Here is a 55,640-nt window from a genome sequence, read left to right on the forward strand (position 1 = left end):
GAGCATCGCTCAGCAGTTGGCGGCAGATGCCCAGGGCCAGGCCGGTTGCGAGGACACCGAGCAGTCCTAGCCCCAACTGGCGATATCGGCCAGGTTGTGCTGGCAGTTGCTCACTGGCCAGGCAGGGCAGGGCCAACAGCAGCGGGTAGAGGGCAAGTTGCTGGGCCAGGGGCATCGCCCAGGCTTGCAGGCCGAGGTGCAGGCAGGTCGCCAAGGCGGCGGCAAGTACAGTACTTGCCCACAGGCGGGGGCCATGGTCCAGGTGCCTGCGCAGCGGGATCATCAATACCTGGTGCAGGCCTACCAGCAACACTGTGCAAAGGCTTATCGCCAACGCCTGGACGACAGTGCCGGTCGCGCCGAGCAATGGCACCAGGCTGATTGGCACGGGCCAGCAACGCTTCATGGGGGTGTCTCACCGAGCAACGCGGGGCGATGTTGGTCGAAGTAGCGCAGCGTATCCTGGATCGCCTCGATGACTGCCCGCGAAGTCACTGTCGCCCCGGCTAGTTGGTCGAACGCACCCTGGTCACGCTTGAGCGCCCAGGCCTGTTCGGGTGTATCGCGCAGTGTCTGACCGAGAAACTGGTCCAGCCAATGGCGCGCCGGATCGACCAGTTGATCGCCCAAACCAGGGCTTTCCTGCTGTTTGAGTACACGCACGCCCACCAGACGGCCCGCAGGGCTGATGGCGATCACCAACTCGATGGCACCGCCATAGCCTTGGACGCTGCTGTGAAGCAGAACAGCGCTGGTGGCTCCCGCCAAGTTGGCGCGGTAGCCGGCCAGCAGATGGCTATGGCTCAGTTTAGTGTCCGTGAGTGCCACGGGCGTTTGCAATGGCCGGTTGTCGTAGCTGCCCGGTGGCAGCACCTTGAGCCACTGCTGTTCCTGCCACTGGCGGGAGGCCACGGCAATCGGTCCGGCGGTGAAGCGCTGCCAGGCCAGTGTCGCGGCAATTGCCAGTCCTGCCACCAGTAGCAGCACTGCGGTACTGCGTTTGCGGGCGATCATGGGCAGGCCTGCTGGCGGCGTTCCACCCAGCGGTCAAGGATGGGCGCGACGAGGTTCATCAGCAGGACGGCGAACGCCGTGCCATCGGCGAAGCTGCCCCAAGTGCGGATCAGGTAGATCAGCAGGCCGGTGCCTATACCGAACAGCAGGCGGGCCTGCGGTTGCTTGCAGCCGGACACCGGTTCGGTGGCGATGAAGAAGGCGGCGAGCATGGTCGAACCGGACAGCAGGTGCAGCAGTGGCGAGCCGTGGGAGTCGGAGCCGGAGCCATTCCAGCCCAGCAGGCTGGACAGGAACAAGGCGCCGAGCAGGCCGACGGGGGCCTGCCAGCCGAAGACCTTGCGCTGCAGCAGGAACACCCCGCCGAGCAGGAAGGCGAGATTGACCCACTCGGTGCCACGCCCACCCAGATGGCCGAACGCCGGGTGACTGGCGAACAGTTCGTCGATGGTCAGGCTACGGTTGTGGCGCAAGACATCAAGCACCGTGGGGCTGGCCCAGGCGTCGATCCTTTCACTGGCCCCGAAGCTCAGGCTCAGGCTTTCCACGAGCCCAGGTGCCTGACCTGGCCAGTGGTTCATCTGCAGTGGGAAACTCAGCAGGACGAACCCATAGCCGACCATGGCGGGGTTGAACAGGTTGCGCCCGACGCCACCGAAAGCCTGTTTCCCCAGGCCGATGGCGACGCAAGCCGCCGTCACCGGCAGCCACCAGGGCGCCTGGCTGGGTAAGGCAGCCGCCAGCAGCGTGGCGGTGACTAGCGCGCTGCCGTCGCCAGCGGCGCAGGCGACCGGCATTCTCCGCCAGCGCAGCAGCAGCGCTTCGGTGACCAGCGCCGTGCAAGCGCTCAACAGCAGATTGATCAGCACGCCCCAGCCATGCAACCCGAACAGCACCAGCAGACCAGGGGCGCAGGCTAGCAGTACCCGTTGCATGGTGCTGCGCAGGCGCGGATCAGTGGTCGTCATGGTTTTGCGCTTCCTTGAGGTGTTGCGCAGCAGTGGCTTCAATTGCCGGGGGCAAGACATTGATGCGTAGGGGCAGGATCATTGGGTGAAGAGTCCGTTGAATCCCGAAAGCGCCATGGCCATCACGCCGCTGCCGATCAGCTTCACAGGCAAGCCGCGCAGGGCTGCGGGTATTTCCCCATGGTGGCAGCGGGCGTCAAGGTCGGCATACAGCATGAGGGCCAGCCAGAATCCCAGTGCACTGATGACAGCCCACACCAGCACTCTCCATCCGTCTGCATCGTCGTTGGCAAGCTGTAACAGCAAGCCTAGCACCACGGCGTTTGCGCTCAGCAAGGGTTGCAGGCCGTGCATGGGCCAGCTTGGCCGAAAGCGTCGGAGCAGGTTTGGCAGTGTCCAGGCCAGTGCCGTCAGCAAGGGCAGGAAAATGAACAATTGCAGGTTCTGCAACTCCATGGGTGCGAGAAATTGCCGGTGCAGCCAGGCGCCGACAGGCAGCGTAACGAGGATCATCAGGGCCGAACACAGGCCCAATGCATGCAGGCGCGCACGCTCGATCGGCTCGGCCTGCAGGACCAGGTGATTGACCAGCGCGGCGCTGACCAGGATCAGGACGTAGTCACTCATGGCGATGCCGAAAGCGGGAGGGTGCCGTCATTATCGGACAGCGGGCGGCAGATGCAACTGCCCCGGCCATTTGGCCGGGGCAGGAGGGCTTACTTGATGCGCTGGCCTGGCTTGGCGCCGCTGTCAGGGCTGAGCAGGTAGATTTCTTCACCACCGGGGCCGGCGGCCATGACCATGCCCTCGGAAACGCCGAAACGCATTTTGCGCGGCTTGAGGTTGGCCACCATCATGGTCAGGCGGCCTTCCAGCAGGGAAGGTTCCGGGTAGGCCGATTTGATGCCCGAGAACACGTTGCGACGCTCGTCGCCGATGTCCAGGGTCAGCTGCAGCAGCTTGTCGGCACCGGGCACGGCTTCGGCCTTGACGATCAGCGCCACGCGCAGGTCGACCGCGGCGAAGGTGTCGAATTCGATCTCGGCCGACAGCGGGTCCTTGACCAGCTCGCCATTGCCCGTCGGGGCGGCCTTGGCTTCGGCAGCCAGCAGGTCTTCCTTGCTGGCGGCGACCATGGCCTCGACCTTGGCCGGCTCGATGCGGCTCATCAGGGCCTTGAACGGGTTGAGCTGATGGTTTTCCAGGCGCGACAGGTGGTCGTCCCAGGTCAGCGGGGCGACGTTGAGGAACGCCTCGGCATCCGCTGCCAGCAGCGGCAGCACCGGCTTGAGGAAGATTACCAGCTGGCGGAACAGGTTGACGCCCTGGGCGCAGATGGCCTGCACCTCGTCCTGCTTGCCCTCCTGCTTGGCCAGCGACCAGGGCGCCTTGTCGGCGATCCAGGCGTTGGCGCGGTCGGCCAGGGCCATGATTTCGCGCATGGCGCGGCCGAAGTCGCGGGCCTCGTAGGCCTCGGCGATCGACGGCGCGGCGGCGAGGAAGGCCTCGGTCAGTTCGGGCGCGGCATCGCCGGCAACCATCACGCCATCGTTGCCCTTGTGGATGAAGCCGGCGCAGCGGCTGGCGATGTTGACCACCTTGCCGACCAGGTCGGAATTGACCTTCTGCACGAAATCCTCGAGGTTCAGGTCGAGGTCATCGACGCCGCGACCCAGCTTGGCGGCGTAGTAGTAGCGCAGGTATTCCGGCTGCAGGTGGTCGAGGTAGGTGCGCGCCTTGATGAAGGTGCCGCGCGATTTCGACATTTTTGCGCCGTTGACGGTCAGGTAGCCGTGCACGTTGACCGCGGTCGGCTTGCGCAGGCCCGCGCCTTCGAGCATCGCCGGCCAGAAAAGCGCGTGGAAGTTGACGATGTCCTTGCCGATGAAGTGGTACAGCTCGGCCTTGGAGCCTTCGTTCCAGAACGCGTCGAAGTCCAGCTCCGGGCGGCGGGCGCAGAGGTTCTTGAAGCTGGCCATGTAGCCGATCGGCGCGTCCAGCCAAACGTAGAAGTACTTGCCCGGTTCGCCCGGGATCTCGAATCCGAAGTACGGCGCGTCACGGGAGATGTCCCATTCCTGCAGGCCCGAGTCCAGCCATTCGGCGAGCTTGTTGGCCACCGCGTCCTGCAGGGTGCCGCTGCGGGTCCACTGCTGCAGCATGGCCTGGAAGTCCGGCAGCTTGAAGAAGAAGTGCTGCGAGTCGCGCAGCACCGGGGTGGCGCCGGAGATCGCCGACTTGGGGTTCTTCAGTTCGGTGGGGGCGTAGGTGGCGCCGCATTTCTCGCAGTTGTCGCCGTACTGGTCCTCGGCCGCGCACTTGGGGCAGGTGCCCTTGATGAAACGGTCGGCGAGGAACATGCCCTTCTCGGGGTCGAAATACTGGGTGACCGAACGGTTGGCGATATGCCCGGCGTCGCGCAGACGGGTGTAGATCAGGCTCGACAGCTCACGGTTCTCCTCGCTGTGCGTGGAGTGGTAGTTGTCGAAGTCGACCAGGAAGTCGGCGAAGTCGGCGCTGTGCTCGGCCTGGACGTTGGCGATCAGCTGCTCCGGGGTGATGCCTTCCTTTTCCGCGCGCAGCATGATGGCCGAACCGTGGGCGTCGTCGGCGCAGACATAGATGCACTGGTTGCCGCGCAGCTTCTGGAAGCGCACCCACATGTCCGTCTGGATGTACTCCAGCATATGGCCAAGGTGGATCGATCCATTGGCATAGGGCAGGGCGCTGGTGACGAGAATCTGACGTGGCTCGGACATGGTGGCTCGGCTACTTATCTGGCTACGGGGTAAAAATGAGGGTGATCGGCCACTATAAAGGGCTGGCGAATTTATTTCACCCCAAGGACGCATCTGCTGACGATTGACGGGTTAGCATAGGCGCCTGTTCCGTATCCAGTTTGCCAATGGGAGCCTCCATGAGTGCCGTCACCCGTGCCGCCGTCGAAGGCGTGCTTCGCCAGTACACCGACCCCTACCTGAACCAGGACCCGGTCAGCGCCGGTTGCGTGCGCGCCATCGACATCCAGGGCGGGCAGGTCAGCGTGCAGTTGCAGTTGGGGTATGCCGCCGGCCTGTTCAAGGGCGGCTGGGCGCAGGTGCTGCAGACCGCGATCGGCAACCTCGATGGCGTTGCCTCGGCGAGCGTGAGCATCGACTGCGTGATTGCCACCCACAAGGCTCAGGCCCAGGTGCCGGCCATGGCCAACGTGAAGAACATCATCGCCGTGGCCTCGGGCAAGGGCGGGGTCGGCAAGTCGACCACCGCCGCCAACCTGGCCCTGGCCCTGGCCCGCGAGGGCGCCCGAGTGGGTATTCTTGATGCCGACATCTATGGCCCGAGCCAGGGGGTGATGTTCGGCATCGCCGAGGGCACCCGTCCGCAGGTGCGCGATCAGAAGTGGTTCGTGCCGATCAAGGCCCATGGCGTCGAGGTCATGTCCATGGCGTTTCTCACCGACGACAACACGCCGATGGTCTGGCGTGGCCCGATGGTCTCCGGGGCATTGCTGCAACTGGTGACCCAGACCGCCTGGGACGACCTCGACTACTTGGTGATCGACATGCCGCCGGGCACCGGCGACATCCAGCTGACCCTGGCGCAGAAGGTGCCGGTGGCAGGCTCGGTGATCGTCACCACGCCCCAGGACCTGGCGTTGCTGGATGCGAAGAAAGGCGTGGAGATGTTCCGCAAAGTCAACATCCCGGTGTTGGGCGTGGTCGAGAACATGGCCGTGCATATCTGCTCCAACTGCGGCCATGCCGAGCACCTGTTCGGTGAAGGTGGTGGCGAGAAGCTGGCCGTGCAGTACGGCGTCGACCTGCTGGCGTCGCTGCCGCTGTCGATGCTGATCCGCGAACAGGCCGACAGCGGCAAGCCGACCGCCATCGCCGAGCCGGAAAGCCAGATCGCCATGGTCTACCAGGAGCTGGCGCGGCAGGTGGGGGCGCGGATCGTGCTGCAGGAAGCGGCGGCGCCGGCGATGCCGAGCATTACCATCAGCGAAGACTGACGCGTCACCTGTAGGAGCGGCCCTTTCGCGACACAAGGCCGCTCCTACAAGGGCCGGCGGATAGCTTTTGAACAGGCACAAAAAAACCCGCCAATGGCGGGTTTTTTTTGAAAGCGAAGAAGCGAGATCGACTTAGGCGATCTGAACTTCTTCAGCCTGCATGCCTTTCTGGCCGCGGGTAGCGACGAAAGTAACAGCCTGGCCTTCTTTCAGGGTTTTGAAGCCGTCAGCTTGGATGGCTTTGAAGTGCACGAACAGGTCGTCGCCCGACTGAGGGGTGATGAAGCCGTAGCCCTTCTCATCGTTGAACCACTTGACAACACCGGATTGACGGTTGGACATTTTTCTGTCTCCTTGGACAAAGTTGATAACGGTCAGGAAACACCCTGACCGGGACTGAGCGCAAAGAGAGCAGAAAATTCAGCGATGGGCCGATCAGGATCGTGCATCAAACTAGAGATTCTCGGTGTCACGTGCAGCACAGTGGCGCCACCTTAACCCACTTTCCACAACCTGCCAATGGCCAAGAAGCGCTTTGATGAAATTCGGATCGGCGGCCTGTACAGGCCCCGTCCGGCGCGGGATAGGGCGAGGAAACTTTAACCTGGGCGTTGGGACCGGTAAGATGCACCTCTCGTTTTTTACCCCGCACTCTTCAGGACACCCCCGCCATGAGCATCAAATCGGACAAGTGGATTCGCCGCATGGCGCAGGAACACGGCATGATCGAACCGTTCGTCGAGCGCCAGGTGCGCGGCGAGCAGGACAGCCGGGTCATTTCCTTCGGTGTCTCCAGCTATGGCTACGACGTACGCTGCGCCGACGAATTCAAAGTCTTCACCAACATCAACTCGGCCACCGTCGATCCGAAGAACTTCGATGCCGGCAGTTTCGTCGACATCAAGAGTGACGTGTGCATCATTCCGCCGAACTCCTTCGCCCTGGCCCGCACCGTCGAGTATTTCCGCATTCCGCGCGACGTGCTGACCATCTGCCTGGGCAAAAGCACCTACGCCCGTTGCGGCATCATCGTCAACGTCACGCCGCTTGAGCCCGAGTGGGAAGGCCATGTGACCCTGGAGTTCTCCAACACCACCACGCTGCCGGCGAAGATCTACGCCAACGAAGGCGTGGCGCAGATGCTGTTCCTGCAGTCCGACGAGGAATGTGAAGTGTCGTACAAGGACCGTGGTGGCAAGTACCAGGGCCAGCGCGGCGTCACCCTGCCGCGCACCTGAGCCGACAAAGCGCGGGAATTGTTTCCGCGCCCGGCACTCCAACGAGAAGTCCTGGCGCGCATGCCGTGCGCCGGGCCTCGTCAGGAGCCGCCTATGAAAATCGACCCCGCAATCAGTGCCAAGCTGGCCGTCCTGCAGCCGAACCAGATCGGATTGCTGGCCTGGTCGCTGATGGCCCATCCGCCGATCCACACACCACTGCCGATGCAGGCCGGTGGCGTGCCGCACCAGCCCGATCCCGACACACCGCAGCCGCCGGAACCAGGTGAGCACCCACCGAGGGAGCCGGGCGAGCCGACCCTGCCCGATGAGCCGCCTCCCGCCCCAGTGGCCTGATTTGTCTCAGTTGCCCAGCAGATAGCCGCTGCGGCAAACCTGTGCGCCGGCCACATGGGCAACCACCATGCCCGCCGTGGCCATGCGCCTGATGCTGCGCGCGTAGAGCAGGCCGGCCTGGGTATTGCGCAGAGGGGTGACCCGGTCGTTGAGCGGGTCGATGACCTCGGCTATCAGCTCTCCGGCTTGCAGGTACTGGCCGGGCGCGGCGTGGAACACCAGCAGCCCGCCAAGCGGTGTCATGACCGGCTCCACGGCCGCCAGCGGCGTCGCCGGGTGAACCAATGCGGGCAGCGGGGCCGGCTGGCCCTCGATGATCCCGGCATGGGTAAGGAAGTCGAGGATCGCCTGGCAGTCCCGGGTCGCCAGGGGGTGGCTGACATCGGCCTGGCCGCGCAGCTCGATGGTCACCGAGAAACTGCCCTGGGGGATCGGGAAGCGTTTGGCGAAGCGCTGCTGCAGCTGCCACCACACCAGGCTGAAACACTCATCGAACGACTGTCCACCCGAGTCGGTGGCCAGCAGGCTGGCCTGCACGCCTAGGTAGCGGGCCAGCGGCTCGACCTGGGGCCAGGCTTCCGGCGTGGTATACAGATGCTCGACCGCCTCGAAGTCGCAGTGCAGGTCGAGGACCATGTCGGCGTCGCAGGCCAGGCGTTGCAGGGTCAGGCGCTGCGACTGCAGCGGCGTGTTCGCGGGGTGGGCATCCAGGCCCCGGCGCAGGTATTCGCGAATCAGCGCCAGGTTGTGCGCCGGATCCTGGGTGAGATGGCCTTCGATCTGGTCACCGATGCTGTCGGACAAGTCGACGAACTTGCGGTTGAAGTTTTCACCGCTTTGCAGTTCGAAACGGCCCAGCGGCGCGTCCAGCAGCACCTGTTCCAGGCCCACCGGGTTGGCCACCGGTACGAGGATGATCTCCTTGCGCAAGCGGCCCTGCTGCTCCACTTCCCCGAGTCGCTGCTTCAGGTGCCAGGCCACCAGCATGCCCGGTAGCTCGTCGGCGTGCAGCGAGGCCTGGATGTACACCTTGCCGGCGCCACGCGGGCCGAAGTGGAAGCTGTGCAGCTGGCGGGCGATACCCGGGACAGGGGAGAGCAGGTCGTGGGTCGATTGGTGCATGGTGGTCCTGATATCAGCGTTTTAGGGCGAAGGCTGGGATCAAGGATAGAAGCATAACTTCGGGAGTGGCGCACTATTCGGATCGCGGGGCGCAAGGGAGCCAGGCGATGACTCGGTATCGGCCATGAGATCGAGCGCCGCCAGCGCGACGCTTGATCTCGGACTGCCAAATGAGCTACTTGCCAGGCACCAGGGTCAACCGCTGGCTGCCATAGGCCCGGGCAAAGTTCTGTGGTTGCAGCGGCAGGCTGCTGAAACGGCCTTTGAACCAGGCATCGAGCCCGTCGCTGTAGTGGCGGCTGGCCGGGTTGCCGGACTGGCCGTTGCTGGTCAGTACCTGCAGCGGTTCGGCCTGGCCGAAGTCGACGATCATGCGCGCCGAGGCCGGCAACTGAGTGTCGAAGCCGCTCCCCAAGGCATAAGGCGTCAGGGCCAGGGTGCTGAAGTCGCCTCCCGCCGCCAGGGGCGCGCGGTCGAGCTTGTCGCCCAGTCCGTGATAGGTCGGTGCCGGCCAACGGTAATGGTGCAGCTTGCCCCATTGCCAGGCACGGCGATCCGCGCCTAGCTGAGCGGTGCCGGCATCCACCGCGGCGGCCAGGCTGCGGGCGAGAATGGTCGGCTTGTCTTCCTTCTGCGGCGTGCCGCGATCATCCCAGAACGGGCTGTCCTCGCGCCCCAGCAGGTGATCGACCTGGGCGGAGTAGGAGAGCTGGGCATTGCCGACGAAGGCCTGCCAGGCCGGGCTGGATTCCGGGCCCAGTTCGTCGAGGAAGGTCCGCCGGGTGACCGCCTGCAGGAACAGTTCATACAGCGCGGCATCGGCCGACACCGGGCTCAGCCGGCCATCGAAGGCCTTGAGCCGGGCCAGGGCATCGCGGGCCTTGTCGCGCTGCCCGGCGGGCAGGGCATCGATGGCCTGCTTGAGCGGCTGGGCCATGCCGGGCGCGTCGAACATCTGCTTGAGCTTGTCGGCCAGCAGCGTCACCTGGTCGTTCTGCAGGGCCATCAGGCTGCGGCTGTCGTGACGACCGTTGCCGGCCAGCTGGGCCATGCGCTCGGCACGCTCGGGGTAGTACCAACTGCTCGACAGCTGCATGCCATAGCCCTTGGGCAGGCTGCGCTGGTTGGCGTGACCGATGAAGCCGGCGGGCGGATCCTGGTCGTAGGGGTGCAGCATCGGGTCGGCGTAGCCGTCCCAATCATAACGCCCGTCCCAGCCCGGCGAGGGCAGCAGGCCCTGGCCTTCGCGGCGGTTGGGGTAGCGGCCACTGACCTGCCAGCCGATGTGCTGGGGCTCGGCGAACACGAAGTTCAACGCCGCCGCAGCGACCTCGCGGGTGCTGTCGAAGGCGCGCTCGATGTTCTGCGCGCGGGTCAGGTCGAACAGCGCGTCGAGGCTGCGATCCTCCTTGAGCTGCGGTAGGTGCAGGGCCAGGGCCAGGCTGCCATGGCCTGGCAGCAGGGTGCCATGGCGGGTGTCGTACATGACCTCGCGCTGCGGGCGCTGGCCGCGGACGAAGAAGGTTTCATTGCGTGCGCGGGCCTGCTGCCACTTGCCGTCAGCGAGGTAGCTCAGCTGGCTGCCCTGGCGGCGTACCTGCTCGAGGAACAGGTCCTGGTTGTCGGCCATCACCGCGCTGCTGCTCCAGGCCAGCTTGCCGTTGTAGCCGGCCAGCACGATCGGCAGGCCTGGCAGCGACAGGCCGGCGACCCGGTACTTGGTGGTATGGATCTGCACCGGGCTCAGTGCCCAGGCGGCGCGGCTGTCGCTGGCCAGCAGGCTATTGCCGCTGCGGCTGCGCTGGGGCGTCAGGGCCAAATTGGCCGAGCCGGGGGCGCCCAGCAGGCCGAGGTCGGCCAGTTGCTGGCCGGCGGCGGTGAGTGCGCCGAGCCCTGGCAGTTGGCTGGTCAGGTTCACGCCCTTGAGTTTGTCGAGCTCGCCCTCGGCCAGTGGCTCGTCGGGGGCGCCGGGCAGCAGCCAAGCGAGTTTGTCGGCACCGACCTTCTGCGCCAGGGTCAGGGCCGACAATTCCTCCTGCAGGTTCACCGACTGGCTGAAGGCGTAGAGGTTGAAGATCAGTGCCGAGTCCTCGGGCTTCCAGTATTCCGGGCGGTAGCCGCTGCGGGCGAGCTCGCCCGGCAGCTTGTCGCGGTAGCGGAACAGGTAGGCGTTGACCCCGCGGGCGTACACCTCGAAGAAGCGCTTCAGGCGCGGCGAGGCATCGGCATACAGCTGGCCGGCGCTCTGCTTGAGGTTGGCGGCGCGCATCAGGCGATCAATCTCCAGGGCATCGGCCCCGGCCAGCTCGGCCAAGCGCCCCTGGGCCAGCAGGCGCATGGCGACCATCTGCTCGATGCGATCCCCGGCGTGCAGGTAGCCCAGGCTGAACAGCGCGTCATGGAAGCTGCTGCTTTCGATCAGCGGCGCGCCCATCGCGTTGCGCCGAACCGAGACGTTCTGCGCCAGGCCCTTGAGCGGTTGGACGCCCGTCGTCGGCAGCACACTGTCCTGGTGACCACCCATCTGGCAGCCGCCGAGTGCGAGCAGGCCTAGCAACGCGGCAGCACTGCCGAGGCGGAGAGGGAAGGGCGGAAGGACGGGGGCGGCCATGACTAGGCTCCTGCAGGGCGTGGCGGGGTTCTGAAAGGCGCTAAGGTAGTGAGCGCGCAGTCGCCGTGCAAGGTGCCGGGGAGCTTTATTTACCAGTGGTCGTGCTGGTATGTGCGGATCGCGGGCCAAGCCCGCTCCCACGACGATTTGCCGGGGAGCGGGCTTGACCTGCGATGGCCTGATTTGACGTCGATCAGGCGCCGTGGCACTTCTTGAATTTCTTCTCGCTGCCGCACGGGCAAGGGTCGTTGCGGCCGACGTCCTTCAGGGCGTTGCGCACCGGCTCCTGGTGGCCGTGGTTGCAGTGCGGGCCGTGTACATGGCCATGGTCGTGGGCGTGGTGATGGTCGTGACCGTGATTGCAGTCGGGGCCATGGACATGGGGTTGCTGGGTCATTGCGGGGTTACTCCGGTTGTAGATCGCCGGGGATTATCTCACCCCTTTGCGACAAGTGCAGGTCCCGATGGAGGATCAGCCCGGTGGCCAGCTCGCCGCGCAGTTGGTATTGCAGGGGTTGCCCACGCTTGAGCAGCTTCGCCAGGGGCTTGAGGTGCTGCCAGAGGTTGGTGCGCACGGTGATCTTGAAGGTGCGCCGGGCCTGGCCGCCGACGCTGCGCCACAGGCTGGCCTCGTCCTCGGCCAGGAGCAGGTCGCCCAGGCGCACCGAATAGGTCAGATGGCGGATGAACAGGCGGCTTTCGTTGGGGTTGTCGACCCGCAGGTGCAGGACGAACTCCTGCTGATGCAGACGCATCTTCACCGGCTCCACCTCGAGCAGGTGCAGCTGTGGCTCACGCCAGGTGTCGCCGCCCCAGCCGGCGCAGCCCGTCAGCCAGCCCAGCAACAGGCAGAGTGTGAGCAGGCGGGCCAGGGGGCGCATGTTCAACTACCGAGGTAACTGGCGCAGCATTTCTTGAATTTCTGCCCGCTGGCGCAGGGGCAGGGATCGTTGCGACCGGCCTTGAGTGCCACGGTCGGGTCGATGAAGTACCAGCGTCCTGCATGCTGGACGAATGCCGAGCGCTCGCGGTGCTGGTGGTCGCCTTCCAGGTCGTGCCAGCGTGCCGTGAAGGTGACGAAGGCGTGTTCGGGTTGCCCACCCAGTACCTCGGCGCTTTCCACCTCCAGCCCCAGCCAGGTGCTCTGCGCGCTCCAGGCCGCCATGGCGGCGCGATCCAGCTCGGCCTGCTGGGCCGGCAGGGTGGTGTTCACCAGGTAGTCGATCAGGCCCAGCACGTAGGCGCTGTAGCGCGAACGCATCAGGGTCTGGGCGTCCGGTGCCGGGGTGCCGCTGTGATAGTGCCCACAGCAGGCGTCGAGCAGGTTGCCGCTGCCGCAGGGGCAGATCGAGACACTCATCCAGTCACCACCAGTACTTGCCGAAGTTTTCAGGGTTGGCCCAGAACTTTGCATTGAGCCAGTCCGGGACCTGCTTGTAGTCATGCAGATCATAGGTGAACAGGCTCAACACCTGTTCGTCGCGCTGGAACTTCTCGCTGGCCGAGAGTGCCAGCGAATAGAAGTCGGTGTCCTGCCAGCCGCAGGCGTTCAGATCCGCCAGCACCGCGACGCGGCTGGCGTTGAGGTTGCGGATGCCGCCCAGCAGCTCCAGGCCGGTGCGCTTGGGCAGGTGCTCCAGACAGTCGACCAGTACCGCCAGGTCGAAGCGTCGGGCTGCCTGTTCGGCGGGGAGCGGACCGGGTGCGGCGACCTCGATCCGGGTCTCGGGATGGGCGGCAGCGAAGGCTTCCAGAGCCGGGAAGCGACTGCCCACCAGCAGCAACTGGCGCGGGGTGAAGCGATCGAGCAGGGCGGCCAAGGCCTGCTGCGGCGTGCGTTGTGAAAAAACCTCGGTCATTGCCATTCCTCGTTCAGGTCGCTCAAGACTAGCGGTCCTAAGCGATCGGGCAAAGAGGCGCGTCGCTACGTCGGGGCTTATTGCTGGCAGAGCGGTAATCGCCGGTCTTTACTCCCAGAGCATCGGTAATGCACCGATTCCCCCTAGGAGAAGCAACAAGATGAGCATAGTACGCACAGCGATACCCCTGGTTCTGCTCACCAGTGTGTTGACTGGTTGTGCAGGTTTGCAGAAAACCGACTGGCCGAAGTGCGCTGCCGTCGGGGGCGTGGGCGGCGCGGCCCTGGGCGCGATCGAGAGCTCCAGCTGGGCTGGCTGGGGCGCATTGCTCGGTGGTGGCCTGGCGGCCGGCTATTGCTGGGCCCACGGCGATGGCGACGAAGACGGCGATGGTGTGCCGGACAGCCGCGACAAGTGCCCTGGTACTCCGCGTGGCGTGCAGGTCGATGCCAACGGTTGCCCGCCTGAGCCGGCGCCGGTGGTCGAGGAAGTGGTGGTGCAGAAGGAAGAGGTCATCGTCATTCGTGACGTTCACTTCGAGTTCAACTCGGCAAGCCTGACTCTCAAAGACAAAGAACGCCTGGATAAAGTGGCCAGTCGCCTGAAGCAGGAAGCGCCGAGCGCTCGTCTGAGCGTGACAGGTCACACCGACAGCGTCGGCTCCGATAGCTACAACCAGAAGCTTTCCGAGCGTCGTGCCCAGTCGGTGACCAACTACTTGGTCGAAAGCGGCGTGCCGCGAGCCAGTTTCATTTCGGTGGGGGGCGCGGGTGAGACCCAGCCGGTCGCTGACAATGCCACGGCCGATGGCCGGGCGATGAACCGGCGCACCGAAATCAAAATCCAGCGTTGAGTGCCGTACGCCCGCGCCTTGAGAAGTGACGCGGGCGCGTCTTTACTCCTGTGTGACCGGTAGCGGCCGGTGACACAGGAGCAATCACCATGCGTGTTTTGTCGAAAGCGGCGCTGCCGTTGGTGGTGGCGACGAGCCTGATTACAGGCTGCGCCACCCACAGCGATGGCAGCGCTCCCCTCAATCAAAGGACCTGGCCCATCTGCAGCCTGCTGGGCGGACTGGTCGGCGGCGGCCTTGGCGCCATCGAAAGTTCCAGCTGGGCGGCCGGTGCCGGCGTTGCCGGTGCGATTGCCGGTGGCCTGATCTGCTATGCCCAGGATGGCGACGAGGATGGCGATGGCGTATTCGACCGCCGCGACCGCTGCCCGGACACCCCGGCAGGTACCCAGGTCAATCACATGGGCTGCCCGCTGCCGCAGTATCCGGCGTCGGCACCCCAACCGGAACCCACCGCAACCCCAGAGGTGATCACGCTCGATGACCAGGGCCAGGTGCTGTTCGCCTTCGACTCCGCCGAGCTGACCCAGGGCGCCCAGCAGCGCCTGCAAGGTTTGCTGCCCAAGCTCAACGACCCCAGTGTGACCAGTGTCAAGGTCATCGGTTTCACCGACAGCGTGGGCTCGGATAGCTATAACCAGCGCTTGTCCGAGCGTCGCGCCAGTGGTGTTGCCGAGTACTTGATCAGCCAGGGGCTGGCGCCGAACAAGGTGACCAGCCAGGGCCGTGGCGAGAGTGAGCCGGTGGCTGACAACGACACCGATGAGGGTCGCTCGCGCAACCGACGGGTGGAGCTGCACCTGAACTGAACCCCTCTGGCGCATGCCCTGGCAGTAGGGTTACTGTTGCCGGCGCGGCCCGCTCGAACGGGCCGCGCCGACATAACAACAATCCATGGGGGCCGGACATGAAGTTCATCCTGGGCCTGGGCAAGGCTCTGACGGTGGCGTTCTGGGGCGTGGTGCTGTTCAACCTGTTCATGCCGCAGCCGTTGCCGCTCAATCTGCTGATCAATGCCGCGGGTATCGTCCTGCTGTCGCTGCATGCGCTGGAGGTGCTGTTCTTCAATGGCAGCCTGCGCGGGCGCAGCCACCGTTGGTTCGATCGCCTGCAGATCCTGCTGACCGGTATCTTTCACGTCATGTCCATCCCCCGTCCGCAGGAGGCGTCGAGCCGTGCGTAAACTGATGTTGCTGGCCGCACTGGCCAGTCCCCTGGTCCAGGCCGAAAGCCTGGAGGTCGCCGCCCATTCGATGCTGCGTCTGCCCAACAAGGCGGCCAGTGTGCACCTGGAGCAGTTGCGGGTGGCCGACTCGGCGACGCTGTTGCTGCCGGCCACGCTTACCGAACTGAAGATCGACCGGCTCGAGCTGGGGCGCGATGCGCGGATCGCCATTGCGCCGGCGGAGCGGGACCTGAGTATCGAGGCTTTGAGTGCCTACCTGGGCGAGGGCAGCGAATTCAGCGCGCCTGGGGCGCCCGGGACCTATGAACGTGCTGCGCGGCCTGGGCGTAACCTGGATCTGCGGTTGCAGGCGCTGGAGGCGGATCGGCTGTCGATCGATGCCCGCGGCGGGGCTGGGGCGCCGGGGTATGTTGGGCTCGATGGGGCCAATGGCAAGCCCGGGGGGTGTACCTGGGGGCAGGCCAGCCGTGGGGCCAATGGTGATGATGGTGGCAATGGGCATGATGGGGCTTCCGGCGGGCGGGTTCGTCTGGCGGTGCCTGAAGGGTTTGCGCAAGAGCGGATTGTGGTGCGGCTTGATGGCGGTGCTCCGGGCAAGGCGGGGGCTGCTGGGAAGGCTGGTTTGGGTGGGGCCAGTAAGGGGTGTCTGGTTTATCGGACTGATGCTGGGGGGGATGGGCGGCCTGGGCAGGCCGGGCAGCCTGGGTTGGCTGGGGGCTCGGGGGAGTTGATTCTTCAGCGGCTTTGAGTTTCTTTGGTTAGTGTTGTTTGGTTGTTTGGTTATTTTAGTTGGTGTTGAGAGTTTTATTTGCATTCATTTGCGATGTTGACGCTTATTCACCTTTCCGCCCTTACGGCGGGTTACTTAATGAGATGGTCACCCCGGCACCCTGCGAGGCGTACGCTTTCGCAGGGTGCTTTTACTTCGGAGACCGTCATCATGAGCAGCGTGACCCTGATCGGCATCGACATTGGTAAACATACCTTCCACCTGCACGCCCAGGACAAGTTCGGCAAAGAGGTAATGCGCAAGAAGTGCTCAAGGCAGCAGATGATGCGGTTTCTGGCCAATCATCCCCCTTGCACGGTAGTGATGGAGGCCTGTGCCGGTTCACACTGCCTGGCGCGAGAAATCAAAGCGATGGATCATGAGGCCAAGCTGGAGGGTGTCAGAAATTTTGTGTTCGGGCATAACATGAGTAAGAGGTGCATGTATGCCAACCAAAAAGAAACCCTTGCGTGACCTGCCCAAAATCCCCAAAGAGCTGCTGGAGCAGTTCGGTGAGGGCCTGATGACCGCAGAGGCTATCGAGGATGCCTCTGCGGCGTTCAAGAAGGCCTTGATCGAACGCGCTCTGCACGCCGAACTTGGCCACCACCTGGGTTATCCGCCGGGCGCGCAGCGCCCAGAGGATGAAACCAACCAGCGTAACGGCAAGAGTGGCAAGACGGTTTTGACCGGCGATGGCCCGCTGCGGCTGGAAATTCCTCGTGACCGAGACGGCAGTTTTGCGCCCATTCTCATCCCCAAGCATGAGCGGCGGTACACCGGTTTCGATGACAAGATCATCGCCATGTACGCCCGTGGCATGACGGTCAGAGAGATCCGAGCCTTTCTGTCCGAGCAGTATGGAACAGAGGTCTCACCCGACTTCATCAGCTCTGTGACAGACGAGGTCATGGAAGAAATTGGCGCGTGGCAGCAGCGGCCACTGGAGCCCATGTACCCGGTCATTTTCTTCGATGCACTGCGGGTGAAGATCCGCGAAGAAGGCTTGGTGCGCAACAAGGCCATTTACTTGGCGCTGGGCGTTCTACCCGACGGGACGCGCGATATCTTGGGCATCTGGATCGAGAACACCGAGGGTGCGAAGTTCTGGATGAAGGTCTTTAACGATCTCAAGACACGTGGTGTCGAGGATGTGCTGATTGCCGTGACCGATGGCCTCAAAGGCATGCCAGAGGCTCTCAGCGCCGTGTTTCCAGAGACGACGCTGCAGACGTGCATCGTGCACCTGATCCGCAACAGCCTGGACTTTGCAGCCTGGGACAAGCGGCGGGCACTGGCCAAGGCGCTCAAGCCGATCTACCAGGCCATCAACGCCGAAGCGGCTGAGCAGGCACTCGATGAGTTTGAAAACGGGCCCTGGGGCAAGCAGTATCCAACGGTCGTTGCGGCCTGGAGACGCGCCTGGGATCGAGTGATTCCCTTCTTTGTCTTCCCACCAGCCATCCGGAAAGTGATCTACACCACCAACGCCATCGAGAGTATCAATGCCCAGCTGCGCAAGATCATCAAGACCCGAGGCCATTTCCCGAACGATGACGCAGCTACCAAGCTGATCTGGCTGGGGCTGCGAAACATCACGGCGAACTGGGGCTCAGCGGCGCATGATTGGAAAAGTGCGATGAATCAATTCGCGATTTTGTACGGAGATCGGTTCATCAGGCCGACCTGGTGAAAGTCAGGGCCTGCCTGACGGCAGGCCGTTACCGGCCCGCACACAAAAAATCTGACACTTCCCCAAGCTGATCTCGCCGCAGTTCGTTAAACCTTTCGTCAAGAGCAACAAGAATGACTTCGTCGATGCGCAAGCCATCTGCGAAGCCGCTTCCCGACCCTCCATGCGCTTTGTGACGCCAAAATCGCCTGAGCAGCAAACGCTCTCTGTTTCTCATCGGATGCGTGAATCATTGATCCGCGACCGAACCAAGACGGTGAACCAGATGCATGGGTTCCTGCTCGAATTCGGTGTCAGCCTGCCGACCGGATTGGCAGTGGTCAAACGCCTTGCTTCGGTGCTTGAAGAGCACGACCTGCCAATACGGCTCGTCGCATTACTGCAGCGCCTGCATGATCATTTCGTCTACTTGAGCGAGCAGATCAAGGTGTTGGACAAAGAGCTGGAGAGCCAACTGGCTGACGATGATCTAGGCAGTCGTTTGCTGAGCATGCCGTGTGTTGGGCCGATCACCGCCAGCCTGCTGGCTGTAGAAATGGGAGATGCTCGGCAGTACGGCAGTAGCCGGGACTTTGCGGCCTCTGTAGGTCTGGTGCCCCGCCAGTACAGCACTGGTGGTAGGCCAGCTTTGCTGGGGATCAGCAAGCGTGGCGACAAGAACCTTCGGCATTTGCTGGTGCTGTGCGCACGGGTCTACATGCTTCGCCTGAAGTATCAGAAAGGCCCATTGGCCGATTGGGTGCGTTCATTGCTCGCGCGACGTCACTCCAATGTGGTGGCCTGCGCGTTGGCCAACAAACTGGCACGCATTGCGTGGGCCATTGCCACTCGGCACACGCAATATAAAACGGAGCCAGACGCGATAAACGCCTGACCCCGTTGTGCTGCACCGAGTTTCACCATCAGGTTTTGCGATAGCTGAACAACAGATGAAATAAACGGCCGATCGGCCTGGCGATGATCCTGAACGACCAATTGGCTCTTGGAAGCCGCCTACTTTGTTAGGATCGCCAGGTGCGAATGCTCATCGTGGCGCGGGATGCGAGCCCAATAGACGCCGGATAGATTGAAGCAAGCCATCCATTCCATCTGATGAACAGTATTGCAAAAAATGGGGTGACCATAGATTGGTCTTGGCCAAAGTAACCAAAGCCGTGGCGCTCCATTCATCCGGCCCTCCGCTTCGCTCCGGGTTCCCTCACTCCGGCCTTGCTCCCGGGAGGACCGCGCTGCAGGGCCCATCCTGGGCCCCAGCGCTTGACGGGCATCCATGCCCGTCACCTCCCTCCGCAAGTCCTGCGTTCGGCCTCCTGAAGTCGCGCAAGTTACGGGCGGCGCCTGAACTGGTGCAGCTGTCGCTAGTTTGAACTTAATTAATCCCTAGATCGCATCGCGGGGCAAGCCCGCTCCCACGCGATAGTCGTCGTTATATAGATCTCTGTATGAGCGGGCTTGCCCCGCGAAAGGGCCGGAACAGCCAATATATAACTAATTATCAAAAACTAACTTCGCATCTCCTGCTCCTGCTCTTGCTTCTAAGCGCGCGATAGTTCAGGCACCGCCAATTGCGACTTCAGGAGGCCGAGCGGAGTTCTTGCGGAGGGAGGTGACGGCCATGGATGGCCGTCAAGCGCTGCGCCCCAGGATGGGGCGTTCAGCGCGGTCCTCCCGGGAGCAAGAACGGAGCGAGGGAACCCCGAAGCGAAGCGTAGGGGCCGGATGAACGGAGCGGGGCGGTTTTGCCTACTTTTCCCTAGAGAAAAGTAGGTCGCCGTAAAGGCGAAAAGGTGAATAAATGTCGACATCACCTACGAATGTGCTTACAAAAATCAAAAACAATCATCTGTGAAGCCGAAGCCGAAGCCAACCCCCTCAAACCCAAACCCGCGAACTGGCCACCCCCACCACCAACAACCCAATCAATAAATTAACCCCCACCAACCGCCGAATCCGCCCCAGCACCCCAGCCCCCGAAGCCCAATCCCCAGCCTCCACCGCCGTCCGCAGTTCAGGCAGCAACAAAGACTGAATCCGCATGAACAACGCAAACATGACAATCCCCCCGCCAATCATCACCTGCACGTAACGAGGCGCGGTCTCGAACCCGGCAAACCGCAGGTGAATCATCCCGACCCCGCTGACAGCCAACACCGCCACCGCCAGCCAGACCCATCTGAAGAACCGCTGGAAAACCTCCACCCACAACCGCAGCCGCGCAGGCCCCTCCAGCGCGGCAACCGTTGCCGGCCGCAGCACCAGCCAGGCGAAGAACATCCCCCCGACCCAGACAAGGGCGGCCAGGACATGCAAGGTGTAGGGCAGGGCAAAGGCAAGCATCCGGATCTCCATGCGGCACAAAGGGCAATAGCGGGGTATGATAGCCGGCCCATGCGAAACACTGAAAATATATCCAGCCCTCCGGGCGCCTGCAGACCATGATCAGCAACGAACTCAAAGCCACCATCCAGGGCGCCTACTCGCGTTTCCTCGAAGCCAAAAGCCTCAAGCCACGCTACGGCCAGCGCCTGATGATCGCCGAAGTGGCCAAGGTACTCGGCGACATCGCCTGCGACGACGACGGCCGCCGTGCCGGCGAGCCCGCCGTGGTGGCCGTCGAGGCTGGCACCGGTACCGGCAAGACCGTCGCCTACAGCCTGGCCGCAATCCCCGCCGCAAAGGCTGCTGGCAAGCGCCTGGTAATCGCCACCGCGACCGTGGCCCTGCAGGAGCAGATCGTCTTCAAGGACCTGCCCGACCTTATGCGCAACAGCGGGCTGAACTTCAGCTTCGCCCTGGCCAAGGGCCGCGGCCGCTACCTGTGCCTGTCCAAGCTCGACGTCCTGCTGCAGGAAGGCCATGCCCAGTCGGCCACCGCCCAGCTGTTCGAGGAAGAGGGCTTTCGCATCGAGGTTGACGAGCGCAGCCAGAAGCTGTTCAACAGCATGATCGAGAAGCTCGCCGGCAACCGCTGGGACGGCGACCGCGACAGCTGGTCCGAAACCATCGAGGACCAGGACTGGGCTCGCCTGACCACCGACCATGGCCAGTGCACCGGCCGGCATTGCCCGAACTTCCAGCAGTGCGTGTTCTACAAGGCCCGTGAAGGCATGGGCAAGGTCGACGTGATCGTCACCAACCACGACATGGTCCTGGCCGACCTGGCCCTGGGCGGTGGCGCCGTGCTGCCCGACCCGCGCGACACCCTGTACGTGTTCGACGAAGGCCACCACCTGCCCGACAAGGCCATCGGCCACTTCGCCCACTATTCGCGCCTGCGCTCCACCGCCGACTGGCTGGAGCAGACCGCCAAGAACCTGACCAAGCTGCTGGCCCAGCATCCGCTGCCGGGCGACCTTGGCAAGTATATCGAGCAGGTCCCGGAGCTGGCGCGGGAAGTCCGCACCCAGCAGCAGTTCATGTTCACCCTCTGCGAGCAGGTGGCGGATTTCCGCGCCGGCGAGGACATGGAAGGCCGTGACCGCCCGCGCTACCGTTTCGAAGGCGGGGTGGTGCCTGAGCAGATCCGCGAGGTCGGCATCGAGCTCAAGAAAGGCTTCGCCCGCCTCAACGACCTGTTTACCCGCCTGGCCGACCTGCTCAAGGAAGGCATGGATGGCGAGAACAACATTGGTATCGCCAGCCACCAGGCCGAGGAGTGGTACCCGCTGTTCGGCAGCCTGGTGACCCGCGCCCAGGGCAACTGGGAACTGTGGACCGCGTTCACCGCCGAAGATCCGGAAGACAACCCGCCCATGGCCCGCTGGCTGACCCTGGCTGAAAGCGGCGCGCTGTTTGACATCGAAGTCAACGCCAGCCCCATCCTGGCCGCCGAGATGCTGCGCAAGAGCCTGTGGAACGTCGCTTATGGCGCTCTGGTGACCTCGGCAACGCTCACCGCCCTGGGCAAGTTCGACCGCTTCCGCATGCGTTCGGGCCTGCCCCGCGATGCCGTGCAATGCGTGGTGCCCAGCCCGTTCGTGCACGGTGACGCCGGGCTGTTGCGAGTGCCCGACCTGGGCGCCGACCCACGGGATGCCACCGCCCATACCGCAGCGATCATCCGCGAACTGCCGGCCATCGTCGAGGATGCCCGTGGCGCACTGGTGCTGTTCTCGTCGCGCAAGCAGATGCAGGACGTGTTCGATGGCCTGGATCGCGACTGGCGCAAGCTGGTGCTGATCCAGGGCAACCTGTCCAAACAGGAGACCCTCAACAAGCACAAGGCACGGGTCGACGATGGCCAGCACAGCGTGCTGTTCGGCCTGGCCAGCTTTGCCGAGGGCGTCGACCTGCCGGGTGCCTACTGCGAGCACGTCGTGATCGCCAAGATTCCCTTCGCCGTGCCGGATGACCCGGTCGAAGCAGCGCTGGCCGAATGGATCGAAGCCCGGGGCGGCAACCCGTTCATGGAAATCGCCGTGCCCGACGCGTCGCTGCGCCTGATCCAGGCCTGTGGTCGGTTGCTGCGTACCGAGCAGGACCGTGGCGTCATCACCTTGCTTGATCGACGCCTGGTCACCCAACGCTACGGCAAGGCTATTCTCAACGCACTGCCACCCTTCCGACGGGAAATCGGCTGAGCGCCGGAGCAAGATGCTAGACCCGTTGTCCATTACTCGATTGCGAGCCCATGACGGGCTCCGAAGGAGAGTCACCGCCCTATGATCCGCCGCACCCTGCCTGTCGTGTTCTCCCTGTTGTTCAGTGCGCCCTTGCTGGCCGGGCAACAGACGCTGTTCAGCTTCGTGCGCCCGGCCTCGGTGGTGAATGTCGTCACCCAGGACGCCAACCTGCCGCAGTACAACGCGGAACAGACAGCCGAAGGCGAAGTGTTGCGGCGGGTGGTGTTCAACCCGGTGGCGCAGCCGACCCTGCGCCTCGCGCCGCAAGGCGCAGCGTGGGACTGGAGCGCCGGCCAGGCACTGACCCTGCGCCTGCAGAGTGGCATGGACTGGGCGCTGACTGTCGATGTAACGGTGCAAAGCAGCGACGGGCGTACCCTCACCAGCCGCATCGACCTGCCGGCCGGACCCGCGCAGACCGTGATGATTCCGCTCAAGGCCAGTTCACCGCTGAGCCAGGGTATGCGCGCCGGGCCACCGATGCCCTGGACTTTCGAGGGACAACGCCTGCTACTGACCAGCAGTGAAGGCGCGGTTGACTTGGCGCAGGTCACTTCGATCAGCCTGAGCATTCCCGGCCCCAAGGTAGCCCAGAGCCTGTTGATCGAGAAAGTCGGCCTGCAGGATGACGACCAGGCGTTCAAGGCTGCCTACAGCGAATTGATCGATGCCTATGGGCAGTCGACTCGGGGCCGCTGGCCGGAGAAGATCGTCGGCGATGAGCAGCTCAAGGCCGCCGACAACCGTGAACAGGCACAACTCAAGGCCTGGCTGGCTGAGCGCGACAAGCTCAAGCTGGACACCTATGGCGGCCTGCTCGCGGGGCCGGCCTTCGAAGCCAAGGGCTTCTTCCGCACCGAGAAGCGCGACGGGCGCTGGTACCTGGTGACGCCCGACGGGCATCCGTTCTATTCGCTCGGCGTCAATGCCGTTGCCGCCGATGGCGGGCGCACCTATGTCGCCGGTCGCGAAGGCATGTTCAAGGGCTTGCCGGGCGAGGGCGACGCCATGACCGCCTTCTACGGCGAAGGAAACAATGATGACGGCAATGCCTCGTCCCAGGGTCGGGGCTTCAAGCAAGGGCGCTGGTTCGATTTCTATGCGGCCAACCTGCAGCGCACCTACGGCAAGCCTTGTCCGCAGGATGGCACGGCCTGCCCGGCGCCGGCCTTGGACGCCCAGCGCTGGCAGGCCCACACCCTCGATCGCCTGCAGGCCTGGGGCTTCAACACCCTCGGCAACTGGAGCGACCCGGCGCTCGGCCAGGCCAGGCGCCTGCCGTACACCTTGCCGCTGTCGATCGTCGGTGACTACGCCAGCATCAGCACTGGCATGGACTGGTGGGGTCGCATGCCCGACCCGTTCGACCCGCGCTTCGCCATGGCCACCGAGCGCGCCGTGGCCATCGCCGCCCGTGATCACCGCGATGACCCCTGGCTGATCGGTTATTTCGCCGACAACGAACTGGCCTGGGCCGCCCCCGGCGACGATCCCAAGGCACGCTACGGCCTGGCCTATGGCACCTTGCGCCTGACCACCGATGTGCCGGCCAAGCGTGCCTTCCTCAAGCAGTTGCGCGACAAATACCGCAACCAGCAAGGGTTGTCGAAGGCCTGGGGGATCGAGCTGACCGCCTGGGAACTGATGGAAGACCCAGGGTTCGAGGCGCCATTGCCCAATCCGGAGCACCCGGAAATCGAGCGCGACTACCAGTATTTCCAGCAGGTGTTCGCCGAAACCTATTTCAAGACCATTTCCGATGCCCTGAAGTGGCATGCGCCCAACCATCTGCTGCTGGGCGGTCGCTATGCGGTCAGCACGCCTGAAGCGGTGCAGGCCTGCGCCAGGTTCTGCGATGTGCTGAGCTTCAACTTCTATACCTTGAAGCCTGAAGACGGCTACGACTTCGTCCGGTTGGCCGAGTTGGACAAGCCGGTGCTGGTCTCGGAGTTCCAGTTCGGCTCCCGCGATCGCGGTCCGTTCTGGCCAGGCCCGCTGGAAGTCGCCCGCGAGGAAGATCGCGGGCCGGCCTATGCCAACTTCCTCAAGGCCGCCATGGCCCAGCCGATGATCGTTGGCGCGCACTGGTTCCAGTATCTCGACCAACCGGCCAGCGGCAGGCTGCTGGACGGCGAGAACGGCCACCTGGGCCTGGTGGCCATCACCGACGTGAGCTACCCGGGCTTCGTCGAAGCGGTGCGCCGGAGCAACCTGCAGAGCCTCACGCAGCTACGCACCGAACTGGACAAGCCCGCTCCCAAAAAATGAGCGCTGTCCCTGGCAGCGCTTTTGTGGGAGCGGGCTTGCCCCGCGATAGCGTCCCACCAGGGAACATGGACACCCCTGACAACCACCCAGCCATATCCAGTTTGCAAATCGCCCAACTACTGAAACAATGCACCCCTTTGCAAGCCAGGCCGTACAGAGAGGTAGTCGGGTGCAGATCCAGGGTCACTATGAGCTGAAGTTCGAGGCGGTGCGCGATGCCTTCGCCGCGTTGTTCGAGGATCCCCAGGAGCGTGGTGCCGCATTGTGCATCCAGGTCGGCGGCGAGACCGTGGTCGACCTGTGGGCTGGCAGCGCCGACAAGGACGGCCGCGAGGCCTGGCACAGCGACACCATCGCCAACCTGTTCTCCTGCACCAAGACCTTCACCGCCGTCACCGCCCTGCAACTGGTGGGCGAGGGCAAGCTGGCCCTCGATGCGCCGGTGGCGCGCTACTGGCCGGAGTTCGCCCAGGCTGGCAAGGAGCAGGTCACCCTGCGCCAGTTGCTCAGCCACCGCGCAGGTCTGCCGGCCATCCGCGAGCTGCTGCCGGCCGAGGCGCTGTATGACTGGCAGGCCATGGTCGATGCCCTGGCCGCCGAAGCGCCCTGGTGGACGCCCGGCAGCGAACACGGTTACGCGGCGATCACCTATGGCTGGCTGATCGGCGAGTTGATCCGCCGCGCCGACGGTCGCGGCCCGGGCGACTCGATCGTGGCCCGCACCGCCCGGCCATTGGGGTTGGATTTCCATGTCGGCCTGGCCGACGACGCGTTCCACCGCGTGGCGCATATCGCCCGCGGCAAGGGCAACCCCGGCGATGCCGCGGCCCAGCGCCTGCTGCAGGTCACGATGCGCGAGCCCGAGGCCCTGTCGACCCGGGCTTTCACCAACCCTCCGGCAATCCTCACCAGCACCAACAAGCCCGAATGGCGGCGCATGCAGCAGCCAGCGGCCAATGGCCACGGCAACGCCCGCAGCCTGGCTGGCTTCTATGCCGGCCTGCTCGACGGCAGCCTGCTGGAGTCCGAGCTGCTCGACGAACTGACCCGCGAGCACAGCCTCGGCCAGGACCGCACCCTGTTGACCCAGACCCGCTTCGGCCTGGGCTGCATGCTCGACCAGCCAGAAGTGGCCAACGCCACTTTCGGCCTTGGCGCGCGGGCGTTCGGCCATCCCGGCGCGGGCGGCTCGGTCGGCTTTGCCGACCCCGAACACGACGTGGCCTTTGGCTTCGTCACCAATACCCTGGGCCCCTATGTGCTGATGGACCCGCGCGCTCAACGCCTGGTGCGTGTCCTTGGCAGTTGCCTTTGATCGGGTAACACGGGTATTGCCCGGAGCCTTTGACTATCCTCAATGCCAACGCCTGACGGGTATGGGCAAAATTTCTTTCTATTTCATGGTGTATCGCTGATGTCTTCACATAAAACCTTAGCACTCGCCCTGTGCCTGGCCATGACCGGCTGCGCCAGCCACTCCCAGGACGCTTCCAAGGACAGTGGCTTGAACTGGTGGCCCTTTGGTTCGGACAAGGTCGCCGACAAGGAAGTGAAGGAGGCTGTCGTCGAAAACGTCGCCAAGGCCGATGCCAAGTCCGAGAGCGCCAGCCGCTGGTGGTGGCCGTTCGGTAGCGACGAGAAAAAGGACAAGGTCGCGGCGGTGCCGAAGATCGACCAGAAGGCCACCCAGGCCTGGCTCGACCAGTACGAGCCAAAGGTCCGCGAAGCGATCAAGGGCAGCAAGTTCGAACTCGAGCGCCGTGAAGATGTGCTGGCGGTAACCATTCCGGTGGACAGCGCCTACAACCCGGACCGTCCGAACATGCTGCTGCCGGTCACCCTCGGCCCGATCACCCAGGTGGCCAAGGCCATTGAGACCGACACCAAGACCGCGGTGCTGATCCTCGGCCACGCCGACAGCAGTGGTGCCACCGCCGCCAACCAGAAGCTCAGCCTCGAGCGCGCAGCTTCCGTGTCGGCGATCTTCCGTCTCAGCGGCCTGCAGCGTGACCGCCTGATGCTCAAGGGCATGGGCTCGGTGATGCCGCGCGCCGCCAACGACAGCGCCGAGGGCCGTGCCCTGAACCGACGCGTCGAGCTGCTGCTGACCCCGCAGAACACCATGGTCGCGCTGCTGGCCAAGTACCAGCAGGCCGCCCCGGCGCCAGCCCCGACGGCGATGGTCGCCACCCAGGATGCCAAGGCCCCGGCGGCCAAGCCAGCCGCCAAGGCCGCTGCCAAGCCAGCTGCGAAAAAGCCGGCCGCCAAGGCCAAGGCGCCGGCCAAGGCCAGCACCAGCGCGAAGAAGAAAGCCGCTCCGGCCAAACCTGCCGCGAAGAAGGCCGCCACCGACAAGAAAGTCGCCGCCAACAGCCCTGCGAAGACCAACTGATCGTCAAGGAAACGCAGTCATGACCCAATCCCTGGCCGATATGCGCCGCGACTACACCCGTGATGGCCTGGCCGAAGCCCAGGCCCCGGGGGAGCCGTTCGCGCTGTTCCACCACTGGTTCGCTGATGCGGTGAAGACCGAACAACTGCCGGTGGAAGCCAACGCCATGACCCTGGCGACCGTCGACGCCGACGGCCGCCCGCATTGCCGGGTACTGTTGCTCAAGGCCCTCGATGCCCGAGGCTTCACGTTCTTCACCAATTACGAAAGCGCCAAGGGCCAGCACATCGCGGTGAACCCGTTCGCGGCCATGACCTTCTTCTGGCCGGCGCTGGAGCGCCAGGTGCGAATTGAAGGGCGGGTGGAAAAGGTCACGGCCAAGGAGTCGGACGATTACTACCAGGTACGCCCGCTGGGCAGCCGCCTGGGCGCCTGGGCGTCGCCGCAGAGCCGGGTGATTGCTGACCGTGAGGAGCTGGAAGGGCTGGTCAAGGCCACCGAGGCGCGCTTTTCCGATACGCAACCGCATTGCCCGGAACACTGGGGCGGCTACCGCCTGGTGCCGGAGCGTGTCGAGTTCTGGCAGGGGCGAGCGAGTCGCCTGCACGACCGGCTGAACTTCCGGTTGGTCGATGGCCAGTGGTTGCGCGAGCGCCTGGCGCCCTGAGGTGCTGGGGCTGCAAAGCAGCCCCAGCATTACCGATACCCCGCCGCCTCCCGCTCCAGCCACGCCGCCAACTCCTTGCGCCGCACTTTCTCCACCCGCGCCCGCTCGAGCAACTTGAGCATGAAATCCCGCTTCGCCGGATCCTCCCCGGCTAGCGACAGCGCTAGGTCCCGGTCCATCCAGCGACGCATGCGCACATACAGCCACCCGTGAAAATACAGGCCGGCGATAGTCACCACGACGACGATGAAGTAATCCATGGCTATCCTTGGTCTCACGTTAAAGGCCCGCCACATGGCCGGCATAGGCTGTACCTGGGCTGAATGAAAACAATTTTATAACGTTTGCGTCGTGACACCTGTCAAGGCGCGGAGTCTAATGAACACTTGTCTTCTGGAGATTGACCCCATGCGTAAATCCGCTTTGCTGCTGGCCAGCTTCACCACCGTGTCGCTGCTGCTGGGCGGCTGCCAGTCGTCGCTGACCGGCGACAGCTACTCCCGTGATGAGGCCCGCCGCGTGCAGACCGTGCGCATGGGCACCATCGAATCCCTGCGTCCGGTGAAGATCGAAGGCACCAAGACCCCGATTGGCGGTGGCGCCGGCGCCATCGTCGGTGGCGTCGCCGGTAGCGCCGTCGGCGGAGGCCGAGGCAGCATCGTTGCTGCGGTAATCGGTGCCGTGGCCGGTGGCCTGGCAGGTTCGGCCGCCGAAGAAGGCCTGACCCGCACCCAGGGCGTCGAGATTACCGTACGTGAAGACGACGGCAGCATGCGCGCCTACGTGCAGCAAGTGCAGCAGAACGAGATCTTCCGTGTGGGCGAGCGTGTGCGCATCATGACCGTCGATGGCACCAGTCGCGTCACTCACTGATCACCGCACAAAAGAAACCCCGAACCGGCCTGGCCTGTTCGGGGTTTTCTTTTGCTTGCCCTGCAGTGGGATTACAGGCCGAGCATGTCCCGCGCCACCGCCTCGGCGATGCGGATGCCATCCACGCCCGCTGACAGAATGCCACCAGCGTAGCCCGCACCTTCACCCGCCGGGAACAAGCCCCTGAGGTTGAGGCTCTGGAAGCTGGCATCACGGGTGATGCGCAGCGGCGAGGAGGTGCGGGTCTCGATGCCGGTCAGCACTGCGTCATGCAGGTTGTAGCCCTTGATCTGGCGGTCGAAGGCCGGCAGCGCCTCACGAATCGCCTCGATGGCGAAGTCCGGCAGGCTCGGGGCCAGGTCGCCCAGGGTCACGCCCGGCTTGTAGGACGGCTCGACGCTGCCCAGCGCGGTGGACGGACGGCCGGCGACGAAGTCACCCACCAACTGCGCCGGTGCCTGGTAGTTGCTGCCGCCCATCACGTAGGCATGGGCCTCCAGGCGTTCCTGCAGCTCGATGCCAGCCAGTGGGCCGCCCGGGTAGTCGCGCTCGGGGTCGATACCGACGACGATGCCGGAGTTGGCGTTGCGCTCATTGCGTGAGTACTGGCTCATGCCGTTGGTGACCACGCGCCCCGGTTCGCTGGTGGCGGCGACCACGGTGCCGCCCGGGCACATGCAGAAGCTATAGACTGAACGGCCATTCTTGGCGTGGTGCACCAGCTTGTAGTCGGCGGCGCCGAGCTTAGGGTGGCCGGCGTACTTGCCCAGGCGCGCCTTGTCGATCAGCGACTGCGGGTGTTCGATACGGAAACCGACCGAGAACGGCTTGGCTTCCATGAACACGCCTTTGGCGTGGAGCATGCGGAAGGTGTCGCGGGCGCTGTGACCCAAGGCAAGGACCACATGGCGCGAGTGCAACTGTTCGCCGCTGTCCAGTACCACGCCTGTGAGCTGTTCGCCGTCGATCAGCAGGTCGGTAACCTTCTGCTCGAAGCGTACCTCACCGCCCAGGGTGATGATTTCTTCGCGCATCTTCTCGACCATGCTGGTCAGGCGGAAGGTACCGATGTGCGGCTTGTTGATGTAAAGGATCTCTTCCGGGGCACCGGCCTTGACGAACTCTTCCAGCACCTTGCGGCCGTGGTGGTTCGGGTCCTTGATCTGGCTGTACAGCTTGCCGTCGGAGAAGGTGCCGGCGCCGCCTTCGCCGAACTGCACGTTGGACTCGGGGTTGAGCACGCTCTTGCGCCACAGGCCCCAGGTGTCCTTGGTGCGCTGGCGCACTTCCTTGCCGCGTTCCAGCACGATCGGCTTGAAGCCCATCTGCGCCAGGACCAGCCCGGCGAAGATGCCGCAGGGGCCGAAGCCGACCACGATCGGGCGCGCAGACAGCTCGGCCGGGGCCTGGCCGACGAACTTGTAGCTGACGTCCGGGGCCACGCTGATCTTGCCGTCGTCTTCAAAGCGGCGCAGCAGTTCGTCTTCGTTGCTGGTTTCAAGGTCGATGGTGTAGATGAACAGCAGCTCGCTGTTCTTCTTGCGCGCATCGTAGCTGCGCTTGAACAGGGTGAAACCGAGCAGTTGCTCATCGCTGATGCCCAGGCGCTGGACGATGGCGGCGCGCAGCTCGTCGTCGGAGTGGTCCAGGGGCAGCTTCAGTTCGGTGATTCGTAGCATGGCAGGGTCCAGTATCCCGGCCATGGGCGGCCGGCGGCTTTACACAAACCGCCAAGTATAAGCTGTTAGCCGCCCCGACTGGCAGGATAAAAGTGCCCGGCGATCAGAGGTCGCGGGCGCCACCGTAGTAGGCGCAGCCCTGCAGGGTCTTGCCGTCGATGCGCAGCTCGGCCTTGAGGTGGCGGATGGCACCGGTGGCGCCGTCGACGCAGCGCTGCGGCGCGACCCATAGCTCGACGCGCTGGCCATTGGCTTCGCTGGACAAGCTCAGGCCGCCGCCGGGCATTTCCTCCTCCAGGTAAGGCAGCGGCAGCGGGTCCTGGCCGATGCGGTTGAGCACCATGCCCTTGCCACTGGCCTTGATGTCCCAGTCCGGTTCATGGCCGCCGGCACGCAGGGTCAGCTGCTTGAAATTCGGGTCTTCGCAGCCACTGTATTCGGAGGTTTCCAGTCGGTACAGACGGGTCACGTCGAGCTGGCCGTCGCTGCCGGCCTGCTTGCTGCCGGTCATGCGCGCGCGGACGTCGGCGAACAGTTTGTCACCGGCGTCGTCGGCCAGGTTGGCGGCTTCCTGCAGGATGCCGGTGGCGGCGACGTCGTTGACGATGAAGCGACGGCTTTCGCTGCAGGGCTTGAACAGCAGATGACCGCCGGCCGCGCTCAGCTCGCCTTGCATGCGGGTGGTGCCCAGGTTCGGGTCGACCGGTTTTTCGGCCAGCATCTGGCAGCCGGCGAACAGCGGCAGCAAGGCGGTGAGCAACAGTGAAGGGGTGAGGCGCATGGGGCGTGCTCCGGGAGACGTTGCAAAAGAGCTGGCCACGTTACGCAGGGTGCGCAGGTATCACAAGGGCCTCATCGAGGGGCAAGAAAAAAGGGCCCGAAGGCCCTTTGATCATTCAACCCCCGAGGTACGCGTCGCGTACCTTCGGGTCGGTCAGCAACGCTTCACCGGTACCCTGCATCACCACCTTGCCGTTTTCCAGCACATACGCCCGGTCGGCGATCTTCAGCGCCTGGTTGGCGTTCTGCTCCACCAGGAACACCGTCACGCCATCGCGGCGCAGCTGTTCGATGATGTCGAAGATCTGCTGGATGATGATCGGCGCCAGGCCCAGCGATGGCTCGTCGAGCAGCAGCAGCTTGGGCTTGCTCATCAGCGCCCGGCCGATGGCCAGCATCTGCTGCTCGCCGCCGGACATGGTGCCGCCGCGCTGGATGTAGCGTTCCTTCAGACGCGGGAACAGCTGCAGGACTTTGTCCAGCTGTTCCTGGTAGTCGCCCTTGTCGGTGAAGAAACCGCCCATGGCCAGGTTTTCCTCGACAGTCAGGCGCGAGAACACGCGGCGGCCTTCCGGCACCACCGCGATGCTCTTGCGCATGATGTGCGAGGACGGCTGGCCGACCAGCTCCTCGCCCAGGTACTTGATGCTGCCGCTGCTCGCCTGGGGCGAGCCGCAGAGGGTCATCAGCAGGGTCGACTTGCCGGCACCGTTGGCACCGATCAGCGTGACGATCTCGCCCTGGTTGATCTCCACGTTGACGCTGTGCAGCGCCTGGATCTTGCCGTAGAAGGTGGAAACGTTCTCGAACTTCAGCATTTACGCCTCCCCCAGGTAGGCCTTGATCACATCAGGGTTGCCGCGAATCTCTTCCGGCGTGCCATCGGCCAGGGGCGTGCCCTGGTTGATCACCACGATGTGGTCGGAAATGCTCATCACCAGTTTCATGTCGTGCTCGATCAGCAGCACGGTCACGTTGTGGGATTCGCGCAGGTAGGCGATGAGGGCCTTGAGGTCCTCGGTCTCCTTGGGGTTCAGGCCGGCGGCCGGTTCGTCGAGCATGATGATCCGCGGTTGGGTCATCATGCAGCGGGCGATTTCCAGGCGCCGCTGCTGGCCGTAGGCGAGGGTGCCGGCGGTACGGTTGGCGAACTCGGTCAGGTTGACCTTCTCCAGCCAGTACTGCGCGCGCTCCATGGCCTCCTTCTCGCTGCGACGGAAGCCCGGGGTCTTGAACAGGCCGGCGAAGAAGTTGGTGTTCAGATGGCGGTGCTGGGCGATCAGCAGGTTTTCCAGCGCGGTCATTTCCTTGAACAGGCGCACGTTCTGGAAGGTCCGCACCACGCCCTTGCGGGCGATCTGATGGCCGGCCAGGCCCTGGATCGGCTGGCCGTCGAGCAGGATGGTGCCGCCGCTGGGCTTGTAGAAGCCGGTGAGGCAGTTGAACACGGTGGTCTTGCCGGCGCCGTTCGGGCCGATCAACGCCACCACTTGTTTTTCCTTGACGGTCAGGCCCACGCCGTTGACCGCCAACAAGCCGCCGAAGCGCATGCTCAGGCCGCTGACTTGCAGAATTTCGCGGCTCATCGAGGCAGCTCCATGTGCGGACGTTGCATGGGCAGCAGGCCCTGCGGACGCCAGATCATCATCAACACCATCAGCGCACCGAACATCAGCATCCGGTATTCGCTGAACTCACGCATCATCTCCGGCAGAAGGATCATCACGATGGCCGCGAGAATCACGCCCAGCTGCGAACCCATGCCACCCAGCACGACGATGGCGAGGATGATCGCCGACTCGATGAAGGTGAACGACTCCGGTGTCACCAGCCCCTGGCGGGCAGCAAAGAAGCTGCCGGCGAAACCGGCGAAGCAGGCACCCAGGGTGAACGCCGAGAGCTTGATCACGGTGGGGTTCAGGCCCAGCGCACGGCAGGCGATCTCGTCTTCACGTAGCGCTTCCCAGGCCCGGCCGATCGGCATGCGCAGCAGGCGGTTGATGACGAACAGCGCCAGCAGTGCCAGCAGCAGGGCCACCAGGTAGAGGAAGATCACCTTGTTGATCGAGTTGTATTCCAGCCCGAAGAACTCGTGGAAGGTCTGCATGCCCTCGGCGGCGCGGCGTTCGAAGGTCAGGCCGAAGAACTCCGGCTTGGGGATGTTGCTGATGCCGTTGGGGCCGCCGGTCCAGTCGGTGAGGTTACGCAGGAACAGGCGGATGATCTCGCCGAAGCCCAGGGTCACGATCGCCAGGTAGTCGCCGCGCAGGCGCAGCACCGGGAAGCCGAGCAGGAAACCGAAGGTGGCGGCCATCAGGCCGGCGATCGGCAGGCACACCCAGAAGCTCCAGCCCAGGTAGTGCGAGAGCATCGCGTAGCTGTAGGCGCCGACGGCATAGAAGCCGACGTAACCCAGGTCGAGCAGGCCCGCAAGCCCCACCACGATGTTCAGGCCCAGGCCCAGCAACACGTAGATCAGGATCAAGGTGGCGATGTCGACCGCGCCGCGCGAGCCGAAGAACGGCCAGATCAGCGCCGCCACGATCAGCCCCATGATGACCCAGCGCTGGGTCTTCGGCAGGGTGAGGAAGTTGGTCACCGAAGGTGGTACCAGCTTGCGCTCCGAGCGGCGGCCCATCACCGCGCTCCACTGCTTGTCGAACAACACGCGCAGGAACATCAGCACCGAGCACGCGGCGATGATGCTGATGGTGAACGAGCCCTGGCTGTGCACGATCAGGCTGATGCCGTCGATGCTGAGTTTCAAGCCCAGCACCGGGAAGGCCACGGCCCAGACCAGCAAGGCGCTGAAGAACGCCTGTTTGAGATTTCTGTTCATACTTTTTCAACCTCCGGGCGGCCCAGGATGCCGGTCGGCCGGAACAGCAGGACAAGAACCAAAAGACCGAATGCCACCACGTCCTTGTACTGGTCGCCGAAGATGTCGGCGCCGAACGCTTCGGCCACGCCCAGCACCAGCCCGCCGAGCATGGCGCCCGGGATGCTGCCGATGCCGCCCAGTACCGCCGCGGTGAAGGCCTTCAGGCCCACCAGGAAACCGGCGTTGGGGTTGATCACCCCGTACTGCATGCTCAGCAGCACGGCCGCCACCGCCGCCAGCGCGGCGCCGATGACGAAGGTCAGGGCGATGATGTTGTTGGTGTTGATGCCCAGCAGGTTGGCCATCTTGATGTCCTCGGCGCAGGCGCGGCAGGCGCGACCCAGGCGAGAACGGGAGATGAACAGGGTCAGGCAGGTCATGGCGACGAGGGTCACCACGAACACCAGGATCTGCATGTACGAGACCAGCACCTCCTCCGCGCCGCCCGGGCCGAACGAGAAGCTGCCGGGGATCAGGTTGGGGATGGACTTGTCCTTGGAGTCCTGCGACAGCAGGACGGTGTTCTGCAGGAAGATCGACATGCCGATGGCGGAGATCAGCGGGATCAGCCGGTTGCTGTTGCGCAGCGGTCGGTAGGCGACCCGTTCGATGCTGTAGCCGTAGGCACTGGTGACGAAGATCGTGGCGACGAAGGCCACGGTCATCAGGATCGGCAATGAGTGGATGCCCATCATGGCCAGCCCGGCGAGGGCGATGAAGGCCACGTAGGAACCGATCATGTACACCTCGCCGTGGGCGAAGTTGATCATGCCGATGATGCCGTACACCATCGTGTAACCGATGGCGATCAGCGCGTAGGTACTGCCGATGGTCAATCCGTTAACCAGTTGTTGTAGGAAATGGTAGATCTCAGGCATTACAGCGCTCCTAAAAACCTGATTTGCATTTCTCTGGCGGGGGATGACCCCGGCCCATGTTCTCGTGGTCTACGCCACGTGATCTTGTGCGGGCACAACCAGGAAACCGCGGGTGACGGTTTTAAGATTTTCAGGTGAACCGGCTCCCGGATCACGGGAATCAGGTCCATAGAACCTCGTAAAACAAAGCCCACTGCTCGCACAGTGGGCTTCTCGGTCAGCTATTAGTCACGCAGTTACTGAGGGGAGACTTCGGTCTTCGGCTTGCCGAAGTGCCATTCGTAGACCACGAACTTGAAGTCCTTCAGGTCGCCTTTCTCATCGTAGGACAGGTCGCCGGTCGGGGTCTTGAAGGTACCGGCGTGGATGGCGGTAGCCACCTTGTCGGTGTCTTCGGACTTGGCGGCCTTGATGCCTTCGGCGATCAGCTGGACAGCCGAATAGGCCGGGAACACGAACGGACCGCTCGGGTCCTTGCCGTCGGCCTTGATGGCGTCGACGATGGCCTTGTTCGCAGGGTCGGCGTCGAACGATTTCGGCAGGGTGACCAGCAGGCCTTCGGAGGCATTCTGGGCGATCTGCGAGATGGAGTCGTTACCCACGCCTTCCGGACCCATGAACTTGGCCTTCAGGCCCTTCTCTTGCGCCTGGCGCAGGATCAGGCCCAGCTCCGGGTGGTAGCCGCCGTAGTAGACGAAGTCGACGTTGTTCTGCTTGAGCTTCTGGATGATCGAGGAGAAGTCCTTGTCACCGGCGTTCAGGCCTTCGAAGACGGCGACCTTGGTGCCTTTCTTCTCGAGGGTGGTCTTGACCGCGGTGGCGATGCCTTCGCCGTACTGCTGCTTGTCGTGCAGGACCGCAACGACCTTCGGCTTGACGTGGTCGGCGATGTAGTTGCCGGCGGCCGGGCCCTGGGCGCTGTCCAGGCCGATGGTGCGGAAGACCATCTTGTAGCCACGGCTGGTGATGTCCGGGGAGGTGGCGGCGGGGGTGATCATGATCACGCCTTCGTCTTCGTAGATGTCGGACGCAGGCTGGGTGGAGCTGGAGCAGAGGTGGCCGATCACGTACTTGACGCCATCGTTGACCACTTTGTTGGCGACGGCCACGGCCTGTTTAGGGTCGCACGCGTCGTCGTATTCCTTGGCTTCGAGCATCTTGCCATCGACGCCGCCCTTGGCGTTGATGTCCTTGATGGCCTGTTTGGCGCCGACGAACTGCATGTCGCCGTACTGGGTCACCGGCCCGGTCTTGGGACCGGCGATGCCGATCTTGATGGTGTCGGCGGCAAACGAATGGCTGGCGACTCCGGCCAGAACCATCGCGGCAAACAGCTTGGAAATCTTGATCATAGTGCTCCACTCATTCTGTTGTAATTCTTATAGTCCTGAGGCCAGGGCTACAGACCGGGCGGGATCTACGGCCTGGCTACGCCATGCCGTGAGCCCACCTTCCCCCGGAACATGTCCCGGAACTGTACCGGTACAGTGTAGAGCGCCGTCCGAGCGCTTGAAAAGCGGGCGAAAAGCGTCTGTTTCGAGGGGTGTCGCCTGGTCGACATAAAGATACAGAAAAGCGCCATCACTTTGCCGGTATCCGCGGCCCGCCCCCACAAGTTCGGGCCTGATCGACCAAATTACGTATTTGAAACCAGGTTTTTCTGCAAAAATGCCGGCCTTTTTGTTGGACGATCTTTGCGCAGGTAGACCCATGACAGATCAAGTAAGCACCCTCTATGCCAAATTGCTCGGCGAGACCGCCGTCATCGAGTGGAAAGCCCTGGAGCGTTTCTGGGCCAAGGGTGACCTGATTTGGGTCGACCCCAGCCTCGACCTGATCACCGTTGCCGAGGCGATGGCCGAGAATCGCAGCGAGATCTTCGCCAAGTGGCGTAATGATGGCATTGTCGGAGCGGTGTCTGCTGAGCAGGCGCTCGACCTGCAAACCCGCGATCCAGAGATCTGGGCGGTGGTGGTTTCGCCGTTCATCGTGATCCAGGCGAAGAAAACGGAATAAGCACGTGCTTTTTTAGTGCGCAAAAACGCGCATACGCCTCGTGATGGTGCGCGTTGACGCTCACGTAAGGTGGAAGTTGGTAACAGTGGCGGGGTGATTTGGCGGGGCGGTAACAGTTTACGGCATGCGTAATACGCCGCCGAAATGATCGCGGGGCAAGCCCGCTCCCACGAAGCCTCCTCGTGGGAGCGGGCTTGCCCCGCGATGGTTTTCAGTAGTCCACGCGCCCGGTATGGCTGTTCAGCGAAATCACCCGGGTCTTGCCGATGCGATGGCGGAAGATCTCGCGCAGGTACTTCACTGCCTTCTTCACGCACTCGCGCGACAGGCGGATATCGTTGATCGAGACGAAGCGGCTCTTGTCGTTGATCAGCTCGCGGTATTTCTTCTCGTACATCGGCTTGATCGCGTACCAGTTGGTGTCGAGGATCTTCGCCGGGTTCTCGAACTCGTTGAGCAGGTCGTCGATGCTGTCTTCATCGAAGTGCTCGCTGGTGATGAACTCCAGGATCGCGTTGTCCATGGTGTCGTCGAAGCGGTACGGGTTGCGCGCGAAGCAGCGCTTGATGAACGCCACGATCAGGGTCAGGAAGTCGTCCGACAGGCAAGGGCTCTTGGCGATCAGGGTGGTCAGTGACAGGTTGGCCGAGGCGCCGATCACCAACGCGTAGCGCTTGAGCGTGGTGTTGGGGAACAGGCTGTTGAGGTGGGTCTTGAGCCGGTTCAGGTCCATGTACGACAGCTTGTAGTCCTTGGGCAGGGAGACGATCGACACCACCGACGAGCAGTTCTTGAAGAAGTGCAGGTCGTGCAGGGCCGCGGCGTCGTAGCCCGAGGCCTGGTACTGCTCCAGCGCGGCGCGGTAGCGGCGCGACTCGATCGGCAGCAGGCTGATGCCCTCGATGGCCTGAGTCTGCTTGTTGAAATGCGGCAGGTCGATGGAGCGGAAGAACAGGTCGTCGATATCCAGGCGCGGCTGCTCGCGCTCGAACACCTTGAACTTGTCCGACCCTGCCGGTGGCACTTCCGGCACCACCGATTCGGCGTAGGCGATGGCCACGGGGCCGGCCAGGCTCATGAACAGGTCGTTGGCGTCCAGGCGAATGGTCTCGCCGATGTCGATGCCGGCGCGACGGAAGTAGTTCTGGTCGTAGTCGGTGGTCACCGCCTGGGCGGTGAGGATGTTGAAAATCTGCTGGGAGATGTACTGGTTGGCGTGCTTCTCCATGGCGTTGACGTCGATGTTCTGGATCGTGCCGTCATCGCTCTCCTCGGCGTAGCGCATGATGTCGTTGGAGATCAGCATCATCGCGTTCCATGGGCGGATACGGCCCATGACGCTGGCTTCGCTGCTGTCTTCATTGTCGAAGTTGTACGAGAAGTCCCATTCCTCCGACAGGTATTTGCATAGCAGGCGTCCGGCGTTGATGTGCAGCGCCTCGGACATTTCGCTGCGGTGGTCGGAGGCGTTGGGCAGCACGCAGATGCCGCTGGTGAAGATCGGCTCGAAGACGAACGAGTGCCCGCTCTTGCCGTCGTTCTCGTCGGCCGGCTTGGTGTCGAAGGTCTTGTTCATGTACGAGTACTGCTGGGCCAGGCCGAATTCCGAGGCCATCCCTGAACCTGTGCCGCCGCCGGCGCTGAAGATGTAGAAGTACAGGCGCGACTGGTTGGCCTTGATGCCGCAGGAGTCGATCAGGTACGAGTGGATCAGTTTCCAGTCGGCACTGGAGAAGCGCTGGGTGTCCTTGTTGAGGATGATCTTGGCCAGGTACTGGCCAAGGATCGGCGCGTTACCGGCACCCCCGGCATGCACCTCGGACAGGTCCATGATCTTCATCTTGCTGTAGTCACGCAGGAAGCCGCCACGCTCGCCCTTGCGCGAGAAGCGGATGCGCCCGGCGATGTCCTTGTCCAGGTCGCCCAGCATCACCAGCGGCTCGACCAGGAACACCGGCTTGGCGGCCTTGTTCTGCACCAGGCGCAGGTTCTGGCGGATCCAGCGCGCCGGGCTGTAGCCTGCTTCACCCTTGAAGCGGTCCTCGTTGTTGTACTCATTGAGGAAGAAGGTGCGGGCGTTGTATACCAGTTCCGCCACGTCCAGGGCGATGTTCGAGCCGCAGCGGCCCAGGCCAATCAGGCACACCGACGGGAACTGCTGCTCCAGGCGCAGCTGGTCCTCGTCCTCCACGTGCAGGTTCGGCGGAAACACCAGGTCGCGCAGGCCGTCGAGGTTGTCGAGGATGCGCTGGATGTCCTGCTCGGTGAAGTACAGGTACTGCTGCGCCGGCATGCTGCGGGCGGCGGGAAGGTCTCGAGCACTGCCGGCAGTCAGCGAAGTGGGGCTGAGGGTCGGCTCGGGGACCGCATTGGCAGAAGTGTTCGTAGAGGTCATAGTGCGCCATTTGCCTGGAGTGGTTGGCTTCCCGGTGATGCATGTCATCTAGCCATCACGGAGAAATTTCGCGACTTTATCAGTGCGTCTTTTTCTTATGCGATAGGGGGTTTCCTTAGTCGGACTAAGGTTTTTCCGTTCGCACCCGCATTGCATCGTCCGTTTGTCACGCTTCTTTAATCTGGAGTCGCTCATGAGTACTGCATTGCCTTCGTTGGGTTTTGCCGGGATTGGCCTGATGGGCCTGCCGATGTGCCGTCGGTTGCTGGCCGCCGGGTATCCGTTGACCGTGTGGAACCGCAGTCCGGGCAAGTGCGCCGAGCTGGTCGCCGCCGGTGCGCAACTGGCCGCCAGCCCCGCCGAGCTGTGCCAGGCGACGGACATGGTGCTGCTGTGCCTGGCCGACACGGCGGTGGTGCGCGAGGTGGTGTTCGGCGAGCAGGGCATCGTCCATGGCGGGCGCAGTGGTCAGCTGCTGGTGGACTTCTCCAGCCTGGAGCCAACCGCCACCCGTGAAATGGCCGCCGAGCTGGCCGCCCTGTGCGGCATGGCCTGGCTCGATGCACCGGTGTCCGGCGGCACGCCGGGGGCCGAGGCGGGTACCCTGGCGATCATGGTCGGCGGCGAGGCCGATGATCTCGAGCGGGCGCGGCCGGTGCTGCTGACCCTGGGCCAGCGGGTCACGCATATGGGCGCGGTGGGCGCCGGCCAGGTGACGAAGGCGTGCAACCAGATGATCGTGGCCTGCAATGCGCTGGTGATCGCCGAGGTGGTGGCCCTGGCCGAGCAGTCAGGGGTCGATGCGCGGCTGATCGCCGAGGCGCTGGCCGGTGGATTCGCCGACTCCAGGCCATTGCAGATCCTTGCCCCGCAGATGGCCGAGAGCCGCTTCGAGCCGGTCAAGTGGCACGTGCGCACCTTGCTCAAGGACCTCGATACCGCGGTGAAGTTTTCCCGCGAGCAGGGCTCGGCGACGCCGCTCAGTGGCCTCGCCGCGCAGCTGATGCGCCTGCACGGTAGCCAGGGTTATCTGCAAAAAGATCCGGCGACTCTGGTAACGCTGTATCGCAACAAGGACTGAGCTCGCCCGATTGGCGGTCGAGGCGTTCGAGGATCGGCCGTAGCTCGGCCAGCGGCACCGGCCGGCTGAGCAGGTAGCCCTGCAGGTAGTCGCAGCCATGGCTGGCGAGGAACTCATGCTGCTCGACGGTCTCGACGCCTTCGGTGACCACCTTCAGGTGCAGGGTGTGGGCCATGATGATGATTGCCTGGACGATTTCCCGGTCCTTCTGGCTGCCCGGCACGTCCTGGATGAACGAGCGGTCGATCTTCAGCACGTCCAGCGGCAGCCGTTTTAGGTAGGCCAATGACGAATAGCCGGTGCCGAAGTCGTCGATCGACAGCGCCACGCCCTGGGCGCGGATGCGCTTGAGCAGGCTGATGGTGTGATGAATGTCGCCCATCAGCGCGTTTTCGGTGACCTCCAGTTCCAGCTGGCGCGGCGCCAGGCCGGCCTGGAACAGCGCCATCTCCACCTCGGTGGCCAGCTCCTCGCGGCCGAGGGTGAGCGCCGAGCAGTTCACCGTGACCTTCAGTTCGCCATAGCCGTGGCGATTGAGCTGGGCCAGGTCCTCGCAGGCCCGGCGCAGCACCCACAGGTCCAGTTCGGCGATCAGGCCGTTGGCCTCGGCGATGCAGATGAAACGCTCGGGGCTGAGCAGGCCGTGCTGCGGGTGCTGCCAGCGTACCAGGGCCTCGAGCTTGGCCACCTGGCCGCTGCGCAGGTCGTAGATCGGCTGGTAGTGCACGCATAGGCCGCGCTCCTCGAACAGCGCCACGCGCAGTTCCTCCTCCAGTTGCAGCTCCAAGGTGGCACGGGTCTTCAGGCCGTTGTTGAAGAAGTTCAGGCTGTTGCGCCCGCAGCCTTTGGACTGGTACAGCGCCAGGTCGGCGTTCTTCAGCAGTTCCTCGGTGCTCTGGCCGTCATCGGGGAAGATGCTGATGCCGATGCTGGTGGTCATGACCATGCGCCGGCCCGCCAGGTCGATCGGCTCCTTCATCCGCTGCATGATGCGCTGGGCCAGGTGGCGGGCCTCGTCGCGGCTGTTGAGGCTGGTGACGATGCAGAACTCATCGCCACCGAAGCGCGCCACCAGGTCCTGACCGCGGGTGGCGGCCTTGATATGGCCGGCGATCACCTTGAGCAGTTCGTCGCCGGCGGCATGCCCGAGGCTGTCGTTGATGCGCTTGAAATGGTCGATGTCGAGGAACATCACCGCCAGCATGCCCTCATGGGCGGCCTGTTCGGCCAGGCGCTCGGCGAACACCTGGTTGAAGCCGCGGCGGTTGACCAGGTTGGTCAGGGCATCGTAGTGGGCTGCCTGCTGCAGCGAAGCCCGGGCCTGGTCGAGCTGGCTGAGCAACACATTGACCCGGCGCAGGTCGTGCTCCTTGCTCTGCAGCTTCTTGTCGGCCAGCGCCGCGCTGATGCTGCCAGCGCTGATCAGCAGGGTGATGACAGCGATGGTCAGTGCCAACTGCAGACTGTTGTCGGCCGAGGGCAGGCGCAGGGCGGTTTCGCCGGGAATCACCAGGGTCATGGCCGCCATGCCGGTGAAATGAGTCAGCACGATGCCGCCGGCCATCAGCAGGCTGGCGCCGTACTTGAGCAACAGGTGCAAGGTGCCGCTGCCCTTGCGGAAGTAGCGGGCCATCAGCAGCGCCACCAGGCTGACGAGCACGGCGATGCCGATGGAGGCGAGCAGCAGGCCGGTCTGGTAGTACTGCTGGGCGCTGGTCTGCAGGGCGGCCATGCCGGTGTAGTGCATGATGCTGATGCCCAGGCCGATGAACAGCGCGGTCTGCAGATAGTGGCGCAGGCGCATTTCGCTGCGATTGAGGCTGTTCATCGCCAGCCAGGCGGCGAGCAGGGCCACCAGCAGCGACAAGCCTGTCAGCGGTGCGTCGAAGTGGATCTCCAGTGGTGCCTGGAACGCCAGCATGCTGATGAAGTGCATGGCCCAGATCCCGCCGGCCAGGCAGCAGGCGCCAAGCACTCGCCATTGCCGACGGGCGAAGCGGTCCTCGCATTGGCTCTGGCGTTCGCTCATGTCCAGGGTGGCGAAACAGGCGGCGCTGGCCACGACGAAGGCGAGCAGCACCAGGAAGGGGTTGTGTCGGCAGTCGAGGATGATCTGTCCGGTCGCCGGCAGCTCGGCGAACAATTGCAGTCCCAGCCACTCCATTGCAGGCCTCTTCGTCGAGTCTTCACTCGTCCCCAAATAGCACGGATGGAGACTGTTCCTGCAGGAGTATAGAAACGGGTGCTTAAGCCTTCCTGATTAATGGCACTTTGATTTCTACCATTTGGATATGAAGGCAATAGCTGGATGGTCTAAATGAATATCGACTGGCCGAATCGATCGCGGGGCAAGCCCGCTCCCTCGAATCCCTGACGGGCTCGGGGGAGCGGGCTTGCCCCGCGATGACCTCTATTGAGATCAACCGGCGACAAGCACCCGGATCGCCTCAAGGCGCAGCGCCGCTTTGTCCAGCGCCGCCAGCCCTTCTTCACGCTGCTTGCGCAGGGCATCGATCTCGCTGTCACGCACGCTCGGATTCACGGCCTTCAGCGCGGTCAGGCGCGCCAGTTCCTCGTCGGCCTCGGCGGTGAGCCGCTGCCGGGCCTGGGCCACGCGTTCGTTGTGGGTCGGCAGGACCTTGGCCTCGCCGGCGGCGATGCGCTTGGCCAGCACGTCGCGCTGGGCCTGGACGAACTTGTTGGCGCTGGCCTTGGGCACGCTTTCGAGCTGGTCGTTGAGGGTTTCGAACGCCACCCGCGGGCCCAGGTCGTTGCCGTTGGTATCCAGCAGGCAGCGCAGCGCCGCCGGCGGCAGGTAACGGCCCAGCTGCAGGCTGCGGGGGGCGACCACTTCACTGACGTAGAGCAGTTCGAGCAGCACGGTGCCGGGCTTGAGCGCCTTGTTCTTGATCAGCGCAACCGCGGTGTTGCCCATCGAACCGGACAGCACCAGGTCCATGCCACCTTGGACCATCGGGTGTTCCCAGGTGAGGAACTGCATGTCCTCGCGCGACAGCGCCTGGCCACGGTCGTAGGTGATGGTCACGCCTTCGTCGTCGCCCAGCGGGAAGCTGGCATCGAGCATCTTCTCGCTCGGCTTGAGGATCAGGGCGTTTTCCGAATGGTCCTCGCTGTCGATGCCGAAGGCGTCGAACAGGGTTTCCATGTAGATCGGCAGGGCGAACTGGTCGTCCTGTTCGAGAATGGCCTCGACCAGCGCCTGGCCTTCGCCGGCACCGCCGGAGTTGAGCTCCAGCAGGCGGTCGCGGCCGGTATGCAGCTCGGCTTCCAGGCGCTCGCGCTCGGCGCGGGCCTCGGCCACCAGCTTGCTCCAGCTCTTCTCGTCACTGTCGGCCAGCAGTGGCAGCAGGCGCGGGCCGAACTGATGCTGCAGGGCGTTGCCGGTCGGGCAGGTGTTGAGAAAGGCGTTGAGGCCTTCGTGGTACCACTGGAACAGGCGCTCCTGCGGGCTGTCCTGCAGGTACGGGATGTGCAGCTGGATCGTGTGTTTCTGGCCGATCCGGTCGAGACGGCCGATGCGCTGCTCGAGCAGGTCGGGGTGCGCCGGCAGGTCGAACATCACCAGGTGGTGGGCGAACTGGAAGTTGCGGCCCTCACTGCCGATCTCGGAGCAGATCAGCACCTGGGCGCCGAATTCCTCATCGGCGAAATAGGCGGCGGCACGGTCGCGCTCGAGGATGCTCATGCCTTCATGGAACACCGTGGCCGGGATGCCGGAACGCACGCGCAGGGCGTCTTCCAGGTCCATGGCGGTCTCGGCGTGGGCGCAGATCACCAGGACCTTGGTGCGCTTGAGCATCTTCAGGGTGTCGATCAGCCAGTCGACCCGTGGATCGAAACGCCACCAGCGCTCGTCGTCGCCGGTCTCGCCCTGGGCCTGGAAGGCCACTTCCGGGTACAACTCGGCGCGCTCGCCCGAGGGCAGCTCGGCATAGGCGTCGGGGTTGGCCAGCGGGTAGGGGTGCAGCTGGCGCTCGGGGAAGCCCTGGATTGCCGCGCGGGTGTTGCGAAACAGCACGCGGCCGGTACCGTGGCGGTCGAGCAGCTCGCGGATCAGACGGGCGCTGGCCTGGCTGTCGCCATCGCTGACCGCGGCCAGCAGGGCTTCGCCTTCGGCACCGAGGAAGCCTTGGATAGTAGCGTGGGCCTTGGCCGACAGACGGCCTTCGTCGAGCAGTTCCTGCACCGCTTCAGCGACCGGGCGATAGTTTTCGCTCTCGGCACGGAAGGCGGCAAGGTCGTGGAAACGGTTGGGGTCGAGCAGGCGCAGGCGGGCGAAGTGGCTGTCCTGGCCGAGCTGTTCCGGGGTGGCGGTGAGCAGCAGCACGCCCGGGATGACCTGGGCCAGTTGCTCGACCAGCGCATACTCGGCGCTGGCCTGTTCCTCGTGCCAGACCAGGTGGTGTGCTTCGTCGACCACCATCAGGTCCCAGCCGGCGGCAAACAGCGCGTCCTGGGCCTTCTCGTCCTCGACCAGCCATTCCAGGGCGACCAGCGCCAACTGGGCATCCTCGAACGGGTTGCTGGCGTCGCTTTCGATGAAGCGCTCGGCGTCGAACAGTGCCACTTGCAGGTTGAAGCGTCGGCGCATTTCCACCAGCCACTGGTGCTGGAGGTTCTCGGGTACCAGGATCAGCACGCGATTGGCCCGCCCGGACAGCAGCTGGCGGTGGATTACCAGGCCAGCCTCGATGGTCTTGCCCAGGCCCACTTCGTCGGCCAGCAATACCCGGGGAGCGATGCGGTCGGCCACTTCACGGGCGATGTGCAACTGGTGGGCGATGGGTTGGGCGCGCACACCGCCCAGGCCCCACAAGGGGGAGAGCATCTGCTTGCTGGTGTGCTGCAGGGTGTTGTAGCGCAGCGAGAACCACGACAGCGGGTCGATCTGCCCGGCGAACAGGCGGTCGCTGGCAAGGCGGAACTGGATGAAGTTTGACAGCTGCGTCTCGGGCAGGGTGCGCGGCTGGTTCTGGCCATCGATGCCGTGGTAGACCATCAGGCCGTCGATGTCCTCGACTTCCTGCACGGTCAGCTTCCAGCCTTCGAAGTGGGTGATCAGGTCGCCGGGCGAGAAGCGCACGCGGGTCAGCGGCGCATTGCGTAGCGAGTACTGGCGGGTGTCGCCCGTGGCCGGGTAGAGCACGGTCAACAGACGGCCATCCTGCGCCAGGATGGTCCCAAGACCGAGCTCGGCTTCGCTGTCGCTGATCCAGCGTTGCCCCGGTTGATACTGCTGCGCCATACTGCCAAAACTCCCGCGATGAAAAAGCCGGCTATGTTAACGGATCGGCTTCGCCAGACCAATGAATGTGAAGAGTCTAGCGCTTTCATCGACGAATACCGTCCTGTCACGAGGGCCACGCGCCAACATGGTTGCCAAGCACCGCTGGTTGAACGTCACTCTGGGCCTGGGCAGCCTCGCGCTGCTGGCCGCCTGCGAACAGAAGAGCTTCGAAGTCCTGCCGCCGATTCCGGTCGAGCAACTCGAGGTGCTCGGTGTGCAGACACCGATCAAGAGTGTGCACTTCCACGACCGCGAGGGTGAAGGCCTGCTGGTGCTGAGCCGTGTCGATGGCCAGGCCACCGACCCCGACACCGAGGAGGAAGTCGACAAGGTGGTGCTCAAGGCCACCTTGTATGGCCGCGCCGCCGGCGGTGATGCTTTCAAGGCGCGCTGGCAGATCGAGCAGGAGACCACCTGCGCCGGACTGGACCTGGACGTCGACTTTTATACCGACGTCAGCGATGTCGGTGACCTGAACAAGGACGGCGTCGCCGAAGTCACCGTGGCCAGCCACGCCTTCTGCGGCGGCGGCATCGACCCCCACGACATCGCCATCGAGATGCGTGAGGGCCAAGCGATCTACACAATCACCGGCCAGTCGCTGATCAGCCCGCCCGGTGAAGACGCGTTCGGCGGCGAGCGCGAGGATAGCGCCTCGCTCAAGAGCGCCCCGCAGGTCGTGCGCGAGCACATGGACGCGGTCTGGCAGCAGGTCTACAAGCGGCCTTGGAGCGAGTCGAGCGCCGCGCCAGACGATGACCCGGACGACGAGGCGGAGTAATCCCGCGCTATAATCCAGCGCAGTGCGGCGCTGTGACACGCCGCACACCTTTGACCGCAGGTATTCAAGGCGGCGTACCACCAGCCGACAACCAGGCTACAGGAGACCCACCATGCTGCCGCCGATCATCCCGCTCAGTGCCGCCCCCGTGACCTCTCAACACGACCCGGTCAAGCCACCGCCGACCATTGCGCCGGTGGTACCCACGCAGCCGACCTCCAGCGATGGCACCATTGACCTGAAGAATCATCGTGATCCCCAAGAGCAGGCCCTGCTGCTGCGCGACGAGCAACGCCGTCAGCAAAAAAGGCGCAAGCAGGCTGAAGGCGATCGGTACGAGGCCGTGCCGGGCGAAGAGCTCAACGCCGACAACACCGTGCCGGTGGCGCCGATGGGCGAGCGCACGCGCCAGGGGTTGCTGGTGGATATCGAAGTCTGACTAGTCAGCACTGCCGCTTGCCTTCATCATAAAGGCCTCTGCTGTCCGTCGAGCCCGCCATGAGCCAAGACAACCTGATCGATTTCGGCGCCGAACGCGCCAAACGCATCCACGACCTCAACGACAAGCGCCTGAACGACATGCGCCAGGCCTTCGAACAGGCCATGCCGCTGGCCCAGGCCAAGAAGAAAAAGCCCAAGGGCAAACCCAAGAAGCGCTGAAACTTGATGCAGGTCAACCCTGCACCCGCCTCGCGCGCCCGGCTCCGGGCGCCATTGACTCCGGTCAATTTTCCCCCTCCCGTCATTGGTTACCTTGCACCCATCGGATGACGGCACATCAAGGGAGGGGCCGACATGTTCTTCGACAACGTGGTTATCGCCGGTGTGGTAACGGTCGGGTTGATGTTGGCGTTCTTCGCCGGTCTGGGCATTTTCATCTGGAAGGACTCGAAAAAGCGTAATCAGCGCTGATCCTTCCCGATCCATGAGCACGCAAGGCATTTAGGGCGACTTCGGTCGCCCATTTTTTTGCCTGGATTTTCATCGCGGGGCGGGGCTTGCCGACGTACGGGGCGCATTCATCTCAGGGTTGTTGAGCGGTCGCCGCCAGCACGATCTCGCGAATGCAAACCTGCTGCGGCTGCTGGTAGGCCCAGACGATCGCCCCGGCGACATCCTCGGCGCTCAGTACCACGCCGCCCATATCATTGGCCTTCCACGCTTCGTAGTCGCGCTTGATGCCCTCGTCGGTGGTGTGCCCGAGCAGCTCGGTCTCCACCGCGCCCGGGGCGATGGTCACCACCCGCACATTATGCGGCGCCAACTCTTCGCGCAGGTTCTCCGACAGCCCGTGCACGGCAAACTTGCTGCCCACATAGGCCACATGGTTGGGGAAGGTCTTGCGCCCGGCCACGGAACTGACGTTGATCAGCGTGCCGTGGCGCCGCTCGATCATCCCGCCGACCAGCGCCTGCACGCCGTTGAGCAATCCCTTGACGTTGATGTCGAACATGCGCTCCCACTGCTCCGGATCCTGCTCGTGCACCTGCCCCAGCAGCATCACCCCGGCGTTGTTCACCAGGGCATCGGCCGGGCCGTACAGCGCTTCGGCCTCGGCCACGGCAGCCACCAGCGCCGCCCGGTCGCGGATATCCACGGCGCGGCACAGGCAATCGGGAAGCGCCAGCGCCTCGAGGCGTTCCAGGCGTCGGGCGATCAGCAGCAGTGGATGACCCGCAGCGGAGAATCGCTGGGCGGTGGCGGCGCCGATACCGGAGCTGGCGCCAGTGACAATGATCAAGGGTTTGTTCATGGTTGCCTCCCAGGCATAATCGCTTTCGATGGCCAGGATTCTAGATTGCGTCTGCGGCCATGAAAAACGGCTTATTTCTCTGGCTGGCATCGGTTCTATCTATGGATATTCGTCACCTCAAGGCATTTATCGCCGTCTTCGAAGCGCGCAACATCACGGTAGCCGCCCAGCGTTTGTGCGTGGCCCAGCCGACTTTGTCGGTGACCATTCGCCAGCTGGAAGAGGAGCTGGGCGCCGAATTGTTCCTGCGCCAAGCCCGTGGGGTCGAAGTCAGCGAGCAGGCCCGCGAGCTCTATCCCCAGGCCTGCCGCATGGTGGCCGAGGCCGAGGCCCTGCGCCTGCGTTTTCGTCAGGGGCAGGAGCGGGTGCCGTTGGCGCTGGGCATCGAGGCCGACATCGCACCGGCCCAGGTCGAGGCCTGCGTGCGTCTGGCCAGCCAGGCGGTGGCGGGCTTGCAGTTGACCCTGCTGGAGGGCTGCGACGGTGATGCACGCCTGGCGGACGAGTCTCAGCGCTGTGAGGACGAACTGTTCCTGCCGCTGTGGGAGGAAGCGTTCGTGCGGGTGATGGCCACCGGCAGCCAGCCGGACGGACGCTGGATCACCTGCCCGCAGCACCCGTCGCACCAACGCTTGATGGGCTTGTATGACGGGGGGGAGCAGGTCGGCCAGGCCGGTTCGTTGCAACGGGTCCTGGCCATGGTCGCCGCCGGGCAGGGCGCGGCCTGGTTGCCGCAGTCGCTGGTCGAGCGTTGCCCGGGCGTCTACTGGCAGCCGGGCAGCGGCCTGACGCTGCGCCGTCGGGTCGGATTGTGCATGTCCCATGAGGCCTTGGCACTACCCGCCGTGGCAGCGCTGCATCAGGCCCTGAGCCGCGCTTGAACGACCAGGATTGTGGGAGCAACTGTCTTGCTCAATTTTTAGAATCTGGCGCGATCCCTGTGGGAGCGGCCTTGTGTCGCGAAAGGGCTGCGAAGCAGCCCCGACAATCTTGAAACATACCCAAGATCCTGGGGCCGCTTCGCGACACAAGGCCTACAGGGAACCGCGTAACAAGCCAGTCAATCTGCCACATGCCTAGAGAAACATCCCCCCTGACACCTCCAGCCGCTGCCCCGTGATCCAGCCATTGCCGTCCTCCAGCAACAGGGCGATGGCCGCACCGATATCGTCGGGCAGGCCGACGCGTCCCAACGCCGTGTTGCCGGCGATGTAGTCATTGACCTGCTGGTTGTCGCGCACCACGCCACCGCCGAAGTCGGTCTCGATGGCGCCCGGCGCGAGAATGTTCACGCGAATACCGCGCGCCCCCAGCTCCTTGGCCTGGTAGCGAGTCAGCACTTCCATGGCGCCCTTCATGGCCGCATAGGCGGCGTAGCCGGGCAGGGCGAAGCGGGTCAGGCCTGTGGAGATGTTGACGATGCGCCCGCCGTCGGCCAGCAGCGGCAGCAGGCGCTGGGTGAGGAAGAACGGCCCCTTGAGCTGGATGTTCAGCAACTGGTCGAATTGCACTTCGCTGGTCTCGCTGAACGGCACGTTCAGGCCGATGCCGGCGTTGTTCACCAGGAAGTCCAGCTGGCGGCGGCCAAACTGCTGTTCGAGGGTGTCGCCCAGGCGCTCGGCGAAGGCGGCAAAGCTGGCGCTGTCGCTGACATCCAGTTGCAGCATGGCGGCGCGCACGCCGGCCTGTTCGAGCGAGGCGGCCACGGCGTGGGCCTCGTCGGCCTTGCTGTGGTAGGTGCCGATGATGTCGATTCCGCGAGCGGCCAGGTGTTCGGCGGTGTTCTTGCCCAGGCCGCGGCTGGCGCCGGTGATCAGTGCGATCTTGCGAGTCATGTCGGTTACCTCGTTGGGGGGGGGGGAATGACAGGTTATTGATCGGTTGATGGCTGTTAAATCCACGGATTCCGGAAATACTGTTCGTATTGAATGGACAATCGGAGCCCGTCATGAACAAGCTGGAGCTGTTGCGCACTTTTGTCAGGGTCAGCGAACTGAGCAGTTTCACCCTGGCCGGCGAAAGCCTGGGCCTGCCGCGTTCGACCGTCTCCGAGCAGGTGCGGGCGCTGGAACGGTTGCTCGGCACGCGCCTGTTCAACCGCACCACGCGGCGGGTGCAGACCACCCAGGACGGCGCCTTGCTCTACGAGCGCAGCAAGGACCTGCTGTCGGGCATGGACGAGATCGAAAGCCTGTTCAGCGCCGACGATGCCGAGCTGACCGGGCGCCTGCGCATCGACCTGCCGACCATGATGGCGCGGCGGCTGATTGTGCCGGCGCTGCCAGGGTTTCTCGAGCGTTTCCCGCGCCTGGAAGTGGAGCTTAGTTGCACCGACCGCCAGGTCGACCTGCTGCGCGAAGGCTTCGACTGCGTGATGCGCATCGGCGCGCTCAGCGAACTGGACGTGGTCGCCCGCCCGGTGGGGCGACTGAGCATGCGCAACTGTGCCAGCCCCGCCTACCTCGAGCGTCACGGCGTGCCACGGAACCTGCAGGATCTGGCCGGCCATCGGTTGGTCCACTACGTGCGCAACCTCGGTGCCCGCAGCGCCGGGTTCGAATACGTGCAGGAGGGCGAGCTGCGCTTTCAGGCCATGGCCGGCGTGGTCACGGTGAACAATGCCGAAGCCTATTCCGCCGCCTGCCTGGCAGGGCTCGGGCTGATCCAGGTACCGGCGGTGGGCGTCGATGAACACCTGCGCAATGGAGAACTGATATCGCTGCTCGAGCCCTGGCAGGCGCGGGCCATGCCGGTGTCGCTGCTGTATGCCCGGCAGCGCCATGTGCCGCGCCGAGTCCAGGCGTTCATGAACTGGCTGGCGGCGCTGCTGGCGTCGCAGGTCGACCCGGTGGCGGCGCCAACCGGCTGAAACGGGAAGGGTGAGAATGCGTGGCGAAGGTTCCCGCAGTTGCGTTAGGCTGATACCTGCGCGTCGCCCGCCAGAGGTGACCGTTCCCTGCGTGCGTCACTTCCGAATTTTGCGAGGTTACGCCATGGCCATCACTTCCCAGGACATCTGCGACGCCGCCGACCAGCTCAAGGGCTTTGTCGGTTTCCACGGCAAGCGCGGCATGCATATCGTGCGGTTTTCCGAAGATTCGTTCGGCATGGACGTCGCCGACGACAGCATCACCCCCTGCAACGAGTTCGTCTGGCGCCCCGAGGCCGACACGCGCATGGCATTGTGCCGGGAGCGCCTGGCCTTGCTGCTGGAGCAGCATGTGGACGATCGGCTGAACATCGGCGAGCCGCTGCGCATCTACCTCAAGCGCACCGACCTGCCGGAGATCGTGGCTGAACGCAGCCTGCGCTGAAGGCATGCATCAAGAGGGAGTCAGGACACATCCTGCTGGCGCACCTCGCGGCCCGCCAGCAGCGCCTCGAAACCCGCCCGGTCCACCGGCTTGCTCAGGTAGTAGCCCTGGACCTCATGGCACTGCTCCCTGTCCAGCGCCTGCAACTGCTGCTCGGTCTCCACCCCCTCAGCGGTGACCGTCAGCCCCATGGCCTTGCCCAGGTTGATGATGGCCTGCACCACTGCCCGGTCGTTGCCGCTCTGGCTGCTGAGCCCGGCGATGAAGCGCTTGTCGATCTTGATGCTGTCGAAGGGGTAGGTGCGCAGGTAACCCAGCGACGAGTAACCGGTGCCGAAGTCGTCCATGTTCAGGCGCACGCCCAGCTCCTTGAGCGCGAGCATGGTGCCCAGGGCGCCCTCGATGTCGTTGAGCATCACGTTCTCGGTGATCTCCAGTTCCAGGCGCTGGGCCGGGAAGCCGGTGTCCAGCAGTACCTGGCGCACATCGGCGACCACATCGCTGCGGGAGAACTGCGCCGGCGACAGGTTGACCGAGACCAGCAGTTCGTCGGGCCAGTCGCGGGCATTGCGGCAGGCCTCGGCCAGCACCCAGCGACCAAGGGGCACGATCAGGTCGCTCTGCTCGGCCAGGGGAATGAAGGTGTCCGGCCCGAGCAGGCCCTCCTCGGGGTGCTGCCAGCGCAGCAGGGCCTCTACCGAGACGATGCGCAGGTCGTACAGGCGATAGCGTGGCTGATAGTGCAGGACGAACTCGTGCTGCTTGATCGCCCGGCGCAGGTCGTTTTCCAGTTGTCGGCGGTACTGGATCTGCTGGTTCATCTCTGGCGAGAAGTAACGCCAGGTATTCTTGCCGTCGGCTTTGGCCTGGTACAGCGCAATGTCGGCGTAGCGGATCAACTCACCGGCATCGTAGCCCTGGATTCGGGTCTGGGCGATGCCAATGCTGGCGCCGATATGCAACTGTTGTCCCTCGTAGATTATAGGTTGCTGCAGCAACTCGAGCAGGCGGGCGCAGAAACGATCGATCTCGCTGCGATTGTCCAGGCCATGCAGCACCAGGACGAACTCGTCGCCGCCCAGGCGAGCCACCAGGTCATTTTCGCGGGTGGTGTCGCGCAGGCGACCGGCCACCTCCTGCAACACCGCGTCGCCGGCCGGGTGGCCGAGGGAATCGTTGATCGGCTTGAAACTGTCCAGGTCGAGCAGCAGCAAGGTCAGCGGCGGTGAATCGCTGCCGCGCAACAGCGCATGCTCAAGGTGGCGTGACAGCTTGTTGCGGTTGGCAAGGCCAGTCAGGGCATCGTGCATCGACAGGTGCTGGATGCGGGCATGGGCGGCGACTTCGTCAGTGATATCGCTGGCGGTGCCGCGAAAGCCGGCGAGCTTGCCCTCGTAGACGATCGAGCGCGCCGAAACGCGGCAGTAGCGGTTCTGCCCGCTGGCGTCATCGTAGTTGCAGCGCAGGTTGGCCAGTTGCTGCGGGTTGTCGTCGGCCTGGCTGTCGAGCCACGGCAGCAGGGGCGTGGTGTCGCAGGCCAGCAGCTGGTTTAGCGGCTGGCCTATCCAGTCCTCGAGCCGGTAGCCGGTGACGCTGACGAAGCGCTGCGACAGGTAGGTCAGGCGGTGCTGGCGGTCGGTTTCCCAGATCCAGTCCGACGCGGCCTCGGCCACTGCGCGAAAGCGCTGCTCGCTGGCCTCCAGGGCGCGGTTGCTTTGCTGCAGGCGCAGCAGGCTGTCGTCGATGGCGCGGGAGCTGCGCAGGGCATGGCGGAACAGGTACAGGAGCACCAGGCCGAGCACCAGCAGCACCGCCAGCAGCGGCGGCAGGAAAGCGTGGAGCAACTGGCGACCCGGTAGCGGCGTGTTCCAGGCCAGGTAATAGCCGGTTTCCTCCAGGGCGATGTGCGGTTGTCCGGTCTGGGCGGCGCCATTTTTCTCCAGGCGCATGCCGGTCAGGCCCGCACCCTTGCCCAGCACGGCGAGCTTGGCCTCGGTCAGTTGGTCGATAAACACCATCACCGGCGCCTGGCGCACATCCGCCTCGGTCACCTCTTTGTCCGGGCGCACCGCCGCCGCGCTGAGCACCGCGGGCCAGCCGTTGAAGCGCACGAAGTGGGCCACCTGCTCGCGGGCCGGGGCCGCCTTGCGCGCCGCGTCGGTGATCGGCGCCAGGGGACTGTCGATATGGGCGCTGGCCGGTGAGTCGGTGGGCTTGCCCTTGAACAGGGCATAGGTGGTGCGGTCATCCTCGATCACGAACACGCCTTCGTAGCCGCTGGCGCTGTACAGCGACTCACCGACGTTCTTCTCGTCATACGCCCACTGCCAGTCGACCTTGCCTACCAGATGTTCGTAGGCAGCGTCCCAGACGGCGTAGCTGGAGAGGAACTGGCGCGACGCCACCAGCCGCTGCTCCAGTGCCTGGGTAGCCTGGAAGGTGCTCTGCTCCAGCGCCTGGCGGTCCAGCGTGGCGGCGATGTTGAACAGCGCCACCAGGGTGAACACGCAGGCGAGGCCGAACAGAGCGCAGAAGGCGCCTACCAGCCTGCGCACCTGCAGGCGCGAAGTGGGGCTGGAGGATGAAAGGTCGACGTTCCTGTCCATGTACGGGCGACTCCTTCAACTGCTGTCTGCGCCCGGGGCCTGGGCGAAGGTTCAGTCAGGATAGGCCAGCTTGAGCAGGGCGGCCTCGCCGCGGGCGAAATTGACCTGGTCGCGCCCTTGGTGCTTGGCGGCGTACAGGGCCTTGTCGGCCTGTTCCAGCCAATGTTCGGGCGAGGCGAGGGTGGTGCGAAAGTCCGCCAGGCCGATGCTCAGGCTGATGCGCAGGCCCGGCAGTTGCGGGTTGCGGTAGGCGCCGACGCGCTCGCGCAGGCGCTCCATGGCCTGGCACGCCTGGGCTTCGTGGGCGCCGGGGAGGATCACGCAGAACTCGTCACCGCCGTAGCGCCCGGCCAGGTCGTCCTCGCGCAGGTTGCGCCGCAGTTCCTGGCTGAGCTGGCGCAGCACGCAGTCGCCGACCACATGGCCGTAGGTGTCGTTGATGGTCTTGAAGTGGTCGATGTCGATCAGGGCGACTACCGCCGGCAGCTGCTGTTGCTGGCAGATCTGGAACTTGAGCAGCAGCAGGTCCTTCCACGAGCCATGGTTGAGCAGGCCGGTAAGGCTGTCGGTGCGGCTCAGGGCGCTTAGGCGGCGCTTGTGCTCGGCCAGCTTGATCGCCAACTGGTAGCACACCCAACCCAGGGCCAAGGGGTAGAGGGTGAGCATCGGCAGGCAGGCAAGCACCTGCAGTTGCGTGGCCTGGGGCTGCAGGCCGGTACCGAGCAGGGCGCTGGCCAGCAGCATGCCGCCCAGTTGAGCCAGCAGACCGCGCAGCAGCACCCGTTTGCCGCCGGCGGCGACGTTGTTCATGGTCATCATCGACAGGATGGTCACCGTGGGCAGCGGGTTGAAATGCATCGCCGCGGTCCAGAACCCGCCCATAAAGGAGTCCAGCAGGATGTTGCGCTGTTCGGCCTGGTAAGGCGTGGCCGAGCGCAGGGCCCATTGGTAGGCCACATGAGGCCAGAGCAGGCCATTGAACAGCAGCAGGGCCCAGGCCCACTGCGGCGGGTTCAGCGGGGCGATGGCGGCCATTACGCTGAACAGGCCGATCCCCAGGCCGATGATGCGCGGCAGGTAGATGCGCCTGACGAAAGAGAGCCCCTTGCCGCTGCGGTTATCGATCATGGTTGTCGTTCTTCTGTGGGGCGCCGTTTATCGCATAAGTCGTGTGAATATTGTTGAACAATCGTTCATCGGCGAAAAATGACCTTACAAGCCATTTCACGGTTGATCCGACCCTGTGGAGTACTATGAATGCCTTCTTCTTTTGTGGAGTGCTGCTGCTCATGGTCCCCATGGCTACCCCCGCCGGCGAGCCGGCACCGCACCGGGACGGACGCTTTCACAACCAGGTCGAGCTGCCCAGGGATGGCGTGCTCAAGAAGCTGCGCATCGGCGTCAAGTACCTGCTGCTGCGCAAGCCGCCGCAAACCCGGCCAGATGCTGCGCTGAGCCTGCAGACGATGACCCGCCAGCAGGTGGCCGACGCGCCGGACCATAGCTTGTGGCGTCTTGGCCACTCCACGGTACTGCTCAAGCTGCGCGGGCGCTTCTTCATTACCGACCCGGTGTTCGCCGAGCGCGCCTCACCGGTGCAGTGGGCCGGGCCGCTGCGCTTCCATGCGCCGCCGTTGGCGCTCGACGATCTGCCGCCGCTGACTGCGGTGATCCTGTCCCATGAT

At 64.3% G+C, this 55,640-nt stretch carries 52 protein-coding genes and 2 pseudogenes (2 of these 54 only partly in view); 26 read left to right on the forward strand and 28 right to left on the reverse strand.

The genetic code is table 11. The features are described 5' to 3' along the window. The 5 genes from K5H97_RS06255 to metG form a co-directional block, all read right to left on the reverse strand. On the reverse strand, positions 1-406 hold the 5' portion of the coding sequence (locus K5H97_RS06255; protein ID WP_028690071.1) for an Rnf-Nqr domain containing protein. It extends 119 nt beyond the left edge of the window; 406 of the gene's 525 nt are visible here — the first part of the coding sequence; the start codon lies at positions 404-406; its stop codon lies off the left edge, out of view. Next, a complete protein-coding gene (locus K5H97_RS06260; RefSeq protein WP_028690070.1) occupies positions 403-1,014 on the reverse strand; it encodes an RnfABCDGE type electron transport complex subunit G in 612 nt (203 codons plus the stop codon). The genes K5H97_RS06255 and K5H97_RS06260 overlap by 4 nt, the downstream gene beginning before the upstream one ends. Then, positions 1,011-1,982: an RnfABCDGE type electron transport complex subunit D gene (locus tag K5H97_RS06265; protein WP_028690069.1), complete on the reverse strand. Its 972-nt coding sequence runs from the start codon at positions 1,980-1,982 to the stop codon at positions 1,011-1,013. The genes K5H97_RS06260 and K5H97_RS06265 overlap by 4 nt, the downstream gene beginning before the upstream one ends. A gap of 78 nt (positions 1,983-2,060) precedes the next feature. Next, positions 2,061-2,609, reverse strand: a complete 549-nt coding sequence (locus tag K5H97_RS06270) for an Rnf-Nqr domain containing protein (RefSeq protein WP_028690068.1) — start codon at positions 2,607-2,609, stop codon at positions 2,061-2,063. A gap of 89 nt (positions 2,610-2,698) precedes the next feature. Then, positions 2,699-4,741, reverse strand: coding sequence for a methionine--tRNA ligase (gene metG, locus K5H97_RS06275; RefSeq protein WP_028690067.1), 2,043 nt, complete (start codon positions 4,739-4,741; stop codon positions 2,699-2,701). A 158-nt stretch (positions 4,742-4,899) separates the two neighbouring features. On the opposite strand from metG, the gene apbC reads away from it, so the two are divergent. Next, on the forward strand, positions 4,900-5,994 hold the full coding sequence (apbC, locus tag K5H97_RS06280; protein WP_028690066.1) for an iron-sulfur cluster carrier protein ApbC: 1,095 nt from the start codon (positions 4,900-4,902) through the stop codon (positions 5,992-5,994). 132 nt (positions 5,995-6,126) lie between these two features. Here the strand turns inward: apbC and K5H97_RS06285 are convergent, their stop codons facing one another. Further along, the gene (locus K5H97_RS06285; protein ID WP_003254922.1) at positions 6,127-6,336 is read right to left on the reverse strand and encodes a cold-shock protein; all 210 of its coding nucleotides are present in this window, start codon (positions 6,334-6,336) and stop codon (positions 6,127-6,129) included. A gap of 329 nt (positions 6,337-6,665) precedes the next feature. Between K5H97_RS06285 and dcd the strand changes: the two genes are divergently transcribed. After that, positions 6,666-7,232: a dCTP deaminase gene (gene dcd, locus K5H97_RS06290; RefSeq protein ID WP_003258001.1), complete on the forward strand. Its 567-nt coding sequence runs from the start codon at positions 6,666-6,668 to the stop codon at positions 7,230-7,232. A gap of 93 nt (positions 7,233-7,325) precedes the next feature. Then, positions 7,326-7,568, forward strand: coding sequence for a hypothetical protein (locus tag K5H97_RS06295; protein ID WP_028690065.1), 243 nt, complete (start codon positions 7,326-7,328; stop codon positions 7,566-7,568). 6 nt (positions 7,569-7,574) lie between these two features. Here the strand turns inward: K5H97_RS06295 and K5H97_RS06300 are convergent, their stop codons facing one another. The 6 genes from K5H97_RS06300 to K5H97_RS06325 form a co-directional block, all read right to left on the reverse strand. Then, entirely contained in the window at positions 7,575-8,690 is a 1,116-nt protein-coding gene (locus tag K5H97_RS06300) for a succinylglutamate desuccinylase/aspartoacylase family protein (protein WP_028690064.1), read from the reverse strand. Between the two features lie 175 nt (positions 8,691-8,865). Continuing rightward, a complete protein-coding gene (locus tag K5H97_RS06305; RefSeq protein WP_028690063.1) occupies positions 8,866-11,301 on the reverse strand; it encodes a penicillin acylase family protein in 2,436 nt (811 codons plus the stop codon). Between the two features lie 193 nt (positions 11,302-11,494). Next, positions 11,495-11,698, reverse strand: coding sequence for an SEC-C metal-binding domain-containing protein (locus tag K5H97_RS06310; RefSeq protein WP_028690062.1), 204 nt, complete (start codon positions 11,696-11,698; stop codon positions 11,495-11,497). A gap of 7 nt (positions 11,699-11,705) precedes the next feature. Next, positions 11,706-12,182 carry an LEA type 2 family protein gene (locus tag K5H97_RS06315; protein ID WP_028690061.1) on the reverse strand — a complete coding sequence of 159 codons (477 nt, stop codon included), beginning with the start codon at positions 12,180-12,182 and terminating at the stop codon, positions 11,706-11,708. Positions 12,183-12,184: 2 nt separating this feature from the next. After that, entirely contained in the window at positions 12,185-12,661 is a 477-nt protein-coding gene (locus tag K5H97_RS06320) for a YchJ family protein (protein ID WP_028690060.1), read from the reverse strand. Positions 12,662-12,665: 4 nt separating this feature from the next. Next, positions 12,666-13,160, reverse strand: a complete 495-nt coding sequence (locus tag K5H97_RS06325) for a DUF6231 family protein (protein ID WP_028690059.1) — start codon at positions 13,158-13,160, stop codon at positions 12,666-12,668. Positions 13,161-13,320: 160 nt separating this feature from the next. Between K5H97_RS06325 and K5H97_RS06330 the strand changes: the two genes are divergently transcribed. From K5H97_RS06330 to K5H97_RS06360, 7 genes and pseudogenes are all read left to right on the forward strand, one after another. Continuing rightward, on the forward strand, positions 13,321-14,013 hold the full coding sequence (locus tag K5H97_RS06330; RefSeq protein ID WP_028690058.1) for an OmpA family protein: 693 nt from the start codon (positions 13,321-13,323) through the stop codon (positions 14,011-14,013). An 89-nt stretch (positions 14,014-14,102) separates the two neighbouring features. Then, complete coding sequence (locus tag K5H97_RS06335) at positions 14,103-14,822, forward strand: OmpA family protein (protein WP_028690057.1); 720 nt, start codon at positions 14,103-14,105, stop codon at positions 14,820-14,822. Positions 14,823-14,920: 98 nt separating this feature from the next. After that, positions 14,921-15,196: a DUF1145 domain-containing protein gene (locus K5H97_RS06340; RefSeq protein WP_028690056.1), complete on the forward strand. Its 276-nt coding sequence runs from the start codon at positions 14,921-14,923 to the stop codon at positions 15,194-15,196. Further along, positions 15,189-15,947 carry a hypothetical protein gene (locus K5H97_RS06345; RefSeq protein ID WP_036985967.1) on the forward strand — a complete coding sequence of 253 codons (759 nt, stop codon included), beginning with the start codon at positions 15,189-15,191 and terminating at the stop codon, positions 15,945-15,947. The genes K5H97_RS06340 and K5H97_RS06345 overlap by 8 nt, the downstream gene beginning before the upstream one ends. A gap of 192 nt (positions 15,948-16,139) precedes the next feature. Beyond that, positions 16,140-16,382: pseudogene (locus tag K5H97_RS06350) on the forward strand (IS110 family transposase); the annotation flags it as partial. 31 nt (positions 16,383-16,413) lie between these two features. Next, complete coding sequence (locus K5H97_RS06355; protein ID WP_060489951.1) at positions 16,414-17,661, forward strand: IS256 family transposase; 1,248 nt, start codon at positions 16,414-16,416, stop codon at positions 17,659-17,661. A 55-nt stretch (positions 17,662-17,716) separates the two neighbouring features. After that, positions 17,717-18,535, forward strand: a pseudogene (locus K5H97_RS06360) (IS110 family RNA-guided transposase); the annotation flags it as partial. Between the two features lie 998 nt (positions 18,536-19,533). Here the strand turns inward: K5H97_RS06360 and K5H97_RS06365 are convergent. Continuing rightward, a complete protein-coding gene (locus K5H97_RS06365; protein ID WP_028692131.1) occupies positions 19,534-19,998 on the reverse strand; it encodes a CopD family protein in 465 nt (154 codons plus the stop codon). A gap of 98 nt (positions 19,999-20,096) precedes the next feature. Here K5H97_RS06365 and dinG point away from each other — a divergent pair, with 98 nt between their 5' ends. The 5 genes from dinG to pdxH all read left to right on the forward strand — a co-directional run bounded on the left by dinG (position 20,097) and on the right by pdxH (position 27,610). After that, on the forward strand, positions 20,097-22,241 hold the full coding sequence (gene dinG / locus K5H97_RS06370; protein ID WP_028692130.1) for an ATP-dependent DNA helicase DinG: 2,145 nt from the start codon (positions 20,097-20,099) through the stop codon (positions 22,239-22,241). A gap of 81 nt (positions 22,242-22,322) precedes the next feature. Next, complete coding sequence (locus tag K5H97_RS06375; RefSeq protein ID WP_028692129.1) at positions 22,323-24,551, forward strand: beta-galactosidase; 2,229 nt, start codon at positions 22,323-22,325, stop codon at positions 24,549-24,551. A gap of 169 nt (positions 24,552-24,720) precedes the next feature. Next, positions 24,721-25,866: an EstA family serine hydrolase gene (locus K5H97_RS06380; protein ID WP_028692128.1), complete on the forward strand. Its 1,146-nt coding sequence runs from the start codon at positions 24,721-24,723 to the stop codon at positions 25,864-25,866. 99 nt (positions 25,867-25,965) lie between these two features. After that, positions 25,966-26,943 carry an OmpA family protein gene (locus tag K5H97_RS06385; RefSeq protein WP_028692127.1) on the forward strand — a complete coding sequence of 326 codons (978 nt, stop codon included), beginning with the start codon at positions 25,966-25,968 and terminating at the stop codon, positions 26,941-26,943. A 19-nt stretch (positions 26,944-26,962) separates the two neighbouring features. After that, positions 26,963-27,610, forward strand: coding sequence for a pyridoxamine 5'-phosphate oxidase (pdxH, locus tag K5H97_RS06390; protein ID WP_028692126.1), 648 nt, complete (start codon positions 26,963-26,965; stop codon positions 27,608-27,610). A 29-nt stretch (positions 27,611-27,639) separates the two neighbouring features. Here pdxH and K5H97_RS06395 read toward each other — a convergent pair whose 3' ends face one another. Beyond that, positions 27,640-27,870, reverse strand: coding sequence for a hypothetical protein (locus tag K5H97_RS06395; RefSeq protein ID WP_028692125.1), 231 nt, complete (start codon positions 27,868-27,870; stop codon positions 27,640-27,642). Between the two features lie 148 nt (positions 27,871-28,018). Between K5H97_RS06395 and K5H97_RS06400 the strand changes: the two genes are divergently transcribed. After that, a complete protein-coding gene (locus K5H97_RS06400; protein WP_023632818.1) occupies positions 28,019-28,483 on the forward strand; it encodes an outer membrane lipoprotein in 465 nt (154 codons plus the stop codon). A gap of 71 nt (positions 28,484-28,554) precedes the next feature. On the opposite strand, the gene K5H97_RS06405 is transcribed toward K5H97_RS06400, so the two are convergent. The 7 genes from K5H97_RS06405 to K5H97_RS06435 all read right to left on the reverse strand — a co-directional run bounded on the left by K5H97_RS06405 (position 28,555) and on the right by K5H97_RS06435 (position 36,053). Continuing rightward, a complete protein-coding gene (locus K5H97_RS06405) occupies positions 28,555-30,162 on the reverse strand; it encodes an NAD(P)/FAD-dependent oxidoreductase (RefSeq protein WP_028692124.1) in 1,608 nt (535 codons plus the stop codon). A gap of 103 nt (positions 30,163-30,265) precedes the next feature. Next, positions 30,266-30,943, reverse strand: a complete 678-nt coding sequence (locus tag K5H97_RS06410; RefSeq protein ID WP_028692123.1) for a COG3650 family protein — start codon at positions 30,941-30,943, stop codon at positions 30,266-30,268. Between the two features lie 115 nt (positions 30,944-31,058). Next, positions 31,059-31,760: an ABC transporter ATP-binding protein gene (locus tag K5H97_RS06415; RefSeq protein ID WP_028692122.1), complete on the reverse strand. Its 702-nt coding sequence runs from the start codon at positions 31,758-31,760 to the stop codon at positions 31,059-31,061. Further along, the gene (gene livG, locus K5H97_RS06420; RefSeq protein WP_028692121.1) at positions 31,761-32,528 is read right to left on the reverse strand and encodes a high-affinity branched-chain amino acid ABC transporter ATP-binding protein LivG; all 768 of its coding nucleotides are present in this window, start codon (positions 32,526-32,528) and stop codon (positions 31,761-31,763) included. It lies immediately after the preceding gene. Further along, complete coding sequence (locus K5H97_RS06425) at positions 32,525-33,781, reverse strand: high-affinity branched-chain amino acid ABC transporter permease LivM (RefSeq protein WP_028692120.1); 1,257 nt, start codon at positions 33,779-33,781, stop codon at positions 32,525-32,527. Before K5H97_RS06425 ends, livG begins: the two co-directional genes overlap by 4 nt. Continuing rightward, entirely contained in the window at positions 33,778-34,701 is a 924-nt protein-coding gene (livH, locus tag K5H97_RS06430) for a high-affinity branched-chain amino acid ABC transporter permease LivH (RefSeq protein ID WP_028692119.1), read from the reverse strand. Before livH ends, K5H97_RS06425 begins: the two co-directional genes overlap by 4 nt. A 236-nt stretch (positions 34,702-34,937) precedes the next feature. Next, positions 34,938-36,053, reverse strand: a complete 1,116-nt coding sequence (locus tag K5H97_RS06435) for a branched-chain amino acid ABC transporter substrate-binding protein (RefSeq protein WP_028692118.1) — start codon at positions 36,051-36,053, stop codon at positions 34,938-34,940. A 358-nt stretch (positions 36,054-36,411) separates the two neighbouring features. Here K5H97_RS06435 and K5H97_RS06440 point away from each other — a divergent pair, with 358 nt between their 5' ends. Further along, positions 36,412-36,717, forward strand: coding sequence for a DUF2288 domain-containing protein (locus tag K5H97_RS06440; RefSeq protein ID WP_028692117.1), 306 nt, complete (start codon positions 36,412-36,414; stop codon positions 36,715-36,717). Positions 36,718-36,928: 211 nt separating this feature from the next. Here K5H97_RS06440 and K5H97_RS06445 read toward each other — a convergent pair whose 3' ends face one another. After that, a complete protein-coding gene (locus K5H97_RS06445; RefSeq protein WP_028692116.1) occupies positions 36,929-39,112 on the reverse strand; it encodes a hypothetical protein in 2,184 nt (727 codons plus the stop codon). A gap of 193 nt (positions 39,113-39,305) precedes the next feature. Here K5H97_RS06445 and K5H97_RS06450 point away from each other — a divergent pair, with 193 nt between their 5' ends. Beyond that, positions 39,306-40,193: an NAD(P)-dependent oxidoreductase gene (locus K5H97_RS06450; RefSeq protein ID WP_028692115.1), complete on the forward strand. Its 888-nt coding sequence runs from the start codon at positions 39,306-39,308 to the stop codon at positions 40,191-40,193. Here K5H97_RS06450 and K5H97_RS06455 read toward each other — a convergent pair. Continuing rightward, positions 40,093-42,357, reverse strand: coding sequence for a putative bifunctional diguanylate cyclase/phosphodiesterase (locus K5H97_RS06455; protein WP_028692114.1), 2,265 nt, complete (start codon positions 42,355-42,357; stop codon positions 40,093-40,095). The genes K5H97_RS06450 and K5H97_RS06455 overlap by 101 nt on opposite strands. 255 nt (positions 42,358-42,612) lie before the next feature. Continuing rightward, entirely contained in the window at positions 42,613-45,459 is a 2,847-nt protein-coding gene (gene rapA, locus K5H97_RS06460; protein WP_028692113.1) for an RNA polymerase-associated protein RapA, read from the reverse strand. 127 nt (positions 45,460-45,586) lie between these two features. Here rapA and K5H97_RS06465 point away from each other — a divergent pair, with 127 nt between their 5' ends. The 4 genes from K5H97_RS06465 to ccoM all read left to right on the forward strand — a co-directional run bounded on the left by K5H97_RS06465 (position 45,587) and on the right by ccoM (position 47,194). After that, positions 45,587-46,282, forward strand: a complete 696-nt coding sequence (locus tag K5H97_RS06465) for a M949_RS01915 family surface polysaccharide biosynthesis protein (RefSeq protein WP_028692112.1) — start codon at positions 45,587-45,589, stop codon at positions 46,280-46,282. A 112-nt stretch (positions 46,283-46,394) separates the two neighbouring features. Continuing rightward, positions 46,395-46,721 (forward strand): hypothetical protein, encoded by a 327-nt coding sequence (locus K5H97_RS06470; protein ID WP_028692111.1) that lies wholly within the window; start codon positions 46,395-46,397, stop codon positions 46,719-46,721. 59 nt (positions 46,722-46,780) lie between these two features. After that, positions 46,781-46,942: a hypothetical protein gene (locus K5H97_RS06475; protein ID WP_096048546.1), complete on the forward strand. Its 162-nt coding sequence runs from the start codon at positions 46,781-46,783 to the stop codon at positions 46,940-46,942. 135 nt (positions 46,943-47,077) lie between these two features. Beyond that, on the forward strand, positions 47,078-47,194 hold the full coding sequence (ccoM, locus tag K5H97_RS29835) for a cytochrome c oxidase subunit CcoM (protein ID WP_023629476.1): 117 nt from the start codon (positions 47,078-47,080) through the stop codon (positions 47,192-47,194). Between the two features lie 112 nt (positions 47,195-47,306). Here ccoM and K5H97_RS06480 read toward each other — a convergent pair whose 3' ends face one another. After that, positions 47,307-48,035: an SDR family oxidoreductase gene (locus K5H97_RS06480; protein WP_028692110.1), complete on the reverse strand. Its 729-nt coding sequence runs from the start codon at positions 48,033-48,035 to the stop codon at positions 47,307-47,309. A gap of 101 nt (positions 48,036-48,136) precedes the next feature. Between K5H97_RS06480 and K5H97_RS06485 the strand changes: the two genes are divergently transcribed. Then, entirely contained in the window at positions 48,137-48,916 is a 780-nt protein-coding gene (locus tag K5H97_RS06485; protein WP_028692109.1) for a LysR family transcriptional regulator, read from the forward strand. 195 nt (positions 48,917-49,111) lie between these two features. Here the strand turns inward: K5H97_RS06485 and K5H97_RS06490 are convergent, their stop codons facing one another. Then, the gene (locus tag K5H97_RS06490; protein ID WP_028692108.1) at positions 49,112-49,870 is read right to left on the reverse strand and encodes an SDR family NAD(P)-dependent oxidoreductase; all 759 of its coding nucleotides are present in this window, start codon (positions 49,868-49,870) and stop codon (positions 49,112-49,114) included. 113 nt (positions 49,871-49,983) lie between these two features. Here K5H97_RS06490 and K5H97_RS06495 point away from each other — a divergent pair, with 113 nt between their 5' ends. Together K5H97_RS06495 and K5H97_RS06500 are read left to right on the forward strand one after the other, a co-directional pair. Further along, a complete protein-coding gene (locus tag K5H97_RS06495; protein WP_028692107.1) occupies positions 49,984-50,904 on the forward strand; it encodes a LysR family transcriptional regulator in 921 nt (306 codons plus the stop codon). 124 nt (positions 50,905-51,028) lie between these two features. Then, the gene (locus K5H97_RS06500) at positions 51,029-51,349 is read left to right on the forward strand and encodes a DUF2025 family protein (RefSeq protein ID WP_028692106.1); all 321 of its coding nucleotides are present in this window, start codon (positions 51,029-51,031) and stop codon (positions 51,347-51,349) included. A 20-nt stretch (positions 51,350-51,369) separates the two neighbouring features. On the opposite strand, the gene K5H97_RS06505 is transcribed toward K5H97_RS06500, so the two are convergent. Both K5H97_RS06505 and K5H97_RS06510 read right to left on the reverse strand, forming a co-directional pair. Further along, the gene (locus K5H97_RS06505; RefSeq protein ID WP_028692105.1) at positions 51,370-53,955 is read right to left on the reverse strand and encodes a bifunctional diguanylate cyclase/phosphodiesterase; all 2,586 of its coding nucleotides are present in this window, start codon (positions 53,953-53,955) and stop codon (positions 51,370-51,372) included. A gap of 51 nt (positions 53,956-54,006) precedes the next feature. Beyond that, positions 54,007-55,083, reverse strand: coding sequence for a diguanylate cyclase (locus K5H97_RS06510; protein ID WP_036986507.1), 1,077 nt, complete (start codon positions 55,081-55,083; stop codon positions 54,007-54,009). A 125-nt stretch (positions 55,084-55,208) separates the two neighbouring features. Here K5H97_RS06510 and K5H97_RS06515 point away from each other — a divergent pair, with 125 nt between their 5' ends. Further along, positions 55,209-55,640: the start of an MBL fold metallo-hydrolase gene (locus tag K5H97_RS06515; RefSeq protein WP_028692103.1), read on the forward strand. The gene runs 663 nt beyond the window's last position; the window shows 432 of its 1,095 coding nt (coding positions 1-432); it begins with the start codon at positions 55,209-55,211; its stop codon lies off the right edge, out of view.

It is taken from the genome of Pseudomonas mosselii (assembly GCF_019823065.1).
Lineage (GTDB): Bacteria > Pseudomonadota > Gammaproteobacteria > Pseudomonadales > Pseudomonadaceae > Aquipseudomonas > Aquipseudomonas mosselii.

Excerpts from the sequence above, each read along its gene's own strand:
- K5H97_RS06260 (WP_028690070.1), bottom strand. The coding sequence starts at position 1,014 with ATGATCGCCCGCAAACGCAGTACCGCAGTGCTGCTACTGGTGGCAGGA.
- K5H97_RS06265 (WP_028690069.1), bottom strand. The coding sequence starts at position 1,982 with ATGACGACCACTGATCCGCGCCTGCGCAGCACCATGCAACGGGTACTG.
- K5H97_RS06270 (WP_028690068.1), bottom strand. The coding sequence starts at position 2,609 with ATGAGTGACTACGTCCTGATCCTGGTCAGCGCCGCGCTGGTCAATCAC.
- metG (WP_028690067.1), bottom strand. The coding sequence starts at position 4,741 with ATGTCCGAGCCACGTCAGATTCTCGTCACCAGCGCCCTGCCCTATGCC.
- apbC (WP_028690066.1), top strand. The coding sequence starts at position 4,900 with ATGAGTGCCGTCACCCGTGCCGCCGTCGAAGGCGTGCTTCGCCAGTAC.
- K5H97_RS06285 (WP_003254922.1), bottom strand. The coding sequence starts at position 6,336 with ATGTCCAACCGTCAATCCGGTGTTGTCAAGTGGTTCAACGATGAGAAG.
- dcd (WP_003258001.1), top strand. The coding sequence starts at position 6,666 with ATGAGCATCAAATCGGACAAGTGGATTCGCCGCATGGCGCAGGAACAC.
- K5H97_RS06295 (WP_028690065.1), top strand. The coding sequence starts at position 7,326 with ATGAAAATCGACCCCGCAATCAGTGCCAAGCTGGCCGTCCTGCAGCCG.
- K5H97_RS06300 (WP_028690064.1), bottom strand. The coding sequence starts at position 8,690 with ATGCACCAATCGACCCACGACCTGCTCTCCCCTGTCCCGGGTATCGCC.
- K5H97_RS06305 (WP_028690063.1), bottom strand. The coding sequence starts at position 11,301 with ATGGCCGCCCCCGTCCTTCCGCCCTTCCCTCTCCGCCTCGGCAGTGCT.
- K5H97_RS06310 (WP_028690062.1), bottom strand. The coding sequence starts at position 11,698 with ATGACCCAGCAACCCCATGTCCATGGCCCCGACTGCAATCACGGTCAC.
- K5H97_RS06315 (WP_028690061.1), bottom strand. The coding sequence starts at position 12,182 with ATGCGCCCCCTGGCCCGCCTGCTCACACTCTGCCTGTTGCTGGGCTGG.
- K5H97_RS06320 (WP_028690060.1), bottom strand. The coding sequence starts at position 12,661 with ATGAGTGTCTCGATCTGCCCCTGCGGCAGCGGCAACCTGCTCGACGCC.
- K5H97_RS06325 (WP_028690059.1), bottom strand. The coding sequence starts at position 13,160 with ATGACCGAGGTTTTTTCACAACGCACGCCGCAGCAGGCCTTGGCCGCC.
- K5H97_RS06330 (WP_028690058.1), top strand. The coding sequence starts at position 13,321 with ATGAGCATAGTACGCACAGCGATACCCCTGGTTCTGCTCACCAGTGTG.
- K5H97_RS06335 (WP_028690057.1), top strand. The coding sequence starts at position 14,103 with ATGCGTGTTTTGTCGAAAGCGGCGCTGCCGTTGGTGGTGGCGACGAGC.
- K5H97_RS06340 (WP_028690056.1), top strand. The coding sequence starts at position 14,921 with ATGAAGTTCATCCTGGGCCTGGGCAAGGCTCTGACGGTGGCGTTCTGG.
- K5H97_RS06355 (WP_060489951.1), top strand. The coding sequence starts at position 16,414 with ATGCCAACCAAAAAGAAACCCTTGCGTGACCTGCCCAAAATCCCCAAA.
- K5H97_RS06365 (WP_028692131.1), bottom strand. The coding sequence starts at position 19,998 with ATGCTTGCCTTTGCCCTGCCCTACACCTTGCATGTCCTGGCCGCCCTT.
- dinG (WP_028692130.1), top strand. The coding sequence starts at position 20,097 with ATGATCAGCAACGAACTCAAAGCCACCATCCAGGGCGCCTACTCGCGT.
- K5H97_RS06375 (WP_028692129.1), top strand. The coding sequence starts at position 22,323 with ATGATCCGCCGCACCCTGCCTGTCGTGTTCTCCCTGTTGTTCAGTGCG.
- K5H97_RS06385 (WP_028692127.1), top strand. The coding sequence starts at position 25,966 with ATGTCTTCACATAAAACCTTAGCACTCGCCCTGTGCCTGGCCATGACC.
- pdxH (WP_028692126.1), top strand. The coding sequence starts at position 26,963 with ATGACCCAATCCCTGGCCGATATGCGCCGCGACTACACCCGTGATGGC.
- K5H97_RS06395 (WP_028692125.1), bottom strand. The coding sequence starts at position 27,870 with ATGGATTACTTCATCGTCGTCGTGGTGACTATCGCCGGCCTGTATTTT.
- K5H97_RS06400 (WP_023632818.1), top strand. The coding sequence starts at position 28,019 with ATGCGTAAATCCGCTTTGCTGCTGGCCAGCTTCACCACCGTGTCGCTG.
- K5H97_RS06405 (WP_028692124.1), bottom strand. The coding sequence starts at position 30,162 with ATGCTACGAATCACCGAACTGAAGCTGCCCCTGGACCACTCCGACGAC.
- K5H97_RS06410 (WP_028692123.1), bottom strand. The coding sequence starts at position 30,943 with ATGCGCCTCACCCCTTCACTGTTGCTCACCGCCTTGCTGCCGCTGTTC.
- K5H97_RS06415 (WP_028692122.1), bottom strand. The coding sequence starts at position 31,760 with ATGCTGAAGTTCGAGAACGTTTCCACCTTCTACGGCAAGATCCAGGCG.
- livG (WP_028692121.1), bottom strand. The coding sequence starts at position 32,528 with ATGAGCCGCGAAATTCTGCAAGTCAGCGGCCTGAGCATGCGCTTCGGC.
- K5H97_RS06425 (WP_028692120.1), bottom strand. The coding sequence starts at position 33,781 with ATGAACAGAAATCTCAAACAGGCGTTCTTCAGCGCCTTGCTGGTCTGG.
- livH (WP_028692119.1), bottom strand. The coding sequence starts at position 34,701 with ATGCCTGAGATCTACCATTTCCTACAACAACTGGTTAACGGATTGACC.
- K5H97_RS06435 (WP_028692118.1), bottom strand. The coding sequence starts at position 36,053 with ATGATCAAGATTTCCAAGCTGTTTGCCGCGATGGTTCTGGCCGGAGTC.
- K5H97_RS06440 (WP_028692117.1), top strand. The coding sequence starts at position 36,412 with ATGACAGATCAAGTAAGCACCCTCTATGCCAAATTGCTCGGCGAGACC.
- K5H97_RS06445 (WP_028692116.1), bottom strand. The coding sequence starts at position 39,112 with ATGACCTCTACGAACACTTCTGCCAATGCGGTCCCCGAGCCGACCCTC.
- K5H97_RS06450 (WP_028692115.1), top strand. The coding sequence starts at position 39,306 with ATGAGTACTGCATTGCCTTCGTTGGGTTTTGCCGGGATTGGCCTGATG.
- K5H97_RS06455 (WP_028692114.1), bottom strand. The coding sequence starts at position 42,357 with ATGGAGTGGCTGGGACTGCAATTGTTCGCCGAGCTGCCGGCGACCGGA.
- rapA (WP_028692113.1), bottom strand. The coding sequence starts at position 45,459 with ATGGCGCAGCAGTATCAACCGGGGCAACGCTGGATCAGCGACAGCGAA.
- K5H97_RS06465 (WP_028692112.1), top strand. The coding sequence starts at position 45,587 with ATGGTTGCCAAGCACCGCTGGTTGAACGTCACTCTGGGCCTGGGCAGC.
- K5H97_RS06470 (WP_028692111.1), top strand. The coding sequence starts at position 46,395 with ATGCTGCCGCCGATCATCCCGCTCAGTGCCGCCCCCGTGACCTCTCAA.
- K5H97_RS06475 (WP_096048546.1), top strand. The coding sequence starts at position 46,781 with ATGAGCCAAGACAACCTGATCGATTTCGGCGCCGAACGCGCCAAACGC.
- ccoM (WP_023629476.1), top strand. The coding sequence starts at position 47,078 with ATGTTCTTCGACAACGTGGTTATCGCCGGTGTGGTAACGGTCGGGTTG.
- K5H97_RS06480 (WP_028692110.1), bottom strand. The coding sequence starts at position 48,035 with ATGAACAAACCCTTGATCATTGTCACTGGCGCCAGCTCCGGTATCGGC.
- K5H97_RS06485 (WP_028692109.1), top strand. The coding sequence starts at position 48,137 with ATGGATATTCGTCACCTCAAGGCATTTATCGCCGTCTTCGAAGCGCGC.
- K5H97_RS06490 (WP_028692108.1), bottom strand. The coding sequence starts at position 49,870 with ATGACTCGCAAGATCGCACTGATCACCGGCGCCAGCCGCGGCCTGGGC.
- K5H97_RS06495 (WP_028692107.1), top strand. The coding sequence starts at position 49,984 with ATGAACAAGCTGGAGCTGTTGCGCACTTTTGTCAGGGTCAGCGAACTG.
- K5H97_RS06500 (WP_028692106.1), top strand. The coding sequence starts at position 51,029 with ATGGCCATCACTTCCCAGGACATCTGCGACGCCGCCGACCAGCTCAAG.
- K5H97_RS06505 (WP_028692105.1), bottom strand. The coding sequence starts at position 53,955 with ATGGACAGGAACGTCGACCTTTCATCCTCCAGCCCCACTTCGCGCCTG.
- K5H97_RS06510 (WP_036986507.1), bottom strand. The coding sequence starts at position 55,083 with ATGATCGATAACCGCAGCGGCAAGGGGCTCTCTTTCGTCAGGCGCATC.